The following is a 57,338-nucleotide window of genomic DNA, read 5'->3' as shown; positions in this document are numbered from 1 at the left end:
GAGGAGGCCGAGGATGTTCAGCAGCGTCGACTTGCCCGTGCCGGACCGGCCGACGACGGCGACGTGCTCGCCCGCGCCGACCGTGAGCGTCACGCCCTGGAGGATGTGCAGCATCCGGTCGTCGGGCAGCCGGACGGAACGGGTCACGTCGGTGAGCTCGAGCAGGCTCATCCGGCGCACGCCGCCGGGTCGAAGCTCTTGGGGTCGCTGCAGTCGTCGCCCGGGCCGGTCGCGTCCGGGACGGGGATGAACTCGAGGATCTCGTCGCCGGCCGCGAGCCCCTCGGTGATCTGCACGTTGTCGCCGTCGGTCAGCCCGAGGCCGACCTCGCGCTTCGCGTTCGTCCCGTCGGGCGAGACCACCCACACGTTGCCCTTCTGCGCGGTGCCCTGGACGGCCGTGACCGGCACGACGATCGCGTCCGCGGCCGTCCCGTTGGTGACCGCGAGCGTCGCGCCGAGCCCTGCGAAGGCCGTGACGCCTGCGGGCACGGCGCAGCTGACGGTCCCGGACGGCGGCGTCTGCGGGGCCGCGTCCGCGTTCTGGTCGGACTGCTGCGGAGGGCTGGCGGCGGCACCGATCCGGAGTCCGGTGCAGTCGAACGGCGCGGGCCCCCCGTTGAGGGTGACCGTGGCCTGCGACGGGGCGCCGATCAGCCGGTACTGCTGGTCCGCGGTGAGGGTGCCGCTGACGGACAGCGTCCCGGGGGAGATGGTGCCGACCTGGTCGCCGACCGACACGAGCTGGTCCTTGAGCGTGGGCATGGTCAGCGTTCCGGCGACGCGTGCCTTGACGGTCTGCACCACGACCTTGGGGGGCTGCTCCGTGGATCGCTGCTCGCCCGTCTCCGGGTCGGTGGTGATGACGGGGTCCTGCGGGGTCTCCTGCCTGATCTGGAGGATCGGGGCGCCGACCTCGAGGACGGCGCCGTCGGCGGCGAGCAGCTTGGAGACGCTGCCGGCCAGCGTGGCCCGCACCACGACCGCAGGGTCGGCGACCACGGCGGCCTGCACCGTCACCGCGTTGGTGACCGTGCCGGTGGCGACCGTCACGGTCGGCTCGACAAGCTGTCCCGAGGGCAGCAACGAGGTGTCCGACGTCTCGACCGAGGCGCCGTTGAAGGCGATCTTGACGAGCGTGAGGGCGATGACGGCCCACAGGAGGATGCGGACGGTCGGGAAGATGAACCTGCGGGTGACCCCCATGGGGTGGACTCCTCGCGTCGGTGCGGCGGGCGTGGACGGGTGCGAGCACGGTGCTCCTGCCGCACGGTAGCGGCGGCGTGGAAGCGGGTGGATCCACCCACGGGCGGACGTCGTGCGTTACCGCGCTGCAGACACTACTGCGTGATGCGCTGTAGATGCGAGTCTGCTCCACCTGGTGTGTCGCCTCCGACACCCTGCGTCGGCCGCGTCCTTCGTACGCGCCCCTGCCGGTGCCCCGGGTCAGGAGGCCGGGCCGCCCGCCGTCGCCACGAGGAAGCCCGGTGCGCGGAGCCCAGCCGCCCGGAACGACTCCGCCAAGGCGGCTGACACCCGGTCCACGTCGGCCCGCCCGACCAGGGCGATCGCCGACCCGCCGAAACCGCCACCGGTCATGCGCGCCCCGAGGGCGCCGGCCGCACGGGCGGCGGTGACGGTGAGGTCCAGCTCGCGGCAGGACACGGTGTAGTCGACGCGCAGCGACTCGTGCGACCCGTCGAGGAGCGGCCCTACGTCCCGCACCCGGCCCGCGTCCAGGAGGGCCACGAGCCGGCGGACGCGTCCGATCTCGGTCACGACGTGCCGCACCCGCGGCACCTCGTCACCCGCCCCCGGCTCCCCGGCGAGCGCGTCGAGCGCCCACTGCGCACCCCGGTCGTCGTCCGCGAGCGCGCGCAGCGACGGCAGCCCGAGCCGGGCCGCGGCCGCCTCGCACGAGGCTCGCCGTGCGGCGTACTGCCCGTCGACGAGGGCGTGCTGGGCTCGCGTGTCGACGACGAGCAGGGCGAGCCCCTCGGCGGCCAGGTCGAACGGCACGTGCCGGATCCCGCCGTCGAGGCAGTCGAGAAGGAGCGCGTGGCCGGCCCGGGACCGCAAGGACGCCGCCTGGTCCATGCCACCGGTCGGCGCGCCGGCGATGTCGTTCTCGGCGCGCACGCAGAGCGTCGTCAGCGCCGAGCGGCCGGCGTCGTCGGCGGCCAGGCCCAGGTCGTGCAACGCGTCCAGGGCGATCGCGACCGAGGACTCCAGGGCCGCCGACGACGACAGTCCCGCGCCGTAGGGCACGCAGGAGTCCACGGCGACGTCGAAGCCGCCGACCGCGTGGCCGGCCTCACGCAGCGCCCAGGCGACTCCCACCACGTACCCCGGCCAGCCGGCGACGGCGCCGGGCGCGACGTCCGCGAGCCCGACCTCACGGTGCCCGCCCGGCTCCTGCGCGGAGACGAGCCGGACCAGGTCGTCGTCCCGCAGCCGCACCGCCGCGTACGTGCGGTGCGGCAGGGCGATCGGCAGGCACAGGCCCTGGTTGTAGTCGGTGTGCTCGCCGATGAGGTTCACCCGTCCCGGAGCCGACCACACGCCGTCGGGGACCGTGCCGAACCGGTCCTCGAACAGTGCACGGGCGCGCGCGGCGCCCTCGTCGGGCGACCAGGGCTCGATCCGGCTCGCGGCCGTCACGCGAGCTCCCTGAGGCGCACCGACAGCGGGTCGCGCCGCCGCTCCGGCCCGGTCGCCGGCTGCGGGGCACCGTGCTCGTCGGGCACCGCCGCGATGCGTCGGGGGAGAGGGCGCAGAGCGACGTCGGCCGCGATCAGCTCGGCGAGCACGTCGGTGGGGTTCCGGCGGGGAGCGTCAGCGACCTGCGGGCGTGAGGCCCAGCGACCGCCCTGCCAGGCCTCGTCGGCGGGCGGTCAGCTGCGTCGCGACCGCCCGCAGCGACTGTGCCGCCGGGGACTCCGGCTCCGCGAGCACGACGGGCGTGCCGCCGTCGCCCGCCTCGCGCAGCCGGACGTCGAGGGGCACCTGACCCAGGAGCGGCACGTCCCCGCCGGTCAGCCGCGAGAGGTTCTCGGCCACCCGGCGACCCCCGCCGGACCCGAACAGCTCCAGCCGCGACCCGTCCGGCTGCGGGAGCCAGGACATGTTCTCCACGACCCCGACCACGTGCTGACGCGTCTGCACGGCCACCGACCCGGCCCGCTCGGCGACCTCCGCCGCGGCGACCTGCGGCGTCGTCACCACGACGATCTCGGACCCGGGCAGCAGCTGCGCCACCGAGATCGCGATGTCACCGGTGCCGGGCGGGAGGTCGAGCAGCAGCACGTCGAGGTCGCCCCAGAACACGTCCGCGAGGAACTGCTGCAGCGCCCGGTGCAGCATGGGGCCGCGCCACACCACCGGCTGCCCCGGCGGCACGAACATGCCGATCGAGACGACCTTCACGCCGTGGGCGAGCGGCGGGAGCAGCATGTCGTCGACGCGGGTCGGCTGCCGGGTGACCCCCAGCATCCGGGGGATCGAGAAGCCGTAGATGTCCGCGTCGACCACACCGACGCGCAGGCCGTCGGCCGCCATCGCGACGGCGAGGTTCGCGGTGACCGACGACTTGCCGACGCCGCCCTTGCCGGACGCGATCGCGAAGACCTTGGTCAGCGACGTGGGCTGGGCGAACGGGATCTCGGGCTCGGCGTCGGTCCCGCGGAGCAGGGTGCGCAGCGCGGCCCGCTGGTCGGCGCTCATCACCCCGAGCTCCACCGTCACGTCCGTGACACCGTCCACCGTCGCCGCCGCCGCCGTCACGTCGCGGGTGAGTGTCTCCTTGAGGGGACAGCCGGGCGTCGTCAGGTCGATGCCGACCCGCACCCGGCTACCGGTGACGTCCACCGACCGCACCATCCCGAGCTCGGAGATGGGGCGGTGGATCTCGGGGTCGAGGACGGTCGCGAGCGCGGCGTGGACCGCTGCCGTGATGCCGTCGGTCGCGTCGGCGCCGGAGGTCGGGCCGGTGGGCGGGGGAGCGGGCTGCGGCGACATGGTGCCCATCGTAGGTCGGCGTCCCGAGCCCTCCACCGACGAACGACCCAGAAGAACGACCCGGACGGACGACCCAGACGAGGGACGCGGGTCGGTCAGGGGCGGTCGGACGCCGCCTCGGGGTCGGACCGCGCGCCGGCCTCCCGCTCCTCCGCGAGGTCCTCGAGCAGGTTCCGCAGCTCCGACCGCACGAAGTCGCGCGTCGCGACCTCGGAGAGGGCGATCCGCAGGGCCGCCATCTCACGGGCGAGGAACTCGGTGTCGGCGAGGTTGCGCTCGGAGCGCTGCCGGTCCTGCTCCGCCTGCACGCGGTCCCGGTCGGTCTGCCGGTTCTGGGCGAGCAGGATGAGCGGCGCCGCGTACGACGCCTGCAAGGACAGCATCAGCGTGAGGACCGTGAACCCGTTCTTCGCCTCGTCGAACCGCGGCCGGTCGGGCCCCCAGTTCGCGTTCCACAGCAGCCACACCACGCAGAACACCGACAGCCAGATGATGAACAGGGGCGTGCCCAGGAAGCGCGCCACCCGCTCCGCGATCTTGCCCGACGTGTCCTCGTCGAACTGCGGTCGCGGCAGCAGCGTGCGCCGCGTCTCGCGCGGCTGGTCCAGCCGGTCAGCCACGGTGCCTCCCGGGGGCGGGCGCGGCGAGCGGGCCCGTGTCCGCGTCGTCGTCCGTCTCCCGCCAGTCCTCCGGCAGCAGGTGGTCGAGCACGTCGTCGACCGAGACCGCGCCGAGGAGGCGACGCTCGGCGTCGACCACGGGCATCGCCAGCAGGTTGTAGGTGGCCAGGGCCCGGGTCACCGACAGCAGCGGGGCCTGGGCCGTGGTGGCCTCGATGTCCGTGTCGACGATCGACCCGATCGCGTCGTGCGGGGGCTCGCGCAGCAGGCGCTGCAGGTGCACGACGCCGATGAACCGGCCGGTCGGGGTCTCCAGCGGGGGCCGGGCGACGAAGACCATCGACGCGAGAGCCGGCGTCAGGTCCTGCCGGCGGACGTGCGCGAGCGCCGACGCGATCGACGTCTCCGGGCCGAGGATCACGGGCTCGGTGGTCATCAGGCCGCCCGCGGTGTTGTCCTCGTAGGCCAGCAGCCGGCGGACGTCGTCCGCCTCGTCGGGCTCCATCAGCCCGAGCAGCTCGGCCTGCTGCGCGTCCGGGAGCTCGCCGAGCAGGTCCGCGGCGTCGTCGGGCTGCATCGCCTCCAGCACGTCGGCCGCACGCGTCAGTGCGAGTCCCTGCAGGATCGCGACCTGGTCGTCCTCGGGCAGCTCCTCCAGGACGTCGGCCAGGCGCTCGTTGTCCAGGGCCGTGGCGACCTGCAGCCTGCGCGCGCGGCCGAGGTCGTGCAGGACGTCGGCCAGGTCGGCGGCCTTGAGGTCCTCGTACTGGGCGAGCAGCAGCTCGGCCCCTTGCTCCGCGGAGCGACGGGCGAGCCCGCTCACGTCGTCGACCGCCACCAGCACCCGTCTCGCCGCGCCGGCGCAGCAGGCCCGACTTGCCCGGCCGGTGCCGCCGGACGAAGAGCTTCGTGACGACCCAGTCGCCGCTGCGCTGCAGCTCGATCGCCACGTCCTCGATCGTCGCGGTGCCCGACCCGTCGACGAAGTCCACGGTCCGGTCCAGCAGCTCGCCGACCACGAGAGTCTCGAACGCCCGCTGCTCGAACCGCCGCATGTTCACCAGGCCCGTCGAGATGACCTGCCCGGCGTCCACCGAGGTCACGCGGGTCAGCGGGAGGAACACCCGGCGCCGCCCTGCCACCTCGACCACCAGCCCGACGGCGCGAGGCGGGCCCTTCGGCCGGACCAGCACGACGACATCGCGCACCCGCCCGACCTGGTCACCGAGGGGGTCGAAGACGATGGTCCCGGCGAGGCGCGCGACGAACACCCTGGCCCCGACGTTGCTCACGCCGGTCAGCCTAGCCGCGCGTGCCGCGCAAGCCCCCGAGCAACGCGCGCAGCAGCGCTGACCTGCGCCATCACTCCACTGGTATGGCGGTCGAGGATTCTTCGCGGCAGGATCTCGGCATGTCGTTCAGCGGTCAGCAGCGGACCCCGCGGACCCCGACCCTGCCCCAGGGCGAGACGGTCGCGGCATACGGCACGTACCTCGAGGCCCAGCGCGCGGTCGACCACCTGGCCGACTCGGCGTTCCCGGTCCAGCTGGTGACCATCGTCGGGACCGACCTCAGGATGGTCGAGCGCGTCACCGGCAGGCTGTCCTACCCCCGCGTGGCGATGGGTGGGTTCGTGTCCGGCGCGTGGTTCGGCCTGTTCGTGGGGCTGCTGCTGAGCCTGTTCACGTCGCCCGGGTCCCGCAGCCCGTTCCTGCCCGCGATCCTCATCGGCGGCGCCTTCGGGCTGTTGTTCTCGGTCGTGCCGTACTCCTTCACGCGCGGCCGGAGGGACTTCACGTCGTCGAGCCAGATCGTGGCGTCGTCGTACGCGGTGCTGTGCCGCACCGAGCAGGCGCACAAGGCGCGCGAGCTCCTGCGGGAGATCGGTGGCGTGCGCTCCGGCGCGGTCCTCCCGCCCGGTCAGCCGCAGCCGGGGCCGCCGTCCGGAAGCGGCGAGCCGCGGACCTGACGACCACCCGCCCGGGACCGTCCAGCACGACGTGCCGGTGCGGATGCGACGTAGGCCCGGTCCCTCGCGGGATCCGGGCCTACGCCTGCTCGATGCGTCACAGCTGGTCACGACGTCAGCAGCGGTCCTGCCGCCGTCGTGGGGGCGACGCTACGCCGCGGTCAGTTGCAGAAGCCCCAGCCGTCGTCCTCGTTGCTCCAGAACCACATCTTGTTCCGGGTGTTGTTGCCGTAGACGCCGTCGGTGGCGAGGCCGAAGTCGGACTGGAAGCTCCAGACCGCGGCACGCGTCTTGGCCCCGAAGAGGCCGTCGATGCTGCCGAGGCTCTGGTAGTTGCAGTAGACGAGCGACCGCTGGAGCGCCTTGACGGCGCGCGGGTAGGGGTTGCCCTGCGCCAGGTAGCAGTCCGTGGAACCGGACGCCGCCGGGTAGACGGAGCGCCACTGCGTCCCGTCGTTGTAGATCTTGACGCTGGAGCACTTCACGTTGGCCGTGGCGGAGCTCGACGTGGCCCCCGCGACGAGCAGGCCGGTCGCGAGCATGAGCGCAGCAGCGGCGGACAGCAGCTTCTTGGACAAGATGGTTCCTCTCACATGATGACGGTCTTGTAGAACGGGGTGGGCGCGCGTGCGCGCATGGTGTGGTGCCAGCTGGACCTCTTCTGTGGGCGCGGCAGAGCGACCGGCCTCGGGTGCCGGTGGTCTGTCATGTCGACGGGACGCCCGTCAGCCGATGTCGAGCGCGGCGCCCATCTCGTCCAGCTCGCGCTGGTGCGCGGCGACGAACGCACCTTCGAGGTCCACGAGCACGCTCAGCAGCGACGACTGGTAGCTCGTGGCGGCCCTGCAGTCGAAGTCGGCGAGCGCGATCGCGCGCTCGGCGGGAGATCCGACCAGGTAACGCCGTTCGACGGGGATCTGACCCGCCTCGGCACCGTCAGCCGGGTACTCCGCGACGCCGTCCGGCGGTGTCCTGACGGCGAGGAAGTAGGCGCTGACCGGGTCCGGCGTCTGCTGGCGCACCCCCTCGGGCGGCGTCAGGTCGTACCCCGCGTCGAGCATGCACGCGTTCCACTGCTCGTTGAGATCGACGACGCGAGGGTCGCGAGCAAGGTCCCGGATCCGGATGTCGCCCATGGTCCGCACGAGCGGCATGTACTGCTCGGCGAGGTCGGCCTGCGGGCTGGTCGGCTCCGGGTACTTCGCCGAGGCGCGCCCGAAGCACCCGCCGGCCGGGTCGGGGTCGGGGTCGTCCTCGCCGCGCGTCCCGCTGAGCGCGTAGTCGTACTCGCTCTGCGCGGCCTCGCCGAGCGTGCCGTTGTAGACGCCGTTCTTGTCCGGCGTCTCGAGCTCGTGGCGGTCCGCCTCCTGGGCGTCGACGTCGTCGACCCCGTAGCCGACCCGCTCCACCTCGGCCCGGTCCGTCGCCAGGAGCGGCAGCTGCAGGACGTCCCGCGCCCAGGGCCACGCCAGCTGCTCGGACTTCTCGTACTCGGTGGGGAAGTAGTCGAAGCCTGCGTCCTTCATGCACGAGGCGATGTACGCCTCGACGTCGTCGTGCCGCTCCTTGGCCGTCGCGGACGTCTCCTCCGGCTGCGCGAGCAAGGCGTTCACCTGGGCGAAGTACGGGCTGAACGGCGTGCCCCCGGGGATCGGGACCGCCAGGCTCGGCTCCGGCGCGTCCGTCGGCCCGCTGTCGGCCTGCGGCCGGTCGCTCGAGGTCCCGGTGGGGGCGGGCGAGCCGGGCTCGTGGGCGCAGGCCGTCAGAGTGAACAGCAGGGCGCCGACGGCGAGGGCGCGCGTCCGGCGGCGCGGCGCGCTGAACAGCGAGAACGTGGCGGAAGGGGGAATCACGGGGGCAATTTGTACCAGATCGGAGACCTGTTGGACCTGTGTCCGTGTCACCCGAAAGTGGCTCGAAACGTGACCTGGGTCACACGAGGACAAAGCGGATCGCGCGCCGGATCGATGGCCTAGGGTGACCTGCTGTGATCGCACCCGACAGGCTCGTCCGATGGTGCCGTCGACGACTTCGAGCGTCGGGCGGAGCCGGACGAGGCGCCCGCACGATCGGCGTCCTGGCGGTGGTCGCGCTGGTCAGTCTCGGTGTCGGGATCTGGGTCAGCCACCTGGTCGTCTCGCCGGCGCAGGCGGCCGCGGACGCCGCTCCACCCGCGGCAGGGCCGGTCACGGTCCCCGTCGAGCGTCGGGTGATCACCAACCAGGTCGTGCTCCGCGGTGACGCGGTCTACGACGACCCGGTGGACGTCCGCGTCGAGACGGGAGAGGTCGACGGGCCCGCGGTGGTGACGGGGCGCGTCCCGGCCGTCGGGGACACGTTCGAGGCGGGCGGCGTCGCCCTCGAGGTGGTCGGCCGGCCGGTCCTCGTCCTGCCCGGCGCGCTCCCCACCTACCGCACGCTGCGCGCCGGCGTGAGCGGACCCGACGTCGCGCAGCTCAAGGCGGCGCTGGCCCAGCTCGGCATCAGCTCGGGACCGCCGAGCTCCACCACGTACGACGCGTCCACCGCCGCGGCCGTCGAGGAGCTGTACCGGCGGGTCGGGTACGAGCCTCCGCAGCCCTCCGACGAGGCGGACGACCAGCTCAAGGCCGCCACGGCGGCGGTGCGCGACACCACGGACGCCCTCGGCCAGGCCCAGCGCGCCCTCACGGCAGCGAGCGGCGGGCAGCGGGCCTCCGAGATCATCGAGCTCGACACCGCGGTCGCCGTCGCACGCCAGGAGCTCACCGACGCCACGCAGGCCTGCGCGTCGCCTGCACCGGCGCCCACGGACACCGGCGGACGGGGAACCGAGTGCAGCGCGAGCGCGCTCCTCAGCGCGCAAGGGGCGCTCGACGCCGCGGTCGCGCGGCGCACCGAGGCGGATGCCGGTCCGGACCTGTCCGACCAGAAGGCGGCCGTCACCTCGGCGGAACGCGCGCTGAGCGACGCCAAGGCGGACCTCGCTGACGCCCAGGCCGCGGTGCTCACGGCACTGCCGGCGAGCGAGATCGTGTTCCTGCCCTCGCTCCCGCGCCGGGTCGACACCGTCGACGTCAAGGTCGGCGGCATCCTCGACGGCAAGGCCCTGACCGTCTCGGGTGCGAGCCTCGCGGTCGTCGCGTCGGCCGATCCACGGGACGCGGACCTGCTCACCGTGGGTGGTCCGGCCGTGATCACGCTGGACGGCAGCGACATCGCCGCCACCGTGACGGACGTGGTGGCGAAGGTGGCCGTGCCGACCGCGACGAGCACCAAGGAGGCGACCGGCGACCAGCAGCCGACGACGGACCGCGAGGACCCCGGTGCGTCGACGGCCTCCTCGGGAGGTGGCCACGGCTACGTCGTGCGGCTGGCACCCGTGGCACCCACCGCCGACCAGCTCGCCGCGCTGCGCGGCGCGAACGTCCGGGTCACCGTCCCGGTGGGCTCGAGCGACGGCGAGGTGCTCGCCGTCCCGCTCAGCGCCCTCACCTCCGGGCCCGGCGGCGAGTCGCGCGTCGAGCTCATGCGGGCCGACGGGTCCACCCATCTCGTCACGGTGCAGCTGGGCCTCGCGGCGGACGGCTATGCCGAGATCACGAGGTCGCAGGAGGCGCTGGACGCAGGTGACCTCGTCGTGGTCGGGGAGGGCCCGGCAGGCGGCAGGTCGGGCTCGGCCAAGGAGCCGACGGGATGACGCTGCTCGACCCGGCGCTCGGCGGCCCGGTCGCCGAGCAGAGGTCCGCGGTGATCGAGCTGGTCGGCCTCACGCGGTCGTTTCCCGGGGTGCCTCCGGTCGTCGCGCTCCACGACGTGGACCTGACGGTCCTGGCGGGCGACTACCTCTCCATCGTGGGCGCCTCCGGGTCGGGCAAGTCGACGCTGCTGCACATCCTGGGCCTCCTCGACCGTCCGACGTCGGGCGAGTACCTGCTCGACGGGCTCCCTACCAGCGGCGTCGACGAGCGAGAGCGCTCGGCGCTGCGCGGTGGACGGATCGGCTTCGTGTTCCAGGCGTTCCACCTGCTGCCGCGACGGACGGTGCTCGACAACGTCCTCCTCGCCACCGTGTACAGCGGCGTCCCGCGGGCCGAGCGCCGTGCGCGTGCGCTCGAGGCGCTCGACCGGGTCCACCTGTCGCACCGCACCGACTTCCTGCCGACCGTCCTCTCGGGCGGTGAACGTCAACGGGTCGCGGTGGCCCGCGCCGTGGTCGCCTCCCCTGACGTCCTCCTGGCGGACGAGCCCACGGGCAACCTCGACACGACGAACACCGCGGACGTGCTCGACCTCTTCGACGAGCTCCACGCGGACGGCCTGACGCTCGTCGTCATCACGCACGACAGCGCGGTCTCGGCACGCGCCCACCGCCGGGTCCTGATCTCCGACGGCCGCCTCACGGCGCTCCCGTGACCGGCGTCCGGCGACGGGCTCGCGCGCGGGACCTCGTGCCGCCCGGCACCGGGAGGCGGCCGCGCCGGGAGGACCGGTTCACCGTCGGCGACCTGCTCGCCGAGGCGGCGCACGGCGTCGCCGCCAGGCCGGGGCGGCTCGCACTGACGATCCTCGGGACGGTCCTGGGCATCGCGTCCGTCGTGGTCACCGTGGGCCTGGCGCAGACGGCGGCAGGTCAGATCGACCGGCAGTTCGACGCGGTGGCCGCCACCCAGGTGGTCGTCGAGCCCGCTCGCTCCACCGACGCGTCGGGCCAGGAGCGCACGCTCGGGGTCCTGCCGTGGGACGGGGCGGACCGCGTCGAGCGGCTCGCCGGCGTCAAGGCTGCCGCCACGCTCGCCGAGGTCACCACGGGCGACGACCTCGTCACCGCCGTGCGGGTGTCCGACCCCTCGCAGCCCGAGCCGCCACCGATCCCCGTCTTCGCGACGTCTCCGGACCTGCTCGCGGCGCTGCACGGCTCGCTCGTCGCAGGACGTTACTTCGACCGGGGTCACGACGAGCGCGCGGACCGCGTGGTGGTGCTCGGAGCCCGTGCCGCCGAGCTGCTGCACGTGGTGCGGCTCGACAGCCAGCCCTCGGTGTTCATCGGGGACCGGTCGTACACGGTGATGGGCGTGGTGGACGGCCTGCAGCGCCGCGGCGAGCTCCGCGACGCGGTGCTGATGCCACAGGGGACCGCGCGCGCGGACTTCGGCCTGGCGGCTCCGGAGCAGCTGCAGGTGACCATCGCGGTGGGCGCCGGGGCAGTGGTCGGCCGCCAGGCACCTGTGGCGCTGGACCCCGGCGACCCGGGCGCCTTCGCGGTGCAGGTGCCGCCGTCCGCGTCCAAGGTCCGGGAGAACGTGCAGGCGGACGTCAGCGCGATCTTCCTCGCGCTCGGGGCGGTCGCGCTGCTGATCGGCGGCCTCGGTATCGCCAACGTGACGCTCCTGTCGGTGACCGAGCGGGTCGGGGAGATCGGGCTGCGACGTGCCCTGGGGGCGACCCGTCGCGACATCGGCACGCAGTTCGTCGTGGAGTCGTCCGTCATCGGGCTGCTCGGTGGGTTGATCGGCGTCGCGCTCGGCGTGGCCGTCGTCGTCGCGGTGTCCGTCGCGCGGTCGTGGACGCCGCTCCTGGACCTGCGGGTCGTCGCACTGGCCGCCGTCACCGGCGGCGTCGTCGGCCTGCTCGCCGGCATCTACCCCGCGCTGAAGGCCGCGTCGACGGAACCCATCACCGCGCTCCGGGGCGGGGTCTAGGAGATCGGCCCACCCTGGCCCCGGCGGTGCGCCCGGGCCAGGGGTGCCGCCGGTGTCAGGAGCGACGCGTCGGGCACACGACGCCCACGCACTGCGGGGAGCTGCCGTTGGCCCGGGCGGTGTTCCCGCCGAGGTCGACGACGCCGGGCGCGTAGATGCCCCAGCCCGTGTTGGAGATGGCCGTGTTGCCGCCCAGGCTCGTCTGGCCGTCACCCGTCTCGATGCGGATCCCGTCACCGTTGAGCCGGAACACGTTGTCCTGCAGGACGGCCGTCTGGTCCGAGGGCGGGGCCACCGAGAGGAACCCGACGCCGTTGGTGCGGAAGGTGTTGCCGGTGAGGGTGCCCGAGCTCTCGTCGAAGGACACGGCGGTGGTGTTGTCGGCGAACGTGTTGCCGGTGAGGGTGAAGGTGTTGACGTACCCGGCGCCCTGGACGGCGACGTCGCTCCCCTTGAACACGCTGTCGGCGACCGTCGCGCTGCTCATGAACCTGAGGGAGAGCGCCCGGTCGTTGTCGTAGAACTTCGTGCGCTGGACGTCGGCGTTCCCCTCGACGACCTTGATGCCGTCGCCGCTGCGCTCGACGACCGAGTCCGCGAGGGTGAGACCCGACGAGTCCACGACGACGGCCACGTCGTTGTCCGACAGGCGCGTGCGGCTGACGTCGACGTTCGTGAACCACTGCGCGGCCATGCCGTAGCCGTTGTGCGTGAACCGGGAACGCGTGACGACGTGGTGCTTGCCGTAGTGGCCCTGCCCGATGTCGCCCGACGCGTCGAGGCCCGTCCCGTTGCCGTCGAACGTGACGTTGTCGACGGACACGTCGCCCTCGGAACCGCGGTCGTCGCTCCCGACCGTCTGGACGCCCGCCCCCCACCCGGCGAGGGTGCCGTTGCGGATCGTCACCGTGCCGAAGACCGGGACGCCGATGCCGACGCCGCTGCCGGGGCCTCGCACGGTGTGACCGGCAAGGTTGAGGTCCACACCCGCCGTCAGCACGAGCGCGGGCCCGGGCGCAGGACACGTGAGGTCCTCCCGGAGCGAGGTGCTGACCGTGAGGGTCGACCCGCAGGTCAGCGGCGACCGTGCCTCGGCGGGGGATGCGACGAGCACCGCCACCGTCACGACGGCGAAGCAGGACAGGACGGCAGGCACGCGCATGAAGGACCCCCTGGTCGTCGGCCCGACACGACGGCGAGCCTGTGGGCAGGGTCCTGCACTCCGTGTCGGACAACAACCGTTTCGTCCCGTGATCGGGGGTGAACTTGTGGTGCGCGCCACCCGGTCGAAGGTCCGGGCGTTCAGCCGAGCAGGCCGCGCATCCACGCCTCGACGGCGTCCGGCTCGCGCGGGAGCGCCGCGGACAGGTTCTCGTTGCCGTCGGCCGTCACCAGCACGTCGTCCTCGATCCGCACGCCGATGCCCCGGTACTCCTCGGGGACGAGCAGGTCGTCCGACTTGAAGTACAGGCCCGGCTCGATGGTGAACACCATGCCCGGCTCGAGGATGCCGTCGAGGTAGAGCTCGGCCCGGGCCTGCGCGCAGTCGTGCACGTCCAGGCCGAGGTGGTGGCTCGTGCCGTGCACCATCCAGCGCCGGTGGTGCTGGTTCTCGGGCAGCAGCGACTGCGCCGCGGTGACCGGGAGCAGGCCCCACTCCTCGAGCCGTGCGGCGATGACCTCCATCGCGGCGGCGTGTACCTCGCGGAACCTCGTGCCCGGCTTCGCGACCTCGAACGCGGCGTCCGCCGCGTCGAGCACCGCCTGGTAGACGCGGCGCTGGACCTCCGTGAACGAGCCGTCCACGGGCAGCGTCCGTGTCAGGTCGGCGGTGTAGAGGCTGTCGACCTCGACGCCCGCGTCCACGAGGACGAGCTCGCCGGCCCGCACCGGGCCGTCGTTGTCGATCCAGTGCAGCGTCGTGGCGTGGTCGCCGGCGGCGGCGATCGTCTCGTAGCCGACCGCGTTGCCCTCCTGACGGGCGTGCCCGACGAACGCGCCCTCGATGACGCGCTCACCGCGTGCGTGCGCCTGCGCGGCGGGCAGCGCCCGCACGATCTTCTCGAAGCCCTCGATCGTGGTGTCGACGGCGAGCCGCAGCTGCTCGAGCTCGTGCGCGTCCTTGACGAGCCGCAGCTCGGACAGCGTCTCCGCCAGTGCAGCGTCGCGCTCGCCCGTCGCCTCGGCGGCGCGGATCTCCTCGATGACGGCCTCGACGGTCTCGTCCACGTCCGGGACGACGAGGATGTGGACACCGTCGACGCCGACGTCCTTGGCCAGGGCGTCCCGCAGGTCGTCGAGGTGCGCGGTCCGGATGCCGGTCGTGGCCTCGACGTCCTCCAGCGTGGGCCGCGCGCCCACCCAGAACTCCCCGTAGCGGGAGTCGGAGAAGAACTCCTCGGTGTCCCGGCCGGCCAGCGGACGCAGGTAGAGGACCGCGCGGTGGGCGCTGCCGTCGTCCCCGGTCCCGTCCTCGACGGGGTGCAGCACGAGCACGGCGTCCGGCTCCTGCTCCATGCCGAGGCCGGTCAGGTGCGCGAACGCCGAGTGGGGCCGGAACCGGTAGTCGGTGTCGTTGGACCGGACCTTGAACGTGCCCGCGGGCACGACGAGACGCTCGCCCGGGAACCTCGCCGACAGGGCCGAACGCCTGGCCGCCGTGTGGTCGGCAGCGGGGCTGCGGGTCGCCGTCGACGCAGGTCGTTCCGCCCACCCCGACGTGACGAAACGGAGGAACTCCGCCGACCCCGGTCGCTGGGACCGGTTGCTCCCGCGGTCCGCGAGCGGCTGCTCGGTCGTGGTCTGCGGGTCGGGCGTCGTGTCCGAGATCATCGGCCCAGTCTCGCACCGGGGCGCGCCGACGTCCGGCCGGCGACCGGCTGCCGCGACGGGCGGATACGTTGGCCGGATGCTGATCGACCTGCACACCCACTCGACGGCGTCCGACGGCACGCAGGCGCCCGCCGACGTCGTGCTGTCCGCCGGACGGGCCGGGCTCGACGTCGTCGCGCTCACCGACCACGACACGACGGCCGGCTGGGACGAGGCCACCGAGGCCGCCCTGCTCGCGGGCGTCGCGCTGGTCCGCGGCACCGAGGTGTCCGCCCGGTCGAGGGGCATCAGCGTGCACCTGCTGTCGTACCTGCAGGACCCCGAGCACCCGGCCCTGCTGACCGAGCTCGACAAGACCCGCGACGCCCGCCTGCACCGCGCCCGCGCGATCGTCGAGCTGATCGCCGTCGACTACCCGCTGACGTGGGACGACGTCCTCGCGCAGGCGAAGGACGCGGTCGTCGTCGGCCGGCCGCACATCGCCGACGCGCTCGTCGCCCGGGGGATCGTGCCCGACCGTGACGCCGCGTTCGCGCGACTGCTGCGGGCCGACGGGCCGTACCACGTGCCGCACTACGCGCCGGCGGCCCCCGACGCCGTGCGGGCGATCCGGGCCGCCGGGGGGGTGCCCGTGTTCGCGCACCCCGGCGCCGACGCACGGGGCCGGATCGTCCCCGACGCGGTGTTCGACGAGCTCGCTGCGGCGGGTCTCGGCGGCCTCGAGGTCCACCACCGCGACCACTCGCCGGAGCAACGGGCCCGGCTCACCGGGATCGCGGACCGGCTCGGGCTGCTCGTGACCGGCTCCAGCGACTACCACGGCGCCGGCAAGTCCAACCGGCTGGGAGAGAACCTCACGGAGCCCTCGGTGCTGGCAGCCATCGAGGAGCAAGGGGCAATGGACGTGATCAGGCCGTGAACGTCGTCCTGGACGTACAGCTGTTCATCTCGGTCTTCATCACCCTGTTCGTCATCATGGACCCGCCCGGCACCGTGCCCATCTTCCTCGGCCTGACCGGTGCGATGACCCGGGTGCAGCGCAACCACGCCGCCCGGCAGGCGATCCTCGTGGCGTTCGGCGTCATCGTGTCGTTCGCCGTGTTCGGGCAGCAGCTGCTCAGCTACATGCACATCTCGCTGGCCGCGCTGCAGGCGTCGGGCGGGCTGCTGCTCCTCGTCGTCGCGATGGAGCTGCTCACCGGCAAGATGGAGGAGCCTCAGCCGTCCGGCAACGCCAAGGTCAACGTGGCCCTGGTACCGCTCGGCACCCCGCTGCTCGCCGGACCCGGGGCGATCGTCGCGACCATGGTGTTCGTCAAGCAGGCCGACGGGTCCCGCGCCGACTGGGTGGCCATCGCCCTCGGCGTCGTCGCCGTGCACGTGTGCCTCTACGTCGTCATGCGGTTCGCGAACGTGGTGCACCGGGTGCTCAAGGACTCCGGCACCATCCTCGTCACCCGGATCGCCGGCCTGCTGCTCGCAGCGATCGCGGTGCAGCTGGTCGCGGACGCCGTCGAGGCCTTCATCGAGAGCGCCTGAGCCGGGCCCGAGCGGGCGCGCCGGAGCGGCTGCGCCGGAGCGGACGCCGACGGGGTGGGTGCGCCGGAGCGGACGCCGACGGGGTGGGCCGTGCAGAGGACCCACCCCGTCGTCGCCGCCGACACCCGGTCGGCGCGGTCGTCAGTCCTGGGCCGGAGCTGCGGGAGCGCCGTCGTCCCCCGCGGGACGGCCGCCGCGCGTGCGACGACGGCTGCGGCTGCGACGCGGGCCGGCGGAGTCCTGCCCGCCGTCGCCGGCCGGGGCGGCCGACGGACCGGTGGACGGGACCGTCGTCGCGCCGGCGCCGGGCGCCACCGCGCCCTGCTCCGTCGTGGTGGGCGCACCCTCGCCGTTGCCACCGCCGCGTCCGCCACGACGACGTCGCCCACCGTCACGGGGCGCGTCACCGGCAGCACCGTCACGGGCCCCGGTGCGGGGCGCGCCGCCCGGCGTGCGGCCGCCGCCCGAGGACGCGCGGTCGCCGCTGCCCCGGCCGCCTGCGCCGCCGCCGCGCTTGCCGGTCTCGCCCAGGTCCTCGAGCACCTCCGCGCCGAGCCCTGCGCGCGTCTGCTGCGCCTTGGGCAGGCGGCCCTTGATGCCCTCGGGGATGTCGAGCTCGGCATACACGTGCGGCGAGCTGGAGTAGGACTCGACGGGCTCGGGCTTGCCGAGCCCCAGGGCCTTGTCGATGAGGCCCCAGCGCGGCATGTCGTCCCAGTCGACGAACGTCACGGCCGTGCCCTTGTTCCCGGCGCGGCCCGTGCGGCCCGTGCGGTGCAAATACGTCTTCTCGTCCTCGGGGCACTGGTAGTTGATGACGTGGGTGACGTCCTCGACATCGATGCCTCGGGCCGCGACGTCCGTGGCCACCAGGACGTCGACCTTGCCGTGCCGGAAGGCGCGCAGCGCCTGCTCACGGGCGCCCTGGCCGAGGTCGCCGTGCAGCGCACCTGCCGCGAAGCCGCGCTCGACGAGGTCGTCGGCGACCTTCGCCGCCGTCCTCTTGGTCCGGGCGAACACGATGGTCAGGCCACGGCCGCGGGCCTGCAGGATGCGGGCGAGCAGCTCGACCTTGTCGAGCGCGTGGGCGCGGTAGACGACCTGGGTGATGTTCTTGACGGTCTGGCCGTCGTCGTCCGGGTCGGCCGCGCGGATGTGCGTCGGCTGCGTCATGTACCGACGGGCCATGGCGACGACCGCGCCCGGCATGGTCGCCGAGAACAGCATGGTGTGCCGGGACGCCGGGGTGGCCGCCAGCAGCGTCTCGACGTCCGGCAGGAAGCCGAGGTCCAGCATCTCGTCGGCCTCGTCGAGCACCACGGTGCGGACGCGCGACAGGTCCAGGTGACGCTGCTTGAGGAGGTCGATCATGCGCCCGGGGGTGCCGACGACGACCTCGACCCCCTTGTTCAGCGCATCGACCTGCGGCTCGTACGCCCGGCCGCCGTACACCTGCACGACGCGCACCGACCGGCGGGCCGACGCGGTCGCGAGGTCGCCGGCGACCTGGACCGCGAGCTCACGGGTCGGCACGACGACGAGCGCCTGCGGCTTGCCCGGCTGGGGGAGGGTGTCGTACCCGTCCTCACCGGGCGCCATGACCGCGTTGAGGAGCGGGACACCGAAGCCGAGGGTCTTGCCCGTACCGGTCTTCGCCTGGCCGATGATGTCGTGCCGCGACAGGGCCACGGGCAGCGTCATCGCCTGGATCGGGAACGGGTGGCTGATGCCGGCGTCGGCGAGCGCCTGGACGATCTCGGGCCGCACGTCGAAGTCGGCGAACGACGCGTCGACGGCCTGCACCGACGAGTACGTGTTCTTGAGCGGGCGGGTCATCGGCTCGGCGAGGGCCGACGCGGCGGACGACTCCTCGGGCACGGCAGTACTGGTGGTCTCTGTGGTCACGATCGACTCTTCACTGCGAGAGGTGGTGTGCCGCGCGCTGTCCGGGGCCGACGAAGGTCGGAGGCGTCCCGGGCGACAGCGGTCGTCACCACGTGAGTGGCCGGCAGCCGATCGTGAAAGTCCCCCCGCGAGCGACTCCGGACCCGTGTCCGGGGCTGCGCGGGATGGTCGTTGAACCGGGGACGACGTCCCCACCGTGACGACCGGGCAACCGATGTACCCGTACAGGGTATCCGACGGGCAGGTCGGACCGGTGGGAGGGTCGCGCGAGTCACACGGCGTCACCCCACCGGACCATCGGGCGGGCGCCCGCGGGACGGTGGCGGTCTACGATCTTCGGATGACGACGAACGCACGTCCCGGTGTCACCGGTGCCACCGACACCCCCGTCGCCACCACCTCCGAGCCGGACGCGATCGAGCTCCTGGGCCTCGTCGCGCAGCTCGAGGACGTCGCGTTCGCCCGCCTCGCGGCCGACGCGGCCGAGGCCCCCACCACGGAGCAGCGGCTGGAGCTCAGCCGGTTCGCCGCCGCTGCCGTGGCCCGGCGCGACCGGGTGCTCGGGCGGATCGCGGAGCTCGGTGCCGACCCCGTCGGCACCCTGCGGCAGTTCGACCACGTGCTCGACGACTTCGACGCCCGCACCCAGCCGAGCACCTGGTGGGAACGGCTGCTCAAGGCGTACGTCGGCTACGGCGTGGCCGACGACTTCTGCCGGCTCGCCGCCGAAGGCCTCGATCCCGAGTCCCGCCAGGTCGTGCTCGAGGTGCTCGACGACGCCTCGCACGCGGAGCTCGCGGTCGCCGAGCTCGACGCCGCCGGCGCCGACGACGGTGTCCTGTCCGCCCGCCTCGCGCTGTGGGGCCGTCGGCTCGTGGGGGAGGCGCTCGGTGTCGTGCAGCGGCTGCTCGTGCAGCGCCCCGCGCTCGTCCGGCTCGTCAGCGAGGGCTCGGCCGCCGAGCCGGCGGCCTCGCCCGCGGTGAATGCGGGCACGGACGCGGTGCCGGTCCCGGCGAACGCGCCGACCAAGCTGTTCGGCGAGCTGACCGCGCAGCACACCCGTCGGATGTCCCGGCTCGGCCTGACCGCCTGAGGCGCCTCGACCCCCTGCGGCCCCTGGCCGCCCTGGCTGCCTGACAGCCGGAGTCGACGGGCAGCGCCGGCAGGCGACGGGCGACGGAACACCGACGCCGTCGGGCGCCGACAGCGGACGAGCCCGCGCCGACCGGACGGTCGACGCGGGCTCGTGGTCCGGTCTGATGACCGGGGAGGCTCAGATGGACCCGAAGCCGACGCGCCCCTTGGCCTCCGAGCCGATCTCCACGTAGCCGATCGTGGCGGTCGGCACGATGATCCTGCGGCCGCGCGAGTCCTCGAGCTCGAGCGCGGGCCGGCCGCTGAGCGCAGCGGCGACGGCTGCGGCGACCTCGTCGCCGGTCTGCTCGACCTCCAGGACGATCTCCCGCGTCAGGTTCTGCACGCCGATCGTGATCTCCAACGTCATTCTTCCTCGTCCCCTTCGCGGTCGTCGGGCGCCGGTCCATCGACCAGGGACGCCTCCAGGTGATCCTAGGCGTCCTCGTAGACGAAGTCCGGCCGGACCAGACCGGCGACACCACCCCACGCCAGCTCCGCCACGAGGTCGGCGGTGCCTTCGGCGTCGACACCGGACGCGCTGCGGAAGCGGTGCGTGGCTGCGCCCTGCGCCATCGCGATGAGGGAGACGGAGAGAGTGGCCGACGCCTCGGGAGCCAGGCCGGTGACCTGGCCGAGGACCCCGGCGATGCGCCGCGAGGCCTCGAACGACGCGTGCTCGACCCGGGCGCGCACGTCCGCGTCGTGGGTCACGTCGGACTCGAACAGCAGCGCGGACGACTCGCCGGCCACCTCGACGAACATGATGTAGGCGCGGACGACGGCCGACACGACGGCGCGGCCGTCACCGCGACGGACCGGCCCGTGCTCGATGGGCTCGACGGCGCTCTCCACCGCGGCCAGCAGGTCCGCGCCGCACTGGTCGACGACCGCGAGGTACAGGTCGAGCTTGGAGGGGAAGTGCCGGTACAGCACCGGCTTGCTGACCTGGGCCTGGTCGGCGATGTCGTCCATCGACACGTGGTGGAAGCCCTCGGTGGCGAACAGGTCCTGGGCGATCCGCAGCACCTGGGCGCGACGCTCGTCCCGGCCCATGCGCGGGTTGCGTGCCCGTGGGGGTGACTCGTCCGTCCCGGTCATCCCGGCATGGTAGCCACGCCGTGTGTCATCGATGGCACCATGTCCGGGTGACACCCCCCCACGTCCCCCGGATGCACGAGCCGAAGCCGGTCCACGGACGCCGCCGCGCGTCCCGACCGGTCCGCGCGGCACGGCGACGCCCCGCTGCGGGGACGGCGCGACGCCTCGTCGGTGCGCTGACGGTCGGCGTGGTCGGTCTGGTCGCCGGCTCCGTGACCGCCCTCAGCGCGTCGACCGGGTCCCCGGTGGCCGCCCTCGACGCGGTCGTGGGCCGCGTCTCCGGCCTCAGGGCGCTGCCCGCCGCCCAGGCGCCGGCGCCGTCAGCCGCGCTGGTGGAGCGGGCCGAGGCGGCGAGCCGGTCGGATGCTCGTCGGCTGCCGGTCGAGAGCGACAGCTTCGTGCTCGACGGCCCCACCCCGCCTGCGCTCGCTCCCGGACCAACGGTCGCCGCGGATCCGGTGGTCGTCGCGCTGCCCCCCGGCCTCACGGAGGCGGACGTCGCCTCGGGGCTCCTCGCCGCGGACGTGCCGGAGTCGGCCACCGGCACCTTCACCGTGGTGCCGGGCTCGGACCCCGGTCCCGGCGCGGGGCAGGTCCGCACGGTCCGGGTGGAGGTGGAGGACGGGCTCGCCGTCGACGGCGAGGCGTTCGCCGCGACCGTCATGGCCACGCTCAACGATCCTCGCGGCTGGGGCCACGACGGCTCCCTGTCGTTCGCCCGCACGGACGGCGACGCCGAGCTCCGTGTCATGCTCGCGTCACCGACCAGCGTGGACGCGCTGTGCGCACCCCTGCAGACCGAGGGGGAGGTGTCGTGCGGGAGGGCCGGGCACGCGGTGCTCAACCTCCGTCGATGGGTCCTGGCGACGGACGAGTACGCGCAGGACAAGACCGCTTACCGGAGCTACCTGGTGAACCACGAGGTCGGGCACCTGCTAGGCCACGGGCACGAGAAGTGCCCGGCGGACGGGGTCGTCGCCTCCGTGATGCAGCAGCAGTCCTACAAGGTGGCGCCGTGCCTGCCGAACCCGTGGCCGTTCCCCTGAGCCCGAGGATCGACCCGACCTGACGTCGCACCGACGTGGGGCTCGCCGGAGCGCGAGGTCCCACGGTCGTGTGGGTGGTCCGTGATGGGATCTTCTCGTGACGTCCTCGCCTGCGCTGCGCCTCGTGCGCCCACCGCTCGCGGACAGCCCTCTCACGGGCCCGGGGTCGCCGGTCGAGCTGGACGAGCAGCAGCGCGCTGCCGTGTCGCGAGCCGTGCACGGCGACGACAGGGCACTCCTGGTGATCGGCGCCCCAGGGACGGGAAAGACGACGGTCGCGCTCGAGTCGGTGGTCGCCGCCGTGGGCGAGGGGCTGCGCCCGGAGGACGTGCTGCTGCTCGCACCGGGGCGGCGGTCGGCTGCGGACCTGCGGGACCGGCTCGGGGCCCGGCTGCGCACCACGTCGGGCCGTCCGATGGTCCAGACCGCGGCGGCCACGGCGTTCGCGGTCCTGCGGGCCCGTGCCTCGCTTCTCGGCGAGCCTGCGCCGGCGCTCGTCTCCGGTGCGGAGCAGGACCTGCTCCTGGGGGAGCTCCTCGCGGGCCACGTCGCCGGCGAGGGCGTGCCGATCGCGTGGCCTCCGCACGTCCGGGACGACGTGCTCGCCCTGCGTGCCTTCCGGGACGAGCTACGGGACCTGCTCATGCGTGCCGCCGAGCGGGGGCTCGGGCCGGTCGAGCTCGCCGGCCTCGGGCACGCGCACGGTCGGCCGGAGTGGATCGCCGCCGCGAGGGTGTACGAGGAGTACCTCGACGTGCTCCAGCTGCGGTCCGGTACACCCGACCTCGGCCAGCGTCTCGACCCCGCCGTCGTGGTCGAGGAGGCGGCGCAGGCGCTGCTGGCGTGGGACGACGAGGTGCCCAGGGCGCCTCGGCCGCGCTGGCGGCTGGTGCTCGTCGACGACCACCAGGAGAGCACGTCGGCGACGGCGCGGCTGCTGCGCGTCCTGGCCGACGACGGCGCGCGCGTGGTGCTGCTGGCCGACCCCGACACCGCCGTGCAGACCTTCCGGGGTGCCGCGCCGACGCTCGTCGGCCGGGCGGCCGTCCGCGGGGACGGGCCGGGTGAGCTCGGTGCGGAGACGCTGGTGCTGGGTACGGTCTGGCGGCACGGACCTGCGGTCCGTGACGTGGTCGCACGGGTGACGACCCGGATCGGGTCGGTCGGCGCCGTCCAGCATCGACGCGCGGCGGCCCCGAGGTCGCCCCACCACGGCGGGTCGGCGCCCGACCTCCTGCCCGGGCGCCCCGGCGAGGTGCGCGCGGCCGTGCTGCCCAGCGGCGCGCAGGAGTCCGCGTTCGTCGCCCGGGTCCTGCGCACGGCGCATGTCGAGCAGGGGATCCCGTGGTCGCAGATGGCCGTCGTCGCCCGGTCCGGTGCTCAGGTCACCGCGCTGCGCCGAGCTCTGGCGGGGGCCGCGGTGCCCGTGAGCGTCCTCAACAGTGACGTACCGCTGGGCGAGGAGCCGGCCGTGCGGCCGCTGCTCGACGCGATGCGCGTCGCCGTGGGCGCCGCGGAGCTGGATGCCCCGACGGCCACCCGGCTGGCCTGCTCGCCTCTCGGTGGGCTGGACGCCGTGGCGCTTCGGCGTGTCCGGCGGGCGCTCCGCGCCGAGGAGCTCGCCGGCGGCGGCGGTCGCACGAGCGACGCGCTGCTCGTCGAGGTGCTCGGCGGACGCGGCCGGGCGGCGACCCTGCCGTCGTCGGTGGCCCGGCCGGTCGCGCACCTCGCCGACGTGCTCGCGAGCGGCCGGGATGCCGCAGCGCTTCCGGGGGCGGACGCGCAGACGGTCCTGTGGGCCTTGTGGCACACCGCAGGGACGGCCGAGGCGTGGCGCCGGTCCGCCCTGGCCGGCGGGGTCGCGGGCGAGCGGGCCGACCGCGACCTCGACGCGGTGCTCGCCCTGTTCCGTGCGGCCGAGACGTTCGTCGACCGGATGCCGCAGGCAGCGCCCGCCGCGTTCGTCGAGTGGCTGCAGGCGCAGGACCTGCCGTCCGACTCGTTGGCCGCCCGCGCCCGCCGGCAGGCCGTGCCCGTGCTGACGCCCGCCGGCGCGGCCGGTCAGGAGTGGCAGCTCGTGGTCGTCGCCGGGGTCCAGGAGAGCGTCTGGCCGGACCTGCGGCTGCGGGACTCCCTGCTCGGCGCGCAGACGCTCGTGGAGGTGGTCGAAGGCCGTGCCGTGGACGGTGGTGACGTCGGCGCCCGCGCCGCTGCCGCGCGCGCGTCGGTCCTGGCGGACGAGCTGCGGTCCTTCGCCGTGGCCTGCTCGCGTGCGCGGGCCACCCTCGTGGTGACGGCGGTCGCGGACGCGGACCAGCAGCCCTCGCCGTTCCTCGACCTGGTGAAGCCGTCCGACGGGGACGTCGACCCCCGCCGGACGTCGGTGGCCGCGCCGCTCGACCTCCGCGGCCTCGTCGCCGAGCTCCGCGCGCGTCTCGAGCAGGCCGAGCACGACGGGACGACCCCGGACCCGGCGTGGGCTCGCACGCTCGCCCGGCTGGCAGCGGCGCGCGTCCCGGGCGCCGACCCGTCGGCGTGGCACGGGCTCGCCGACCCGTCCAGCGACGCCCCCTTGTGGGGGCCGGAGGACCTGGTGCCCGTCTCGCCGTCCAAGCTCGAGACCGCGCAGCGCTGCGCCCTGCGGTGGGCTCTGGAGGCCGCGGGAGGGACGGCAGCGGACTCCGGTGGTCAGACGCTCGGCACGCTGGTGCACGCGATCGCGCAGGCGCACCCGCGAGGGACGCGTGCGGAGCTCGTCGCGGAGCTCGACAGGCGGTGGGGCGAGCTCGGCCTCGGCGACGGCTGGCCTGCCCGGGCCACGCGACGCAAGGCGGACGCGATGGTGGACCGGCTCGCGACCTACCTCCGTTCCGCCGGCGAGCCGCTGCTCGTCGAGGGCCCGTTCGCGATGACCACCGGCAGGGCCACGCTGCGCGGCACCGCCGACCGGGTGGAGCTCGACGGCGACGTCGACGGTTCCCCCACCGTCCGTGTCGTCGACCTGAAGACCGGAGCGTCGCCTCCGACCGCCGCGAAGGCCGCGGAGAACCCCCAGCTCGGGGCGTACCAGCTCGCGGTCGACGCGGGCGCCTTCGACGGTCTGGCCCCGGGCGCGACGAGCGCAGGTGCCCAGCTCGTCTACCTGGGCACGGGTGCGACGGCCGCGGTGCGCCGCCAGGAGCCGCTCGGACCGGAGACGGGAGGCCCCAGCTGGGCTCGCGAGCTCGTCGACGAGGTCGCGGAGCGCATGGCGGCCTCCACCTTTCTGGCGACCGCGAACGACCTGTGCGACCGGTGCCCCGTGCGGCGGGCGTGCCCCGTGCGGAGCGAGGGCGAGCAGGTGGTCGCGTGAGCGGTCCCGGTGCTCTCCTGGGTGCGGAGCAGATCGCCGTCCTGGTGGGCCAGCACCCGCCGACGCCCGAGCAGCGCCGCATCATCGAGGCCCCGCTCACGCCGTCGCTCGTGGTGGCCGGCGCGGGGTCCGGCAAGACGGAGACCATGGCGGCGCGGGTCGTGTGGCTGCTCGCGAACGGGCTCGTCGCTCCCGAGCAGGTGCTCGGCCTGACGTTCACGCGGAAAGCAGCGGCGGAGCTCGGCGACCGGGTGCGCCGCCGCCTGCGCCGCCTGGGGAGGTCCGCGGCCGACGCAGGGGTGGCACTGCCCGGCTCGCTCACCGGTACGGGTCCGTCCACCCTCGACGAGGTCATGGGAGGCCTCGCCCGGCCGACGATCGCGACCTACAACTCGTACGCGGCGTCGCTCGTCTCGGACCACGCGCTCCGGCTCGGCCTGGACCCGTCGGCCCGGCTGCTCGGTGAGGCGGCCCAGTGGCAGCTCGCGAGCGACGTCGTGGAGGCCTGGCGCGGTGACCTCGACACCGATGCGGCGACGTCGACGGTCGTCGACGCGGTGCTGTCGCTGTCCGGTGCGCTGGACGAGCACCTCCTGACTGCCGCCGAGGCGCGGCGGCAGGTGGAGTCGATCATCGACGCGATCGCGTCGACACCCGCCGGCGAGCCGCCACGGGCACCGTACGCGGAGGTCAAGCGGCTGCTGCGCTCGCTGGGCGAGCGGGCACGGGTGCTCGACATGGTCGAGGAGTACCGGGTCCGCAAGCGCGCGGCCGACGCCATCGACTTCGGCGACCAGGTCGCGCTTGCGGCCAGGCTGGCCCGGGACGTGCCGGAGGTCCGGGCAGCAGAGCGGACCCGGTACCGCGTGGTGCTGCTCGACGAGTACCAGGACACCTCCTACGCCCAGCTGACCCTGCTCGGCGCCCTGTTCGGCGGCGGCCATCCCGTGACAGCCGTGGGGGACCCGCACCAGTCGATCTACGGCTGGCGCGGTGCGAGCGCAGGCGGGCTCGAGGGCTTCCCCACGTCCTTCCCCGCGGTGGACCCCGACGGCGCCCGGCGGCCCGCTGACGTGCACGCCCTGTCGACGTCGTGGCGCAACGACCAGCGGATCCTCGACGCGGCGAACCACGTGGCGGCACCGCTGCGCGTCGCGGCCGGCCGGGTCCCCGTCCCCGTGCTGGCCGCGCGCCCCGGGGCCGGTGCCGGACACGTGCACGCGCACGTCGCCGAGACGCTCGAGACGGAGGCGGAGGCCGTGGCCCAGTTCGTCGCCGCCCGGTGGCGGGCCGGCGACGGCGCCGGGCACGGGCGGGTCACCGCCGCCGTGCTGTGCCGCAAGCGTTCGCAGTTCGGGCCGTTGCGCTCCGCCCTGCGGGCCGCCGGGCTCCCGGTCGAGGTGGTCGGGCTCGGCGGCCTGCTCTCCACACCCGAGGTCGTCGATCTCGTCGCGGCACTCCAGACGGCGCACGACCCGTCGCGCGGCGACGCCCTGATGCGGCTGCTCACCGGTGCGCGGACCCGCCTCGGTGCCGCGGACCTCCACGCGCTGGGGGCGTGGGCGGGCGAGCTCGCCGCCCGGCACCCGGGCGGCGGTCGGCCCGTCGACGGGGTCGAGGCCGACGTCGTCGACCAGCGCAGCATCGTGGACGCCCTCGACGAGCTGCCCCGGCCGGGCTGGCGCAGCGCGACGGGTCGCTCGTTGACGGACCAGGGCCGGCGGCGGCTGGTCGAGCTCGCAGGCCTGCTGAGCGCGCTGCGCGCCCACACGTACCTCTCGGTCCCCGAGCTCGTCGCCGAGGCCGAACGCCTGCTCGGGCTGGACATCGAGGTTGCCGCGCGGGCCGGCGTGTCGCCCGGGCGTGCCCGCGCCCATCTCGACGCGTTCCGCGACGTGGCGGTCGAGTTCGCGCGGTCCGCCGACCACCCGACGCTCGGCGGGTTCCTGGCGTGGCTCGACGCGGCGGACCTCCGCGAGAGCGGGCTCGACATGCCCGTGGCGGAACCGGACCCCGACGCGGTGCAGATCATCACCGTGCACGCGGCGAAGGGCCTGGAGTGGGATGTCGTCGCGGTCGCGGGCCTCGTGGACGGCGGGCTGCCCGCGACCCCGACCCGCGGCAAGGACGGACCGAAGGACTCGGCCTGGCTGACCGGGCTCGGGAGGCTGCCGTACCCGCTGCGCGGGGACCGGCACGACCTGCCGGTGTTCGCGTACGCCGGCGCGGCAGACCCCAAGGACCTCGAGGAGCGCCGCAAGCGGTTCGTGCACGACGCAGGCGACCACGAGGTCGCCGAGGAACGACGGCTCGCCTACGTCGCGATCACCCGCGCCCGCACGGACCTGCTCCTCACCGCGGCGTGGTGGGGCGACGGCTCCCGGGTCCGTGGGTTGTCCACGTTCCTCGAGGAGCTCGCCGAGGCCGGCCTCGTGGAGAGCGACGACTGGTCCGCGACGCCGGAGGACGGTGCGGCGAACCCACGTGCGTCGCTCATGGTCTCCGCGACGTGGCCGTCGGACCCGTTCACCGTCGAGGGCGGGGAAGGGCGGCGGACCGCGGTCGAGGCCGCCGCCGGCCGGGTTCGCGACGCGATGGCGGCTGCCGCTTCGACGGCCGGCTCCGGGGCGGCGCCGGACGGAGGGCAGGACGGGCGGCACCATCCGGCAGACGGACGGTCGGACGGAGGGCAGGACGGGCGGCACCATCCGGCAGACGGACGGTCGGACGGAGGGCAGGACGGGTGGCACCACCCGGCAGACGCAGGGCCGCACGCGGGGCCGGACCCGGGCTCGGCCGCCCGATCACGATGGGACGAGCTGGCCGACCGACTGCTCGCCGAGCACGACCGGGCCCGGACCCCCGACCGTGAGGTCGAGCTGCCCGCGCACCTGTCGGCGTCCGCGCTCGTGCGGCTCGACTCCGATCCCGGCGAGTTCGCCCGGTTCCTGCGTCGTCCGGTGCCGGCCGAGCCCTCGGCGCAGGCCAGGCGCGGCACACGGTTCCACGCCTGGGTCGAGGGCTGGTTCGGAGCTGCGTCGCTCGTGGACGTCGACGCCCTGCCCGGTGCTGACGACGACTCGCTCGCGGTCGACCTCGACGAGCAGGCGTTGCGCGACTCGTTCCTCGCGACTCCGTGGGCTCACCGCACACCGCTGGCCGTGGAGGTCGACATCGAGACCTCGGTCGACGGCTATGTGCTCCGGTCCCGGATCGACGCGGTGTTCCCGGACCCGGACGTGCTGCGGCAGGTCGGCCCGGACCATGGTGCCGGTGCCGGTGCCGGTGCCGACGCCGGTGCCGCCGCCGGTGCCCGTGCCGATGCCCGTGCCGGTGCCCGTGCCGACGCGGGTCCGGACGCGAGCCCGCGCGCCGTCCAGCACTCGGGTGCGCCCACCGACAGTGTGATCGTCGTCGACTGGAAGACCGGCGCACCGCCGACTGATGCCACGGCCCGTGCGTCCCGCGAGATCCAGCTCGCGGTGTACCGGCTGGCGTGGTCGCGCTGGACGGGCACCCCGCTCGGCCGCGTGCGGGCCGCGTTCTGCTACGTGGGCACCGGCGAGACCGTCTACCCGGAGCGACTGCTCGACGAGGCCCAGATCACGGCGCTGCTGCGGGCCGCGACGGCGGACGAGGAGGCGGACACGGGTCGCGCGGTCGTGCCGAACGTCCGTCGCGACGTCGGGAACGTGTGGCTCCCGGGCGCGGCGGGTGGACACCGCACGCGAGGGAGCCGGACGGCGGTCGCGCCTGCTGACCTGTCGGATCCGGGCGTCAGGCGTAGGTGACGCTGTCGGCGTCGTCCAGCTCGCGGGTGTGCGCATCGAGGTCCTCGAGCATGCCGACCGCGTCGTCGACGACGTCGACGCTCCCGGAACGGACGCCGTACATGAGCCACCGGGCCAGGGCCAGCTCGCCGGCCAGCATCGCCCGCCGGCCGAGGTGCGGGTCGGTGAGCTCGGTCCGCCGGAGCTGGTAGGCCTCCATGACCGAGTCGGCTGCGTCAGGTGCCGCGCCGACGAGCAACCACGACAGGTCGTCCGCCGGGTCGGCCACGATCGTGTCGCCCCACCCGAGGATGCCCGACACCGCGCGTCCGCGGACGAGCACCCGGTCACCGGACAGGTCGCCGTGGACGACGGTCGGCTTGAAGCGCCACAGGGCGACGTCCTCGAGCTGGGCCTCCCAGCGGCGCAGCAACGCGGGCGGCACCTTGCCGGTGCGCGCGGCCTCGTCGACCTCCGCCTGGCGTCGCTGCCGGTACGCCGCCGCGTCGTAGACGGGGGAGCCCGGCGTCCTCGACCAGCGACGTGGGCAGCTCGTGCAGTGCGGCGATCGCCCGGCCGACGGAGGCGGCGAGCCCCGGACCGGGTTCGAGCGTCTCCACCCGCAGCGGCTCACCAGGGATCTCGGCGTGCACCGCCGCCCGCCCTCCCTCGGGCAGGTGCGCGAATCCGACGGGCTCCGGCACCGCGAAGGGCAGCCTTCCCGCCGCCGCCTCGGCGCCGAGCGAGCCGATCAGCGCGACCTCCGCCTCGAGTGCCGCCCCGGCTGCCGCGTGCTGCGGCGCGCGGACCACCCAACGGCGGCGGGCCGAGTCGATGACGACGGCGACGTCGTAGTCGGTCCCGGGCTGCGCAGGCCGTCGAACGTCGAAGGCGTCCAGCCCCGGGACGGCCACCGTCGCGAGCGCGGCGAGAGCGAGGGGTGAGCGAGGCACTGGCCCAGAGTAGGCGTGGCCCCGCTGAGGGTCGGCCTCTGCGTGCGGCGTGTCGGTCCGGTTCGTCCGTCCACCGCACGGATGTCGGGTCGCGGACCACCGCGTACGGTGGCGCGGTGATCGCCGACGCCCTGCCTCTGTCCCGCGCCATGGTGGACCGGGCGGCGGTGCTGCGTGCCGACGAGCGCGTGCTCGAGGCGGCGCTGAACGACGCGCGGACCCGGGTGCTGCTCGTCGACGACGGCGCGGTGGCGACGGACGGTGACGGCCGGGTCGCACTGCTCGCGCCGGACGGCCTGCCCGAACATTCGGGTGTCGCGGCCGGTGACGGTGACGGCGACGCGAGGCTCCTCCTGCTGGGTCGCGGCGACGACGGCGTCATGTACCTCGCTCTGCGGGTGGCCGGTCCGCGGCCGGCTCCCCGTGCGGGGACGGCGTCGGACGTCCTGGTGCACGGCCGCAGCTCGACGACGGACCGCCCGGAGCTCCCGGTGGGACTCGCCTGGTCGGCGCTGCGGGTCGTCGGTGTCGACCTGTCGGCGCTCGAGGCCGGCCTGGTGACGACCGCGGTCGCGCTGGACGCGTGGCACGCCCGGCACCCACGCTGCCCTCGCTGCGGTGCGGTGACCCGAGTCACCCAGGCCGGCTGGGTCCGCGCCTGCACGGTGGACGGGTCCGAGCACTACCCGCGCACCGACCCCGCGGTGATCATGTCGGTGGTGGACGACGCGGACCGGCTGCTCCTCGGGCAGGCGACCGCCTGGGCGGAGAACCGCTGGTCCACCCTGGCGGGATTCGTCGAGCCGGGAGAGTCGCTCGAGCACGCGGTGCGCCGCGAGGTGCTCGAGGAGACCGGGGTGGTGGTCGGCGAGGTGGAGTATCGGGGGAGCCAGCCGTGGCCGTTCCCGGCGTCGTTGATGCTGGGCTTCCACGCCCGTGCCACGACCACCGACGTCGTGGTGGACGGCGTCGAGCTGGCCCGCGCCCGGTGGTTCACGCGCGACGAGCTCCGGGACTCGGTGGAGGGGGGCGACGTGGTGCCGCCGGGACCGTCGTCGATCGCACGGGCCCTCGTGGAGGACTGGTTCGGCGGCCCGCTCGGCCGCTGACGCTCCGGGTCTCTCGACGTGCGCGGCTCAGCTGGTGAGGCGCTCGCGGACCTGCACGAGCGACGGGTTGGTGAGCGCGGAGCCGTCCGGGAACACGACGGTCGGCACCGTCTGGTTGCCACCGTTGAGGGACTCCACCAGTCCGGCGGCGTCGGGGTGGTCCTCGATGTCGATCACGGTGTAGCCGATGCCGGCGGAGTCGAGCTGGGTCCTGAGCCGGTGGCAGTACCCGCACCACGTCGTGGAGTACATGGTCACGGTGCCCGCCTGGGGCAGGGTCTGCGTCGTCATCGTTCCTCGTCGTCCGGTGTGGCGACCGGGGCGTCCGGCCGCGCTCGTACGGCCGGGGCGCTCGCACGCCCCGGCCGTCTGCTCCAACAGGGTCGCACCCGCGCGTGTTCCCGACGACGGGCGCCGGCCGTCGCAACAGGTCGCACGGAGGGCATGGGCTGCAGGGGAGTCATGGGGGCATGGGGGCACGGCGGGCACGGCCGGCGCGGTGGGGACGGCTCGCACCGGCTGTGGGCACGGGCTGCGAGACTGTGCGCGATGTCCGCCGACGCCCTCCTCGACGCGCTCGACCCCGAGCAGCGCGCTGTCGCCACCGCCCTGCGCGGTCCGGTGTGCGTGCTCGCGGGTGCGGGCACGGGCAAGACGAGGGCGATCACCCACCGCATCGCGTACGGCATCCGCACGGGCGTGTACCGGCCGGGCAGCGTCCTCGCGGTGACGTTCACGGCGCGGGCCGCCGGCGAGATGCGGACCCGGCTCCGTGCCCTCGGCGCCACGGGGGTGCAGGCCCGCACGTTCCATGCCGCCGCCCTGCGCCAGCTGGGCTTCTTCTGGCCGAAGGTCGTGGGCGGCGCGGCCCCGCGCATCGTCGAGCAGAAGGCGCAGGTGGTCGCGGAGGCCGCGCGACGTGTGGGGTTGTCGGTGGACCGGGTGAGCGTGCGCGACCTGGCGTCCGAGATCGAGTGGGCCAAGGTCTCGCTCGTCACGCCGGACGACTACGCCCGCGCGATCACGGCGGTCGAGCGTTCCGTCCCCAGCGGCGACGACCCGCAGGCCGTCGCGCGCCTCATGACGGCGTACGAGCAGGTCAAGCTCGAACGCGGGGTGATCGACTTCGAGGACGTCCTCCTGCTGCTCGCGGCGATGCTGGTGGAGCGCCGCGACATCGCGGACGAGGTGCGCGACCAGTACAGGTACTTCGTGGTCGACGAGTACCAGGACGTCAGCCCGCTGCAGCAGTACCTGCTCGACCAGTGGCTCGGCGGCCGGCACGAGCTGTGCGTGGTCGGCGACCCGTCGCAGACGATCTACTCGTTCGCGGGCGCGACCCCGTACCACCTGACGACCTTTCCGCAGACGCATCCGGGCACCACGCTGGTCCGCCTCGTCCGGGACTACCGGTCGACCCCGCAGGTGGTGGGCCTGGCGAACCACGTCATCGACGCGAGCCGTCGCCTCGGCGGCCCCGCGCCGCTCGAGCTGCGAGCGCAGCGCCCGGACGGACCCGAGGTCCGCTACGCGGTGTTCGACGACGACGACGCGGAGGCGACCGGCATCGCACAGGCCGTCGCGCGCCTGGTCCGCTCGGGCGTCCGCGCGAGCGAGGTGGCGATCCTCTACCGGACGAACGCGCAGTCCGAGGCGTTCGAGGAGGCTCTCGCGAGCGCCGGCGTGGCCTACCAGGTCCGTGGCGGCGAGCGGTTCTTCGCGCGGCGTGACGTCCGCGACGCCCTGGTCCTGCTGCGGGGCGGGGCTCGCGCCGCCGACCCGCAGGTGCCGATGCCGGAGTCGGTGCGCGACGTCCTGCGCAACGTCGGCTGGGCCGAGCAGCCACCCGCCGCCCGGGGGGCGGCACGTGAGCGCTGGGACGCGATGCAGGCCCTCGTGTCGCTCGCTGACGAGCTGGCGTCGGCGCTCTCCGACGACGGCAGGTCCGCGACCGTCGCGGACCTCGTGGCGGAGCTCGACGAACGTGCGGCGGCCCAGCACGCGCCGACGGTCGAGGGAGTGACGCTGGCATCGCTGCACGCCGCCAAGGGCCTCGAGTGGGACGCCGTGTTCCTGGCCGGTCTCAGCGACGGGCTGCTGCCGACCGCACTTGCGGACACCGACGCGATGGTCGGCGAGGAGCGCCGCCTGCTCTATGTCGGCATCACCCGCGCACGCGAGCACCTGCAGCTGTCCTACGCCCGCGCCAGGCTGCCCGGGAGCCGCCCGACACGGTCGATGTCACGGTTCCTCGTCGACCTCTGGCCGGACGCCCGCGGCCGCACGAGCCGGGACCGTGCGCGACGTGCCGGGTCGGAGAGCGTCGACGACGACCCGGTCACGCGGGAGACGGCCGCGCGGCTGACGCGGTGGCGGGACGACCACGCCCAGGCCACGGGTGTCGCAGCCGTGCGCGTGCTCACCGCGGCGACCATCGCCGAGGTGGCGCGCAGGCGCCCCGCGACCCGCGAAGAGCTCGGTCGGGTGCGGGGGATCGGTGCCGTCACGCTGGCGACGGTGGGGGACGAGATCGTCGAGGTCGTGGCCCGCGCGTCCGCCCGGGCCTGACGGTCGCCTGGCCGACGCTGCCCCCTCCGGCGCGCCCGGCGGGGCAGCGCCCAGGCCCGCCCGGATCCCGGTAGGGGGCGATCTCCTGCGGATCTGACCGTGGCAGGAACTCGTCAGAAGTTCCTCCGCTAATTCGGTTGTCCGCACTTCTGACCGCCCCCTAGGGTGAGTCACGTCCTTGAAACATGGGCCGCGCCGTCACGGCGAGGGCCGGACCGGAGGGAGGTGGCGAAGCTGATGGACACCAACACGACGTATATGTCGATGGTCGAGCGCGCCGTACTCTCCCGCAGCCTCGCGCCCACGCCCGTGCCCCAGGGGCGAGCCCTGCCCATCTCGCGGTCGTGCGCCTCACATGGCGCGGACTCCGCGATGACGCCGATCTCGGTGAAGCAGCCGGCCTTTGCCCTCGGGAACACGACGCTCGGCGGAGCTGTCGCATGGCGCAAGCGTGGCGCCGATCTGCGACTCCGCCCCCGGACTCCTATGGTCTGACCGCACAACGGTCACAGGCCGCGGAGTCCGTCACTCGGATCCGCGGCCTTTCTCTTTCCTCCCGATGCCGGGCGGAGCGAGTCGGTCCCGATCCGGACCTCATCGCTCACAGTCAGGACATCAGGAGGACATCGTGCGGCTCACGACGCTGCTCGACACCGTGAACCAGGGCGGATCCGGCCCGTGGCCCCTCACGGGCAGCACCGCGACCACCGACGACCGTCAGCAGTTCGAGCTGCTGCTCGCCGACCTCATCCCGTGCCGTTCGAACGACCCCGAGCTCTGGTTCGCCGAGCAGACCGCCCAGGTCGAGGCAGCCAAGGCCCTGTGCCGCGAGTGCCCGCTCATCGACGGCTGCCTCGCCGGCGCCGTCGAGCGTGCCGAACCGTGGGGCGTCTGGGGTGGCGAGGTGTTCATCGGTGGTGTGGTCGTCCCGACCAAGCGCGGTCGGGGGCGGCCGCGCAAGAACCCGGGCGTCGCGGCCTGACCGTCGCGGCACCAGGATCCGCCGGTGGCCTCCGGCGGGTCCGCCGGTCGACGATCAGGTGGACACACCCGCGGGGACGACGGGCAGGGCGGTGCACCCGCAGTCGGGGTGCACCGCCCACATCCGTCTGCGAGGCACGACGTCCGGCAGGCCGATCTCGTACGTGACTCCCCGCAGGTGGGCGGACGTGCCGTCGAGATGCGCGACGACGGCCGCGGCGGCGAGCGCGGCGCACACGCCGGCCACCGGGCCGACCTCGCCCGCGGTTCGCGCTGAGGCTGCGGCGCCGGGGTTGTCGACGAGCTGGGCGACGAGGAGCGGCCACGCCGGGTCCACGTCGGTGCGGTGCAGGTCGAGGCACCGAAGGCACGGTCCGTCACCCGGGACGACGAGCGGCCCGACGACGGCGTCGGCCTCGCGCACGACGACCGAGAGGTGCGCGGTGCCCGTCGAGAGCAGGACCGGTGCACGTGCCGGGTCCGCGGCGGCGTGCTCGACGACGACCAGCACGTCGGGCTCGCGCCGGCCGTCGAGACCGATCTGGGGCGCGACGTCGCGCAGCACCCGGGTGGCGACATGCTCGCGCGCCGACCCGACGTCACTCCATCGGTAGCCGCCGAGCCCGACGTCGTCCGACCGGACGGCGCGCGGGTCGTCGACCAGCAGCGTCCCGACTCCCGCCGCGGCGAGGGCGACCGCGACGCCAAGACCCGTGGGGCCGAGGCCGATCACGCCGACGGTCCGCCGCGCGCGCTCCGCCACGAGGGGTGTGCCGTCGGCCTGCGGACGCAGCAGCGACCACAGCGCGGCCTCGGGAGACGCTGGTCCGGGTGCGACGCGGCCGGAACCGCCGGCCACCGTGAGGTGCGCCTCGTGGAGCAGGGCGACGAGCGTCGAGACACGCGCAGGATCCAGCCCGAGCCTTCCGGCGATCGCGGGCAGCGCCGCGAGGTCCGTGCGGTCGTCGACCGACATCAGGAGCCGGCACTCGGCCGTGCTCAGGTCCGTCAGGCGGACCGCCCAGCGCGGGTCCGTGCCCACCTGGACCTCGGTGTCCCCGCGGCGCAGGAGCCGCAGACCAGGACGCAGTCGCATGCACCCTCCTCGTGTCCGCGTCACTGTGTCAGCGGTGCTCGGATCGCGAGTCCGGTTGTCCACAGGCCGAGGAACGCCGCAGGGGGCACCGTCGTCGACGACGGTGCCCCCTGCGACAGGTGCTCAGGTGGTGCTCAGGCCTTGCCGAGGATCCGGTTGAGCTTGGTGCCGCAGACCGGACAGGTGGCCTTCGCCATGCGCCGTCCGGACTCGGACACGACGACGTCGCCCTCCGCCTCGCGCTTCTCCTTGCACTTCACGCAGTAGAACTCACCCGCATACGTCTCGGCCATGGTGCCCTCCCTCGGTGTGGTGCACCGGTCCGGGACTTCCGCCGGCCGGCGGCCGGGCAGGGTCGTGACCGACGCGCCCGCGCGTCGTCCACAGTAGTGGCGATGGGTGCTGCGGACGCGGGATCACGCCGTGGCGCGCCGCGCGTCCGACCGGTGAACGGGCTGGACGTGGGTGCCGGGCGCTAGCGTGCACGTGTGCAGCCGCCCACGCACGACCTGTCCCAGGTCGAGGTCCGCCGATCACGCAAGCGCGTGCGGACGGTCACGGCCTGGCGCGAGGGCGACCAGACGATCGTCGCGATCCCGGCCCGGTTCACGCACGCACAAGAGCGTGAGTGGGTCCGCCGGATGCTCGGGCGGCTCGCAGCCCAGGAGCGCCGGCGTCGCCCCTCGGACACCGAGCTCGCGGCCCGCGCCACCGAGCTGTCGGCGCGCTACCTCGGCGGGCGGGCGGTCCCGACGAGTGTCACGTGGTCCACGAACCAGGGCCGGCGCTGGGGGTCGTGCACGCCGACGGACGGCACGATCCGTATCTCCGACCGGGTGCGCGGCATGCCGAGGTGGGTCCTGGACTACGTCCTGCTGCACGAGCTCAACCACCTGCTGCACGCCGGTCACGGCCCCGAGTTCTGGGCCGAGCTGGAGGGCTACCCCCGGACGCAGCGCGCCCGGGGGTTCCTCGAGGGGTACGCCTTCGCCGGTGAGCCGGTCGCCGGCCGGGGTGGCGGCGGCCCCTCGGACGGACCGGCTCACGGGACGGCCGACGGGGAGCTCGTCGACGCCTTCGAGGACGACGTGGCCGGCGACGTCGAGGACGTGGCGGACGAGGTCCCGGACGTCGACCTCGTGGAGCAGGCTGACTCGGAACGAGCCGACGCGGACCAGGTGGCCCTGGAGCAGGTAGCCGCGGAGCAGGCGCGGAGCCGATAGCCGCGGAGCAGGTGGCCACCGAGCAGGTGGCCGCGGAGCAGGTGGACCCCGGCCCCTGAGCGCGGCCCTCAGTCGTCCGTGCCCGTGACCCTCCCCTCGTCGCCGTCTGCCGGTGGCTCACCGAAGATCTCCGCGAGCGCACGGTCGACGTCGGCCGTCTCGTCGACGGCGGCATCGCGGCGCGCCGTGTAGCCCGTCGGGTCGTCGAGGTCCTCCGTGCCGGGCAGCAGGTCGGGGTGTGCCCAGACGGCGTCACGGGCCTCCGGCCCGGCGTCGCGGGTGATCTGCGCCCACAGCGCCGCCGCTTCGCGGAGCCGTCGGGGTCGCAGCTCCAGGCCGACGAGGCTGGCGAACGTCTGCTCGGCGGGCCCACCCGCTGCGCGCCGCCGTCGGACCATCTCGCGCAGCGCGACGGCGTGCGGCAGGTGCGGCAGTGCTGCGGTGGCGGTGACCTCGTCCACCCAGCCCTCGACCAGCGCCAGAGCCGTCTCGAGGCGTTCGAGGGCCGCCTGCTGCGCGGGCGTGGTGTGTGGGGCGAACACGCCGCTCGACAGGGCGGCCTGCAGGGCGGCGGCGTCCGTCGGGTCGACGGAACGGACCGCCTCCTCGAGCTGGTCGGCGTCGATGGAGATGCCCCTCGCGTACGTCTCGACGGTGCCGAACAGGTGGGCGCGCAACCACGGGACGTGCGTGAACAGCCGCGTCGCCGCGGACTCGCGCAGGGCGAGGAAGAGCCGCACCTCGTCGGCCGGGGCGTCGAGCCCTTCCGCGAACGCGTCGACGTTGGCTGGGACGAGTGCCGGGGCGGGGGTCGCGACGAGCGGCAGCCCCACGTCCGTCGTGCCGAACACCTCGCGGGCGAGGGTCCCGGCTCCCTGACCGACCTGCATGCCGAACACGGCCGACCCGAGGCGGCGCAGCAGCTGCGTGGCGTCGATGCCGCCGGGCAGCGCGGCGTCGTCGGAGGGCAGGCTCGAGCCGAGCGCGCCGACGAGAGCGGCCGACAGCGACGTCGCGATGGGCTCGGTGAGCGTGCGCCACGTGGGCAGGGTCGCCTCGACCCACTCCGCGCGGCTCCAGGCACCGGGGGGACCGGCTGCCGGCGGGAGGTCGGTGACGGCGTCGAGCCACAGCTCGGCGACCTGGAACGCGTCGCGGACCTGCCGGACCTGCTCGGCGGACAGGGACGGGTCGCCACCGGTCGCGGCCTGCTGCCGGGCCAGATCGTGCGCCATCTGCCAGTTCACCGGCTGGTCCCCGGACATGGCGAGCATCCGCTGGACCTGCGAGAACACCTGCTCGAGCGCGGCCGGGTCGGAGGGGAGGCCGGACGCCTCGGCCATGGCCGCGGGGTCGATGCCGCGGGCCTGGAGCTCGCGGATGGCGTCCTGCGCGCCGTCTCCGAGCACCGCCCGCAGCATCTGCTCCCAGGCGGGGACGTCCGACCCGCCGGGGTCAGGGGTGGCGGGATGGTCGGAGCTCACGGAAACCTCCTGCGACGATGGGGTCCGGCTGCGACCACGGTAACCGCGCAGCCCAGGAACGGAGCATGGTGGTCGGACAGGTTCGCTCAGGGCGCACGGAGGCCGTCGCCGACCGGGACACCGTGCTCGTCGTCGGCCGGGGTCCGATCGCCGCTGCCGTGGCCGCGGCGTGGTCGGGCGACGTCCGGACGGTCGACGAGGTGCCCGCCGTGGAGCCGCAGGCGGCGCTGGCCGGTGTCGACGTGGTGGTGCTCGTCGCGCACCCCGGCGACCTGACCGCGACCGCCGGGCGGTCGGTCCGCGAGCGGCAGGCGGAGCTCGTCGCGCACACGCAGCGCACGCTCTCCGCGGCCCGCGCGGCCAAGGTCAGGCACGTGGTGGTCGTGACGTCGGCGGTCGTGTACGGCGCCTGGCCCGACCGGCCGGTGGTGCACGACGGTGACCCGCTGCACCGCGGTGGGGACGACGAGCAGACCGGGCTCGTCGGCGACCTGCACGCGGTCGAGGCGGTGGTGGCCCGGTCGGGTCGGCGGCGGACCCCGCTGCTCACCGTGCTGCGCCCGTCGCCCGTGGTGGGCGCCGGGGTGGACACCTTCGTCACGCGCCACTTCGAGGCGCCGCGGTTGCTCACGGTCCGCGGCGCGACGCGCCAGTGGCAGTTCGTGCACGTCGACGACCTGGCATCGGCCGCGCGCTTCGCCGTCGACCACGGTCTGCTCGGGGCGCTGACCGTCGGTGCGGTCGACGAGCTCAGCCCGACCCAGGTGGAGTCCGCGGCCGGCATGCGCCGGGTGGAGCTCGCCGCGACGACGGCCTTCGGGACGGCCGAACGGCTGCACCGGGTCGGGGTGCTGCCGGCGCCGGCGGCAGAGCTGGCGTTCGTCGTCTACCCGTGGACCGTGGCCGCGGACCGGCTCCGGGCGGCCGGCTGGGAGGCCCGGTGGTCGAGTGCCGCATGCCTGGACGTGCTGCTCGAGGGAGTCCAGGGGAGGGTCGCGGTCGCCGGGCGACGGCTCGGGTCCCGTGACGCGGCGGCGTTGGGCGCTGCCGGGGCCGCGGTCGCGGTGATCGGCACGGCGGCGGTGTGGAGACAGGCGCGCGCGCGACGGCGTCGCTGACCGCCGTCCTGGCGGTCGGCACCGGCGTCGCACCGGCGTCGACGTCGTAGGGGATGATCGGGGGGTGCTCGAGGAACCCTCTGACCCGTTCGACGTCCCGCCGTACGAGCCCGAGCGGGTCAGCCCGCGCTCGCTGATGCTCTCCGTCGGCATGCTCGGTACGGCCGTGCTCCTGGCGCTGCTCGTCGTCATGCCCACCCCGTACGCGGTGAACAGCCCGGGCCCGACGCGGGACGTGCTGGGCGAGCACGAGGGCACGCCGCTCATCCAGGTCACCGGGGCCGAGACGTTCGACTCGACCGGCGAGCTGCGCCTGACGACGGTGTCGGGCACGGGCGGCCCGGGTTTCCCCTCGACCCTGGTCGGGGCCCTGCAGGGATGGCTGGACCCCTCGTCCGTGGTGCGACCGGTCGAAGAGCTGTACCCGCCCGACGTCTCGCAGGAGCAGATCGACGACTCCAACCAGGCGGAGATGGTGTCCTCCCAGGAGAACGCCAGCGTCGCGGCCCTCACCGAGCTCGGGTACGAGGTCCCGGCCACGCTCGTCGTCGCGGACACCGTGGAGGGGACGGACGCCGCCGGCAAGGTCGAGGAGGGCGACGTCATCGTGGCGCTCGACGGCGCGCCCGTGGCGGACTACCAGACCCTCATCGACGACCTGGACGACGTGGTGCCGGGTGACACCGTGACGCTGACGGTGAAGCGGCACGGCCAGTCGGTGGACCTGCCGATCGTCACCGGCACCAAGGAGGACGGCGGTGCGCAGATCGGCGTCTACATCGACCCGACGTTCGACATGCCGGTCGACGTGGAGATCAGCATCGACGACATCGGCGGCCCCAGCGCCGGGACCATGTTCGCGCTCGGGATCATCGACAAGATGACCCCCGAGGACGAGGCGAACGGCGTCGACATCGCGGGCACGGGCACGATCGACGTGACGGGCGACGTCGGACCTATCGGCGGCATCCGGCAGAAGCTCGCAGGCGCGCGCCGGGACGGGGCGACGTGGTTCCTCGCGCCCGCCTCGAACTGCGACGAGGTCGTCGGGCACGTGCCGGACGGGCTGGACGTCGTGAGGATCTCGACGCTGCACGAGGCGCGCGAGGCGATGACCGCGATCGGCGCGGGGACCGGGGACTCGTTGCCCACGTGCACCACCGCGGCCGGCTGACCCGTCTACTCCGGGCCGCTCGGCCGGCCCTCAGTCGAACGTCGAGCGGACCGCCGCCACGAGGCCGGGCACGAGGTCGGCACCCTGGCCCACCTCGTCGTCCGAGTCGTGGGCCCGGGCGCGCACGGCGCACCAGGACGGGCCGTCGCGCAGGGCCCCGACCGCGAGCCGGACGTCCTCCCGGTCCGGGTGCGCCAGGAGGTAGGCCAGGGCCGCCTCGGGGTCGCCGGGCATGTCCGCCTCGGCCGCCGGCGGCAGCACCACCCGCTCCACCGTCACGGCCATCCCCTCGACCGCGTCCGGCCACGACAGCCCCGCGAGCAAGGACTCGAGGTCGGGCGCGGCGGGCAGGTCCTCCTGCTCGACGGAGGTCAGGTGCCACGTGTCTCCCGTCGCGGCGGCCAGCACCTCGGGCGTGAGCTGGTCGGCCAGGCCCGGCTCGGCCTGCAGGGCGTGCTGCGTGCGGACCAGCGCGAACACCCGGACCGGACCGTCCCACCCGGCCGACGCCACGTGGTGCTCGATCTCCTTGACCGCGTCGGCGAGCGCGCTCCGCGCGGCTTCCTCGTCTCTCACGCGCTCATCGTCGCACCCGTGTGGGAACCTGGGTCCCGCCCGGCTCGTTCACGCTGCGAGCACTCCGCATCCCGCGGCGGCCGCTCCACGCGACCGGTCGTGCCGGTCGCTCCCCATCACCGTCGACGACGAGGACCGCAGCACCGTGACCTTCGCCAGCCCGCCCCGTCCGCGACCGACCCGTCGGCGGCGCGGGGCGCTCGTGCCCACCCTCGTCGTGCTCGGCCTCGTCGTCGTCACCGTGCTCGTGCTCGCGCAGGTCTGGACCGAGGTGCTCTGGTACGACCAGCTCGGCTTCCTGCAGGTGCTGCGGACGGAGTGGGGTACCCGGACGGTGCTGTTCCTGCTCGGATTCCTCCTGATGGCGGGAGGGGTGGCCGCCAGCCTGAGCTACGGGTACCGGTCACGACCGGTCTACGCCCCGTCCACGCAGGAGCAGCAGAACCTCGACCAGTACCGCGAGGCGATCGAGCCGCTGCGCCGGCTCGTCATGATCGTCGGCCCGGCCGTGCTCGGCCTGTTCGCCGGCGCGGCCGCGTCCCAGCAGTGGCAGACCGTCCAGCTGTGGATGCACGGCGGAAGCGTCGGTGAGACCGACCCCCAGTACGGCATCGACCTGGGGTTCTACCTGTTCACGCTGCCGGGGCTCCGGTTCGTCGTGTCGTTCCTCATGGCCGTGACCGTGCTGGCCGGTATCGCGGGTCTGGCGACCCAGTACCTGTACGGCGGCCTGCGGGTCGGCGGTCAGCGCGGCACCGCGCCGCGGACCACCAAGGCGGCGCGCGTGCACCTCGCGGTCGTCGGTGCCGTGCTGATGGTGCTCATCGCCGGGAACTACTGGCTCGACCGGTACTCGATCCTCACGAAGGCCGGCGCCAAGTTCGAGGGGGCGTCGTTCACCGACGTGCACGCCGTCATCCCGTCGAAGGCCATCCTCGCCGGCATCGCGGTGTTCGTCGCCGTGACGTTCATCCTCACTGCCGTCCGCGGCAACTGGCGCCTGCCCGCCATCGGCGTCGGCCTCATGGTGGTCGCCGCGATCGCCGTCGGCGGGATCTACCCGGCCGTCGTGCAGCGGTTCCAGGTGCAGCCGAACCAGCAGGACCGCGAGGCGGACTACATCAAGCGCAACATCGACGCCACGCGCGCCGCGTACGGACTGCAGGACGTCGCCACGAGCGAGTACGACGCGGACGTCGTCGCCGAGGCGGGTGCCCTGCGGCAGGACGCCGACACCACCGCGTCGATCCGGCTGCTCGACCCGCAGATCGTGAGCCCGTCGTTCAAGCAGCTGGAGCAGATCAAGGGCTTCTACCACTTCCCCGAGACGCTCTCCGTGGACCGCTACGAGGTGAACGGCGAGAGTCGGGACACCGTCATCGCGGTCCGCGAGCTCGACCTGTCCGGTCTGGACGCACAGCAGCGGAACTGGACCAACGACAGCACCGTGTACACGCACGGGTTCGGTGTGGTCGCGGCGTTCGGCAACACCACCGAAGGGCGGGGGGCGCCGGCGTTCTGGGAGCAGGGCATCCCGTCGACCGGCGAGATGGGCCCCTACGAGCCGCGGATCTACTTCAGCCCGCGGGCGCCGCAGTACTCGATCGTCGGCGCGCCGGAGGGGACCAAGAGCTGGGAGCTCGACTACCCGGACGACGCGGCGGGCGGCTCGGTGAACACGACGTTCCCGACGCGGGACGTGTCTGCCGGGCCGAGCATCGGCAACCCGTGGAACCAGCTGCTGTACGGCCTGAAGTTCGGGTCCGAGCAGATCCTGTTCTCCAACCGCGTCAACGAGGACTCGCAGATCCTCTACGACCGTGACCCTCGGGACCGCGTCCAGAAGGTCGCGCCGTACCTCACGCTCGACGGTCGGGTGTACCCGGCGGTCGTCGAGGGCCGGGTCAAGTGGATCATCGACGGCTACACCACGAGCGACGAGTACCCGTACTCGGCGCTGCGCTCGCTCGAGGAGGCCACCACCGACTCGATCACCGAGACGTCCACCACGATCCAGGCGCTCCAGCCGAAGAACGTGAACTACATCCGCAACTCGGTGAAGGCCACGGTCGACGCGTACGACGGCTCCGTCGACCTGTACGCGTGGGACACGCAGGACCCGGTGCTCAAGGCCTGGTCCAAGGTGTTCCCGACGTCGCTGCAGCCGCTGTCCGCGATCGACGGTGCACTGATGAGCCACATCCGCTACCCCGAGGACCTGTTCAAGGTGCAGCGGAACCTGCTCAGCCAGTACCACGTGACCGACCCGGGCCAGTTCTTCACCGGGAACGACTTCTGGGCCAACCCGGCCGACCCCACCAAGTCCAACGTCAACGTCCCGCAGCCGCCGTACTACCTGACGCTGCAGATGCCCGACCAGGACAGCGCCCGGTTCTCGCTCATGTCGTCGTTCATCCCGAGCGGGTCCGGGGCGCGCAACGTGCTGACCGGGTACCTCTCGGTCGATGCCGAGGCGGGCAACGAGTCCGGCAAGCCGTCGGCCGACTACGGCAAGCTGCGGCTGCTCGAGCTGCCACGAGACTCGACCGTGCCCGGTCCCGGCCAGGTCAACAACAACTTCACGTCCGACCCCGTGGTGTCGAACGAGCTCAACATCCTCGGGCGCGGCGACTCCAAGGTGGTCCGTGGCAACCTCCTGACGCTGCCGGTCGGCGGGGGCCTGCTCTACGTGCAGCCGGTCTACGTCCAGGCGGCCTCCGGAACCACGTTCCCGCTCCTGCAGCGTGTCCTGGTGGCCTTCGGCGAGAACATCGGGTTCGCCGACACGCTCGACGGGGCGCTCGACCAGGTGTTCGGAGGGGACTCCGGGGCCGATGCCGGCGACGCGGGAACCGACCCGGGCACGGGCACGACCGCGACGCCGCCGCCCACCGGTGGCGGGACCGACGCAGGGGGAGGCACGAACGCCTCGGCACGGGCCGACCTGGAAGCCGCCCTGCAGGCCGCGAACAAGGCGATCCAGGACGGGCAGGCCGCCCTGGCGACGGGCGACTTCACCGCCTACGGCCAGGCCCAGAAGAGCCTCGACGCGGCCATCGACGCGGCGATCGCCGCCGAGTCGCGTCTCAACCCGGAGCCCTGACGAGACGGGGGGTGACGTACGCCACCCCCGGTCAGGGCCATCGGATTTGGGCCGCCCCCGCAGGTGAGGTAGGTTGTACTCACCGACGCGGGGTGGAGCAGCTCGGTAGCTCGCTGGGCTCATAACCCAGAGGTCGCAGGTTCAAATCCTGCCCCCGCTACACAGTGACGAAGGCCCGGACCTGATGGTCCGGGCCTTTGTCGTTCGCGCAACCATGCCGACCTGGCCGTGTGTGCCCGAGAGGCCGGCGTCCCCGGAGCGCTGGCGGCCGCGGGGCGTCAGGGGAGCCCGGCACGGTCGAACTCCTGCAGCAGGCGCGAACGTCGGCGGTGGACGTCACGGAGCGCGGCGATGAGGTCGTCGATCTGGGCCGATGCGTCGGTTCCGCCGGCGAGCCTGCGCATCCTGGCCAACGGCAGTACGGCGCGCCGGTAGTGCTGTGCATCGGCGTCGACGAGCTCGTGCTCGACGAGGCGCCAGCGAGCTCACGTGCTACTCGTGCGGGGGTCCCACTGCAACCTTGGTTGCAGCGACGTCGCATCTGCAACTAAGGTTGCATTCGTGAGGATCACGGCGAGCGCCAGGAAGCATGGCGTCACCGATGCCGACATCCTCCACGCGATAGACCACTTTGTCCGCACGTTCGACGCAGGCGAGGTGCTCATGGTCATCGGTCCGGCACGCAACGGGGCGATGCTCGAAGTCGGTGTCGTACATGACGATGCCGATGCCCGCGCGTCGGAAGTTCTGGCCGTAGCGAGAGGAAGGGCGCCGACATGAAGAACACGAAGTCCAGCATCAAGAAGGCCCCCCGGGCGGTGGGCAAGAACTCCATCGCGAGGTCGGCCGACAGGGGTCGTCTTGTACGGCAGCGCACGGTCGCAAACACCGGGTCACGCCACGCCGGAGCGGACGACGACGCGGAGCTGCTCGCCCGGCTCGAAGGGTTCGAACCGGCGACAGCGATCATGCGCGACCGGTCGGCCGTCGCTCACATCGAGTCGGCTGTGCATGCCAAGCGCGTCGCCGAGCAGGACGTCGAGGACGCCGTGTTCGCCGCCCGTGCGGCCGGTGTGACATGGACTGAGATCGGCGCTGCACTCGGCATCACCCATCAGGGTGCGATCAAGCGATACGGGGGCCGATGAGTCGTCGAGCTCGATCCGCACGGCTCGCCTCCGGCGACCGATCGCTGTCCGAGCAGCGTGGTTCGATCCTTGTATGACTGCCCCGCTGCGCCCGCACGTGCCCTGGCATGGCCTTGTGACCTGCGGAGACGTGTCACCGCCGACCGAGAGATCCCAGCCTCGCGAGGTTCCCCGCTACAAGAAGTCGAAGGCCCGGACCTGATGGTCCGGGCCTTCGACGTTGGCTGGTTGGCCGGGGACGCGTCGCGTCCGATCACGCGTTCCCCGGTCGGATCACACGTCGCCGTCCGGGGGCGCCGCGGCGCCGTCGCGTTCGTCGCGCTCAGCCCAGCGAAGCAGCGGCGCCAGGTCGAAGACCGCGTCATCGATGCCGGCATGGAGATCGCCGAGCTCGGCAAAGCGTGCGGGCACCGTGCGCAGCGTGCAGTCCCGGAGATCGACGTCGTCGATCTCGTCCCAGCGCAGAGGCGTCGACACGGTGGCCCCTGGGGTTCCCCGCACCGAGTAGGCCGAGGCGATCGTGTGGTCGCGGGCGTTCTGGTTGTAGTCCACGAACACGAGCGAGGGGTCCCTGTCCCGCCGCCACCACGTGGTGGTGACGTCTCCCCGTGCACGGTGCTCCACCTCCCGCGCGAAGGCGAGGGCTGCTCGTCTCACGTCCGCGAAGTCGTGCTCGGGCACGATCCGGACATAGACATGGAGGCCTGCACCGCCGGAGGTCTTCGGCCAGCCGACCGCCCCCAGCTCGTCCAGGACCTCCCGCGCCACGTGCGCGACGCGCCGGACCCGGTCGAAGGGGCAGTCCGGCATGGGGTCCAGGTCGATGCGCCACTCGTCAGGGCGCTCGGTGTCGGCCCGGCGACTGTTCCACGGGTGGAACTCGACGGTCGACATCTGCACCGCCCAGATCACGTGGGCCAGCTCGGTCACGCACAGCTCGTCGGCGGTACGGCCGAAGCGCGGGAAGTAGACCTCCACGGTCTCCATCCACGGCGGGGCGCCCCGTGGCAGCCGCTTCTGGTGAACCTTCTCCCCGGCGACGCCCGTCGGGTAGCGGTGCAGCATGCACGGGCGCTCCCGCAGCGCACGCACGATCCCGTCGCCCACGGCGAGGTAGTAGCTCGCGAGGTCGAGCTTGGTCGCCCCGCTGGCGGGGAAGTAGACGCGGTCGGGGTTGGAGATCCGCACGGTGCGGGACCCGACCTCGAGCTCGACGGCAGGCGAGTGTCCCGGGGCCATGCCTCATTCAAGCGCGCGGACCCCGTGGCGGACGCGCGCTCTCAACGCTCGAAGGACGCGACCGCGACCCGGTCGAGCTCCGCGACGTGTGACCGGTCGGTCTGTCTCACCCCTGTGACGCGATCGGGTTGCGTGCTACATCTCCTCGGCGGTCCCGGTGACCCGCACCCGGCCTTCGCGCGGGACCTCGACGACGATCAGCGACGGCCGCCCTGCCTCTGCCCCCTGGTCGACCGTGAGCACCGCGGGCACCTCGACGTGCCCTTTCGCCCGCAGGTACGCCCCGAGCCCCGCCGCCGCGGATCCGGTCGCCGGGTCCTCTCTGATCCCGCCCCGCGGGAACGGGTTGCGCGAGGCGAACCGTGTCGCCGAGAGCCGCTGGACGACCGGCACCGTGCCGTCCCACCCGTGCGCGTCCTGCAGGGTCAGCACCGCGTCGCCGTCGTGGTCGAGGCGGTCGAGGACGCCGTCCCGCACGGGACGAGCGGGTGCAGGTTGCCGCCGTGCACCAGCGCGGGACGCATCACGGCGTCAAGGTCGCCTCGGTCGAGCCGCAGCGCCTTCAGCAGCTCGTCGAGGAGGCCGTCGTCGAGGTCCTCGACCTCGGTGTCGACCGCCACGAGGGTCGCCCGCTCCGCGGTCACCTCCACGGGCACGAGCCCGGCGTTCGTCGTCAGCCGCACCACGGATGCGACGTTCCGCCGCCGCGCCAGCGCCACGCCCGACGCGATCGTGGCATGCCCGCAGAACGCGATCTCCGCGCGCGGGGTGAAGTACCGCACCCTTGCCGCGTCGGGCTCGATGGCGGTGAGGAACGCCGTCTCACTGAACCCGAGCTCGGCCGCCGTCCGAAGCATGTCCGCGTCGCCGAGTCCCTCTGCGTCCAGCACGACGCCGGCCGGATTCCCCGACCGCCCGTTCGGCTCGACGGTCGTGAACGCCCGGTACCTGAGAATATCCACGCGCTGATCGTCCCGGCGGACCACCGGGACGGCGATAGCCAATCGGACGCCGATGGCCTTGCAGGACGACCGTCCCATCGATGGCCCGGCCCGGCATCGGGGCGCCCAGGGCGCGAAGGGCCCGGACCGAGCGGTCCGGGCCCCTCGTCCTCGGCGCGGCCGGTGGGGGCTCCTACCGGCAGGTGCAGATCACGCGGAGAGCTCGTCGACCAGGCTCCGCCGGCGCGGGACCCATCCCCACGAGGACGCCGTCCGGTCGACGTCCGCGGCCTGGTCGAGCAGCAGGGCGTCCGCGAACGCAGCGCCGAGCCGGGCACGGGTCTGGTCGACGTCTTCCGGAAGCACTCGTCCGCCAGGCCCCGCGACGGCCTGGGCGATCTCCCGCACCGTCGGGTTCTCGCCGGAGGCGGCCAGCACGCGCCGGCCACGGGGACCGCCGACCAGCGCTGCCACGTAGGCGTCGGCCAGGTCCTCGACGTGCACCACCGTCCACCGCTGCGCGCCCGACCCCACGAGCCGGAGGGTGCCGTCCGCGGTCCGGGAGCCCGCACCGAACACCGCCGGGACGACGCCGCCGCCCTGCCCGTAGACCACGGCGGGCGCCACGATGGTGGCCCGGACGTCCGCCTCGAGAAGTCGCTGCTCGCGCTGGAGCCGCCAGGCCACGAGGGACGGCGGGCGGAGCGGTCCGTCCGCGTGCACGGTGCCCTCGCCCCAGATCCAGACGCCGCTGGTGTGGAGGTACGGATTGTCCGTGCCGCCGAACGCCGCGATCACGGCGTCGATCACGGCGTCGTCGAAGGAGGGGTTGTCCGCATCGCCGGTGGCGGCGGTGTGGATCGCGGCGTCGACCGCGCGGAGCTGCTCGACGAGCCACGGGGTGTCGGTCAGGTCACCGACGACCGCGACCGCACCCGCCGCGCGGGCCCGGTCGGCGGAGCGCTCGCTGCGCGTGACGGCGAGCACCTGGTGGCCGGCGGCGAGCAGTGCCGCCAGGACGTTGGATCCGACGTAGCCGGTGGCTCCGGTGAGGAGGACGTGCATGAGGACTCCCGAATCGTGGTCTGAACTGGGACGTCGCCGATAGTATGGATTCGATACCAGTCTCTTCAACGGAAGTTGGTCACCCGGTGGATACCGTTCCCTGTGACGTGCTGGACGTGGCATGCCCCAGCCGGATGGTGCTGGCCCGTGTCGGCGAGAAGTGGACGGTGCGCATCCTGCTGTCGCTCGACCGCTCCGTCCTCCGGTTCACGGAGCTCCGCGGGATCCTGACCGACATCACCCCGAAGGTGCTCACGGAGGCGCTGCGCGCCCTCGAGCGGGACGGCCTGGTCGCCCGGCAGGTCTTCGCCCAGGTTCCCCCACGGGTCGAGTACCGGCTGACGCCCCTCGGCACGTCGTTGCTCGACGCGGTCCAGACCCTGCGCACCTGGTCGGAGGCCAACGCCCCGGCGATCCTGGAGTCCCGGGCGCGCACGGACGCCCAGGCACTCGCCTGACCCGAGTCGCGGTCCGGGTACGCCGATCCCTTGCACGGAGACCGGGCGCGGAGACCGGGCGGCGGGGGTGGTGCGCCACCTCGGTCCACCCGTGTGACCGATGACGTACCCGGTGGAGCGCGGAGCGGTCATTGCCCTTTCGGGCAGCCCGGTTGCTCGGTGGGCTGGCCGACAGGCCCGGCACCCGGTTGCTCGGGCGCTACCGTGAGAAGACTGGCCGACGTCGAGCTTGCTCCACGCGAGCTGCCGCCGTCCCGGCCACGAGGAGCGCCGCCATGACCAGCCAGTTCGCGTCCGAGCGTGACACCCCTTGCCGGCGAGCAGGGGGCACGGCCGCCTCGCGCGCGGCCGCCTCGCCGCGCGCGCTGCGGCTGCTGTCCCTGCAGAGGCGGGCGGGCAACCACGCGGTGGCCGCGCTGGTGGACACGCGCCGGACACCGGGCGCGGGTACGGAGCAGTCGCACGAGCGAGAGGCCGACAGTGCGGCGGAGGCCGCCGTCGCCCGCCCGTCCACGACGCCCGCCGGCCCTCCCGCGGAACGGGCCGCCGCCGACGGGTTGCCGCCGCGGCTGCGCTCGGAGATGGAGGCGTCGTTCGGCTGGGACCTGAGAGGTGTCCGCGTGCACGCCGACGCCACGGCTGCGTCGTCCGCAGCCCGGCTCGGGGCGGCGGCGTACACGGTCGGTCGGGACGTCCACCTCGGGGAGGAGGCGCGCGATCTCGACAGCTCGCGCGGCAGGAGGACGCTGGCCCACGAGCTGGCCCACGTCGTCCAGCAGGACCTGGCATCGGGAACGCGCCGGGACGGGCGGCGCGGTCCGGGCCTCGCGCAGACGCTGTCGCCCGCGGCACGAGGGCCGATGGCGGCCCCGACCGTGACTGCCGTCAACCTGCCCGCCACCGCGGAGGTGGGCGCCGGCGGCCGTGGCCTCGACGTGACCGCGGTCGCAGCGGGCGCCGGCGCGCTCACCTGGACCCTGGTGGGAGGACCCGCGGGCGTGACGATCACCCCGCGCGGCCGCAGGGGTGCGCGGATCAGCGCGACGGCCGCCGCAGCCGCGGGGGCAGGGGGGACGTTCCAGGTCCGGGCGGCGCTCACGTCGACGCCGGCGGACGACGCGACCTCCGGCAACGTGCTCCTCGTCGGCATCACGGGCGTCACGGTCACCCCCGCGCCGGCGTTCTCGGCCGGGATCGCCACCGCGGTGGGCGCTGCGGTCCCGCCGGTCAACAGCATCGACCCCAACCGCGACGGCGTCACGGGCAACACCGGCGTCGTCGCGCCCGCCATCGCCCCGCTGGGCCGTCCGGTCACGGTCACGCTGCGGCCCGCGCACGGCGCCACGGTCGCAGGGACCACGATCACGGCGGGCGCCGACACCGGTGCGACCGTCGTCCGAGCCGAGGACGACGGGACGGGGGCACGCTTCGACTCGCCGCTCGCGATCAACCCGGTACCGACGCGGGTGAGCGGGTTCACGAACGGGGGACTGCCGGGTGCAGGGCAGTACGGGCAGATCAACAACATCGGCTTCGCCCCGACCAACGGCGTCTCCGGTGCGCTGAGCCGGGTGATCGGCGAGACGATCGGAGCTGCGGGGCGCGATGACTTCAACCTCGTGCCGAGCCTGAACGGGACCGGGCCCAACCCCGTGCCCAACCTCGGCCAGTCCGCGCCGGGCAACAACTGGCCCGACAACGTCGTCACGGGGACCGGGAGCATCGACGTCAACCAGTTCGTGGGTCCCGGTGCGCCAGGACTGCCCGCGGTGAGCGACAACCGGCAGGGGATGCACTGGCTCGGCTGGTCCGGGAACCCGCCGTGGAGCAGCGAGTTCGCCCACGGCATCCAGCGCGTCAGCCTGCTCCGCGGGGGCGCCGGCTTCATCGTGAGGACCGAGCAGATCTTCGGTGGTGCGCACGCGCCCGTCCGGAACGACCCCTACGCGGCGGCACCCCACCCGCTCATCACGTACACGGGCATCGTCGTGACGCCCAACGCCCCGGCGGCGCGCGGCCTGGCCGCCGACGGCGTGGCCCAGGCCGGCATCGCATTCGTGTCGTCGACGCCCGCCCGGACGGTCGACCTCTCGCTCGTCTCAGGGTCGATGATGTTCACGACGCCGCTCACGGGCGCGCCGGTGGCCGGCCCGCACACGGTGCAGTCAGGCCTGGTGGGCATGACGGCGCGGATCAGGATCCAGGACTCGACGTTCGCGAACCGCCGCGCGGAGGCACCCGTGCCGATCGTCCCGGTCCGGTTGTCCCGGCCGCGCGAGCCGGCGCCCGTGCCGGCAGCGACGGCGTCGGTGGTCATACCGATCAGCGCCGCCCCAGGAGGGCGCACGCTCGTCCCGACCGTCGACACCCCCGGCTTCGTCGCCGTGCAGGTGGCGCCGGCCGTGGCAGCCGACGCCGCGCGGCAGATCCAGGTCACGCGGCCCGGACCCGGTGCAGCGACGGTCCGGGTGACGATCGCGGACTCGGTGCTGGCCGCGCAGGCGGTGACGGTGCGGGTGCGGTTCCGGTGAGCCCGCACGGTGCCACGACCGTCGACCTCGGCGGCGTGCCTGTCCGGGTGGAGCTCCGGGTCCTCGACGACGTCGTCCTGGTCGGTGGGCCGCTCGAGGTCGAGGTCGCGGTCCACAACGACGGCGACCGGGCGGTCGACGTCCCGGTCGGTGCCGACCGCGGGCGCGGCCGACCGGGGCACGTGTCGTTCTCGGCGCAGGCGGGCGGCGCCGTTCTCACGGACCCGCGGGCCGGTCTGCCCTATCGCGGTGGCCTGAGCGGCAAGGTGACGCTCGCGCCCGGCGACCGGCTCGCACAAAGGGTGCTCGTGAACGACTTCCTCGGGCTCGACGTCCTGCGCACGGTGGTCGCGCCGGCGGCACGACTGTCGTTGGCGCTGCGCTGCCTGCGGAACCTGGCCACCGGTGCCCAGCCGGACCCGGTGACGCTCGCCGGCGGTCAGGACGTGGCGGTCGTCGAGCTCGACGTCGCGGTGCTGCGGGACGACGACGCCCTCGCCGCGCTCGCCTCCGCGCTCGGGGACGAGCTGGGCGCGGGGGGACCCGCGTCAGTCGAGGACCGCGAACGGCAGGTCGGCCGGCTGGCGGCGATCGGTCTGCCGGACGCGGCAGCGGCGCTGGAGGCTCTCGCCGGCGGGCGGGACGAGCACCTCGCCGGGCTCGCCGCGCAGGCGCGGCACCGGCTCGGTCCGCCCTGAGAGCGCCGGCAGACAGTCGAACCACCGCAGGGAGCTGCCGTGCCCGAGCACGACCCGTCGAAACACGTCGACGCGCCCGCTGACGACGGCACCACCGACCAGGACGGGCCGGAGCCCGAACCGACGGGCGTGGGCCGCGAGCCGCCGCAGTGGGGGCACCCGCTGCTGCGCCCCGCGGGGCGTGCCCTGGGCGGGTGGTTCGACGACGACTACCCGGGCGGTTCCCGGCTGGAGTTCTCCAACCCGACGAGCCTCGCCTGGAAGCGGGAACCCGCGCTGATCGTGCTGCACACCACGGAGGGCGCCGGTTACCCGTCCGCGGCGACGTACCACGACGGACGGTCGGCTCCCCACGCGACGGTCGACCCGTGGGGCCGGACCTTCCGGCAGCACTACTCGCTCGACGAGGCTGCGTGGTCGCTCAAGGCTCCGCCGGGGATCTCGACGAACACCATGGGCGCTGTGCAGCTGGAGATCATCGGGACGTCGGACCCCCGCGACGGGCTCCTCGCGTCGGTGTTCGTGCCGACGATGCCCGACGAGCCGATGGGCTACGTCGCGGGGCTGGTGCGGCTGGTCGCCGACCGTCTCGGCCTGCCGATGAGCGCGTCGGTGGCGTGGCTCCCGTACCCGGCGTCGTACGGCAGCAGCGGCGGCCAGCGCCTGTCGACCCCGGCGTGGTACGCGTACCGAGGCGTCCTGGGGCACCAGCACGTGCCCGGCAACGACCACGGCGACCCGGGCGCGCTCGACGTCGACCGGCTGTTCGCGCTCGCGGCCGGCGCCACCCCGGGCGGCGGCACGGCACCGATGCCGGGCGGACCGGCCGGCGGGATCGTCGAGGACGGCGTCTGGGGGTCGGCCACGACGACGCTGGCTCAACGGGTGCTCGGCATGCAGTTCGTCGACGGCGAGGTCTGGCACCAGTACAGGCCCAACGCGCAGCCGGGACTCACCACGGGCTGGCGGTACGACTGGGCGCCCGGGACGGCGGGCTCGCCGCTCCTCGTCGAGATGATGCGCCGGACGGCGCAGGCCGGTCAGTACCAGGGCAGGGTGGACGGTGTCGCGGGCCGGGAGCTCTACTGCGGCCTGCAGCGCCGGTACGGCACGGTCGTCGACGGTGAGATCTGGAAGCCGTCGCCGGCGGTGCGGGCCATGCAGAGCACTCTCAACCGGGGTGCCTTCTGACGTCGTCCGGTGTGTTCTGCCTGATAGGGCACGGTTTTTCGCGTTCGTCCGGGGATGTCAGACCCCGTTGCTAGCGTCGCGATCAGCGAGGGGGATTGGCCGGACTCGCGGTCGAGATGGGGGCAAGATCATGGCTGGGTTCTACGCAAATGTCTCAGGAAACATGTTCATCGAACCGACGTCGTCGGTGCCGCCGGACGTGCCGGATCTCCCCCCGTGGGAGCACCCCGTGTTCGAGCTCGGTGAGACGGAGCCGACAACGCTCTACGCGCACACGCCGTTCGCTCAGACCGGGCCCCGGGTCCCCGAGACCCGGCTCGAGAACTACTCGGGGACGTTCGACAACCTCGAGGAGGGTCAGGTCGTCGAGCGGCTGGCGATCTCCGGACGGTTCCGTCCGCACGTCAAGAACTTCACGCTCCGCGACTCGCTCGTGCTCGGGGGTGAGCCGTCCGGCGAGAACCACGACCCGGCGACGCGCAACGCGTACTTCTGGTTGCTGGACTGCACGGACGACGTCATCGACGACGGCCTGATCGAGTTCGTCGAGGTCCGGCCCTCCTACCGGTCGCACGAGATCGGCGGGTTCAAGGGCGGGAACGTCAAGCTGTCGAGGACGCTGATCCAGGGGGTCGTCGACGGCGGGCAGCCGCACGGCTCCAAGGAGCGGCGCAAGTCGTTCGAGATGCACGGCTGTCGTCTGGACATGCTGATGTCGTACCCCGACCCGACGCAGTCCGACGAGTGGACGCACACCGACGGCAACCAGGCCTCGGGGGAGCTGGACCTGTACGACGTGTGGGGCTGCTCCATCCACGGTGGTCGCACCGCGGCGCTGCTGGTCATGCAGAACGTCGGCACTTACAACGTCGTGACGCTCCGCGAGAACTGGCTGTACGGGGACACCGAGGAGGGCTCCACGCTGAACACGTCCGAGGGTGGCCTCGGGCCGATCGGCTCGGAGAAGTTCGAGATCATCGGCAACCGGTTCATGCGGACGGCCCGGACGCCGGCGTGGATCAAGTCGGCCACGCTGAACAGTAAAACGTTCTCGTGGACCAACAACGTGTTCATGGACGACGGGTCGCCGGTCAACCCCAAGGAGGGCTGACGCCCCACGACGGCGGCCCGGACCGACGGCGGTCCGGGCCGCCGTCTCGCGGGTCAGACGACGAGCCCCAGCAGCAGGACGAGGATCAGCGCGGTCACCGACAGCACGGTCTCCATCACGGACCACGTGCGGAACGTCTGGCCGACCGTCATGCCGAAGTACTCCTTGACCAGCCAGAACCCGGCGTCGTTCACGTGGCTGAAGAACACGGACCCGGCCCCGATCGCGAGCACGAGCAGCGCGACGTGCGACGTGGACAGGTCGGCGGCGAGCGGGGCGACCAGGCCGGCCGCCGTGATGGTCGCGACGGTGGCGGAGCCGGTGGCGAGGCGGATCAGGACCGCGACGAGCCACCCCGCCAGCAGCGGGGAGATGGGGGCGTCGGCCAGGTTCTGCCCGATGACGTCGCCGATGCCGGAGTCGACGAGCGTCTGCTTGAACCCGCCGCCCGCGCCGACGATGAGCAGGATGCCCGCGATGGGGGCGAACGAGGAGCCGACCAGCGCGCTGACCTCGTCACGGGTGCGCCCGAGGGAGGTCCCGAACGCGACGAGTGCGACGAGCGACGTGATGAGCAGCGCGACGAGCGGGGTGCCGAGGAACACGAACACCTTCCCGGTGCCGCTGTCGTCCGCCCCGAGGCTCTCCGCGACGGTCCGGGCGAGCATGAGCACCACGGGCAGGAGGACGACGGTGAGCGCCGTCGCGAACGCCGGACGCTTCGCGTCCTCGTCCTGCCGGGCCTCCCCGAGGATCGACTCGGGCGGCGGGAGCGGCACCCACCTGTTCATGGGCTTCGCGAGGAGGGGACCGCTGATCGCGACCGTGGGGATCGCGACGAGCAGGCCCAGGCCGAGCGTCAGGCCCAGGTTCGCGTCCAGGGCGTCGATCGCGATGAGGGGGCCGGGGTGCGGCGGCACGAGGCCGTGCAGCGCGGACAGCCCGGCGAGCGCCGGGATTCCCACCAGGATCAGCGACACCCTGGACCGCCGGGCGACGAGCATCACCACAGGGATGAGGAGCACCACGCCGACCTCGAAGAACAGCGGGATGCCGATGATGAACGCGATGAGCGCCATCGCCCACGGCAGCCGCTGCGCGGGTGTGCGGCCGAGGATCGTGTCGACGATCTCGTCGGCGCCACCGCTGTCGATGAGCAGCTTGCCGATGATCGCCCCGAGGGCGATGAGCACACCGACGCCGGCGACGGTGGTGCCGAGCCCCGCACTGAAGCTGGTGAAGGCGTCCGGGTAGGGGATGCCCGCGGCGACGGCCAGGACGCCGGACCCGATGGTGAGCGCGAGGAACGGGTGCAGCTTGAGGCCGACGATGAGCAGCACGATCGTCGCGATGCCGATGATCGCGGCGACGACGAGCCGGGTCTCGCTGACGTCCGGCGGGTCGGCGGCGAGGACTGCGGACGCGGCCCCGATCATGGCCGCACTGCCCGGTCGTCCGCCAGCGCGTCGAGGACGCGCTGGGCGACGGCGTCGGGCGGCACGTCGACGGGGACCACGAACCCGTCCTCCGCATCGGTGAGCGGCTCGAGCGTGCGGTACTGCGACGGCAGCAGCTCGGGCGGCATGAAGTGGCCGGTGCGCGCCTCCATCCGGTCCTCGATGAGTGCCTCGGGCGCTGCCAGGTGCACGAACCGCACCCGTCCCTCGGCCTCGCGCAGCACGTCGCGGTACGTGACCCTCAGCGCCGAGCAGGTCACGACCGTGCTGCGCCCGTCACGGGCGTGCGCGGTGAGCCAGTCACGGATGGCGCGGAGCCACGGCCAGCGGTCCTCGTCCACGAGCGGCGTCCCGGCGGCCATCTTGGCCACGTTCTCGGGCGGGTGGAACTCGTCGGCCTCGCCCAGCGGCCGGTCCAGGCGTGCCGCGAGGATGCGGGCGACGGTCGTCTTTCCCGATCCGGCGACACCCATGACCACCACGTGCTCGACCTCGGCCACGCGACCGCCCCCTTGCCCGTCGGGCGCCCAGGCCGCAGCGGCGACGGTCGTCCGCGGTGCGAGCCCTCGTCCTGAGCCTGGCGCGGTCAACTCGAGCGTGGCACCGTGACGGGTCCGACGCACCCCGGCGGTCAGGACGCCTGGGGTGTCAGCTCGATGACGGGAAGCTCGCGGTCGGTCTTCTTCTGGTACGCGGCGAACCGGGCCGCTTCCGTCGTGACCGCGGCCCAGGCCTCGTCGCGCGCCGGCCCGTGCAGCTGCCGGGCGGTCACGGGCATGGTCCTGCCGGCTGCCTCGATGCGAACCCGGTCGGGGTGGGCGGCCAGGTTGTAGTACCAGGCGGGGTTGTGCGCGCCGCCCGAGGCCGACGCGACCACGACCCAGGTGCCGTCCGGGCGTGCGAACCCGCGGACCGGCGTGCTGCGCTCGGCTCCGCTGCGCGCACCGATGGTGGTGAGGACCAGGACGTCGCCGCCCATCAGCCTGCCGCCCGTGCGTCGGGTCCGGTTCACCATGAGGCGCGTGATCCAGCGGCCGACGGGACCGCCGGCCGACGGTGGGTGGGCGCCGCGCGTGCCGTTGCGGGTGTCGAAGCTCATCGGTCCTCCTGGGGTCGTCGTCGTGCCGATCAGACACCCGGCGACCCGCG

The 57,338-nt window shown here is 73.7% G+C and carries 51 protein-coding genes, 1 tRNA gene and 1 pseudogene (1 of these 53 running past the window's edge); 25 read left to right on the top strand and 28 right to left on the bottom strand.

The features are described 5' to 3' along the window. From ACVW07_RS05610 to ACVW07_RS05580, 7 genes and pseudogenes are all read right to left on the bottom strand, one after another. On the bottom strand, positions 1-171 hold the 5' portion of the coding sequence (locus ACVW07_RS05610; RefSeq protein ID WP_456818285.1) for an ABC transporter ATP-binding protein. It extends 633 nt beyond the left edge of the window; 171 of the gene's 804 nt are visible here — the first part of the coding sequence; it begins with the start codon at positions 169-171; the stop codon falls past the left edge of the window. Then, a complete protein-coding gene (locus tag ACVW07_RS05605) occupies positions 168-1,205 on the bottom strand; it encodes a secretion protein HlyD (protein WP_456818284.1) in 1,038 nt (345 codons plus the stop codon). Before ACVW07_RS05605 ends, ACVW07_RS05610 begins: the two co-directional genes overlap by 4 nt. Before the next feature lie 240 nt (positions 1,206-1,445). Next, the gene (gene galK / locus ACVW07_RS05600) at positions 1,446-2,660 is read right to left on the bottom strand and encodes a galactokinase (RefSeq protein WP_456818283.1); all 1,215 of its coding nucleotides are present in this window, start codon (positions 2,658-2,660) and stop codon (positions 1,446-1,448) included. After that, complete coding sequence (locus ACVW07_RS05595) at positions 2,657-2,809, bottom strand: hypothetical protein (RefSeq protein WP_456818282.1); 153 nt, start codon at positions 2,807-2,809, stop codon at positions 2,657-2,659. The genes galK and ACVW07_RS05595 overlap by 4 nt, the downstream gene beginning before the upstream one ends. A 25-nt stretch (positions 2,810-2,834) precedes the next feature. Continuing rightward, positions 2,835-4,025: an Mrp/NBP35 family ATP-binding protein gene (locus ACVW07_RS05590; protein WP_456818281.1), complete on the bottom strand. Its 1,191-nt coding sequence runs from the start codon at positions 4,023-4,025 to the stop codon at positions 2,835-2,837. 86 nt (positions 4,026-4,111) lie between these two features. Then, the gene (locus tag ACVW07_RS05585) at positions 4,112-4,636 is read right to left on the bottom strand and encodes a DUF1003 domain-containing protein (protein WP_456818280.1); all 525 of its coding nucleotides are present in this window, start codon (positions 4,634-4,636) and stop codon (positions 4,112-4,114) included. After that, a pseudogene (locus tag ACVW07_RS05580) lies at positions 4,629-5,928 on the bottom strand (magnesium transporter MgtE N-terminal domain-containing protein). The gene ACVW07_RS05585 and the pseudogene ACVW07_RS05580 overlap by 8 nt, the downstream one beginning before the upstream one ends. Positions 5,929-6,047: 119 nt before the next feature. Between ACVW07_RS05580 and ACVW07_RS05575 the strand changes: the two are divergent. Continuing rightward, the gene (locus ACVW07_RS05575) at positions 6,048-6,605 is read left to right on the top strand and encodes a general stress protein (RefSeq protein ID WP_456818279.1); all 558 of its coding nucleotides are present in this window, start codon (positions 6,048-6,050) and stop codon (positions 6,603-6,605) included. 161 nt (positions 6,606-6,766) lie between these two features. Here the strand turns inward: ACVW07_RS05575 and ACVW07_RS05570 are convergent, their stop codons facing one another. Further along, positions 6,767-7,198: a peptidoglycan-binding domain-containing protein gene (locus tag ACVW07_RS05570; protein ID WP_456818278.1), complete on the bottom strand. Its 432-nt coding sequence runs from the start codon at positions 7,196-7,198 to the stop codon at positions 6,767-6,769. Between the two features lie 132 nt (positions 7,199-7,330). Next, complete coding sequence (locus ACVW07_RS05565) at positions 7,331-8,458, bottom strand: hypothetical protein (RefSeq protein WP_456818277.1); 1,128 nt, start codon at positions 8,456-8,458, stop codon at positions 7,331-7,333. 134 nt (positions 8,459-8,592) lie between these two features. On the opposite strand from ACVW07_RS05565, the gene ACVW07_RS05560 reads away from it, so the two are divergent. From ACVW07_RS05560 to ACVW07_RS05550, 3 genes are read left to right on the top strand one after another with little or no spacing between them, the layout of a single operon-like run. Further along, complete coding sequence (locus ACVW07_RS05560; protein ID WP_456818276.1) at positions 8,593-10,284, top strand: hypothetical protein; 1,692 nt, start codon at positions 8,593-8,595, stop codon at positions 10,282-10,284. Next, complete coding sequence (locus ACVW07_RS05555) at positions 10,281-11,000, top strand: ABC transporter ATP-binding protein (RefSeq protein ID WP_456818275.1); 720 nt, start codon at positions 10,281-10,283, stop codon at positions 10,998-11,000. Before ACVW07_RS05560 ends, ACVW07_RS05555 begins: the two co-directional genes overlap by 4 nt. After that, entirely contained in the window at positions 10,997-12,286 is a 1,290-nt protein-coding gene (locus ACVW07_RS05550; RefSeq protein WP_456818274.1) for an ABC transporter permease, read from the top strand. Before ACVW07_RS05555 ends, ACVW07_RS05550 begins: the two co-directional genes overlap by 4 nt. Before the next feature lie 55 nt (positions 12,287-12,341). On the opposite strand, the gene ACVW07_RS05545 is transcribed toward ACVW07_RS05550, so the two are convergent. Beyond that, on the bottom strand, positions 12,342-13,448 hold the full coding sequence (locus ACVW07_RS05545) for a right-handed parallel beta-helix repeat-containing protein (protein ID WP_456818273.1): 1,107 nt from the start codon (positions 13,446-13,448) through the stop codon (positions 12,342-12,344). Between the two features lie 140 nt (positions 13,449-13,588). Next, positions 13,589-15,118: an aminopeptidase P family protein gene (locus ACVW07_RS05540; RefSeq protein ID WP_456818272.1), complete on the bottom strand. Its 1,530-nt coding sequence runs from the start codon at positions 15,116-15,118 to the stop codon at positions 13,589-13,591. 76 nt (positions 15,119-15,194) lie between these two features. Here ACVW07_RS05540 and ACVW07_RS05535 point away from each other — a divergent pair, with 76 nt between their 5' ends. Continuing rightward, complete coding sequence (locus ACVW07_RS05535) at positions 15,195-16,037, top strand: PHP domain-containing protein (protein ID WP_456818271.1); 843 nt, start codon at positions 15,195-15,197, stop codon at positions 16,035-16,037. Next, the gene (locus ACVW07_RS05530; RefSeq protein WP_456818270.1) at positions 16,034-16,657 is read left to right on the top strand and encodes a MarC family protein; all 624 of its coding nucleotides are present in this window, start codon (positions 16,034-16,036) and stop codon (positions 16,655-16,657) included. Before ACVW07_RS05535 ends, ACVW07_RS05530 begins: the two co-directional genes overlap by 4 nt. Before the next feature lie 141 nt (positions 16,658-16,798). Here ACVW07_RS05530 and ACVW07_RS05525 read toward each other — a convergent pair whose 3' ends face one another. Beyond that, positions 16,799-18,493, bottom strand: a complete 1,695-nt coding sequence (locus tag ACVW07_RS05525; protein ID WP_456821033.1) for a DEAD/DEAH box helicase — start codon at positions 18,491-18,493, stop codon at positions 16,799-16,801. Between the two features lie 409 nt (positions 18,494-18,902). Between ACVW07_RS05525 and ACVW07_RS05520 the strand changes: the two genes are divergently transcribed. Then, positions 18,903-19,655 carry a ferritin-like fold-containing protein gene (locus ACVW07_RS05520; RefSeq protein ID WP_456818269.1) on the top strand — a complete coding sequence of 251 codons (753 nt, stop codon included), beginning with the start codon at positions 18,903-18,905 and terminating at the stop codon, positions 19,653-19,655. Positions 19,656-19,835: 180 nt separating this feature from the next. On the opposite strand, the gene ACVW07_RS05515 is transcribed toward ACVW07_RS05520, so the two are convergent. After that, the gene (locus ACVW07_RS05515; protein ID WP_456821032.1) at positions 19,836-20,060 is read right to left on the bottom strand and encodes a DUF3107 domain-containing protein; all 225 of its coding nucleotides are present in this window, start codon (positions 20,058-20,060) and stop codon (positions 19,836-19,838) included. 71 nt (positions 20,061-20,131) lie between these two features. Continuing rightward, positions 20,132-20,797, bottom strand: coding sequence for a TetR/AcrR family transcriptional regulator (locus ACVW07_RS05510; protein WP_456818268.1), 666 nt, complete (start codon positions 20,795-20,797; stop codon positions 20,132-20,134). A 47-nt stretch (positions 20,798-20,844) separates the two neighbouring features. Here ACVW07_RS05510 and ACVW07_RS05505 point away from each other — a divergent pair, with 47 nt between their 5' ends. The 3 genes from ACVW07_RS05505 (at position 20,845) to ACVW07_RS05495 (ending at position 28,986) form a co-directional block, all read left to right on the top strand. Further along, positions 20,845-21,843 carry a DUF3152 domain-containing protein gene (locus ACVW07_RS05505; RefSeq protein ID WP_456818267.1) on the top strand — a complete coding sequence of 333 codons (999 nt, stop codon included), beginning with the start codon at positions 20,845-20,847 and terminating at the stop codon, positions 21,841-21,843. 97 nt (positions 21,844-21,940) lie between these two features. Then, entirely contained in the window at positions 21,941-25,195 is a 3,255-nt protein-coding gene (locus ACVW07_RS05500; RefSeq protein WP_456818266.1) for an ATP-dependent helicase, read from the top strand. Then, the gene (locus ACVW07_RS05495; protein WP_456818265.1) at positions 25,192-28,986 is read left to right on the top strand and encodes a UvrD-helicase domain-containing protein; all 3,795 of its coding nucleotides are present in this window, start codon (positions 25,192-25,194) and stop codon (positions 28,984-28,986) included. The genes ACVW07_RS05500 and ACVW07_RS05495 overlap by 4 nt, the downstream gene beginning before the upstream one ends. Here the strand turns inward: ACVW07_RS05495 and ACVW07_RS05490 are convergent. Continuing rightward, positions 28,973-29,410, bottom strand: a complete 438-nt coding sequence (locus ACVW07_RS05490; protein ID WP_456821031.1) for a phosphotransferase — start codon at positions 29,408-29,410, stop codon at positions 28,973-28,975. The two genes, ACVW07_RS05495 and ACVW07_RS05490, sit on opposite strands and share 14 nt — an antisense overlap. A 624-nt stretch (positions 29,411-30,034) precedes the next feature. Here ACVW07_RS05490 and nudC point away from each other — a divergent pair. Further along, positions 30,035-31,027: an NAD(+) diphosphatase gene (nudC, locus tag ACVW07_RS05485; protein ID WP_456818264.1), complete on the top strand. Its 993-nt coding sequence runs from the start codon at positions 30,035-30,037 to the stop codon at positions 31,025-31,027. 27 nt (positions 31,028-31,054) lie between these two features. Here nudC and ACVW07_RS05480 read toward each other — a convergent pair whose 3' ends face one another. Beyond that, on the bottom strand, positions 31,055-31,318 hold the full coding sequence (locus ACVW07_RS05480; protein ID WP_456818263.1) for a mycoredoxin: 264 nt from the start codon (positions 31,316-31,318) through the stop codon (positions 31,055-31,057). Positions 31,319-31,576: 258 nt separating this feature from the next. Between ACVW07_RS05480 and ACVW07_RS05475 the strand changes: the two genes are divergently transcribed. Continuing rightward, the gene (locus ACVW07_RS05475) at positions 31,577-33,595 is read left to right on the top strand and encodes an ATP-dependent helicase (RefSeq protein ID WP_456818262.1); all 2,019 of its coding nucleotides are present in this window, start codon (positions 31,577-31,579) and stop codon (positions 33,593-33,595) included. Positions 33,596-34,223: 628 nt separating this feature from the next. Next, positions 34,224-34,577, top strand: coding sequence for a WhiB family transcriptional regulator (locus tag ACVW07_RS05470; protein ID WP_456818261.1), 354 nt, complete (start codon positions 34,224-34,226; stop codon positions 34,575-34,577). Positions 34,578-34,631: 54 nt separating this feature from the next. Here ACVW07_RS05470 and ACVW07_RS05465 read toward each other — a convergent pair whose 3' ends face one another. Next, positions 34,632-35,672 (bottom strand): thiamine biosynthesis protein ThiF, encoded by a 1,041-nt coding sequence (locus ACVW07_RS05465; protein WP_456818260.1) that lies wholly within the window; start codon positions 35,670-35,672, stop codon positions 34,632-34,634. A gap of 134 nt (positions 35,673-35,806) precedes the next feature. After that, entirely contained in the window at positions 35,807-35,965 is a 159-nt protein-coding gene (locus tag ACVW07_RS05460) for a DUF5679 domain-containing protein (RefSeq protein WP_191788260.1), read from the bottom strand. 195 nt (positions 35,966-36,160) lie between these two features. Between ACVW07_RS05460 and ACVW07_RS05455 the strand changes: the two genes are divergently transcribed. After that, on the top strand, positions 36,161-36,895 hold the full coding sequence (locus ACVW07_RS05455; protein WP_456818259.1) for a M48 metallopeptidase family protein: 735 nt from the start codon (positions 36,161-36,163) through the stop codon (positions 36,893-36,895). A gap of 68 nt (positions 36,896-36,963) precedes the next feature. Here the strand turns inward: ACVW07_RS05455 and ACVW07_RS05450 are convergent, their stop codons facing one another. Further along, positions 36,964-38,379: a zinc-dependent metalloprotease gene (locus tag ACVW07_RS05450; protein ID WP_456818258.1), complete on the bottom strand. Its 1,416-nt coding sequence runs from the start codon at positions 38,377-38,379 to the stop codon at positions 36,964-36,966. 65 nt (positions 38,380-38,444) lie between these two features. On the opposite strand from ACVW07_RS05450, the gene ACVW07_RS05445 reads away from it, so the two are divergent. Next, positions 38,445-39,497 (top strand): NAD-dependent epimerase/dehydratase family protein, encoded by a 1,053-nt coding sequence (locus ACVW07_RS05445; RefSeq protein ID WP_456818257.1) that lies wholly within the window; start codon positions 38,445-38,447, stop codon positions 39,495-39,497. Positions 39,498-39,561: 64 nt separating this feature from the next. Then, positions 39,562-40,671: a YlbL family protein gene (locus ACVW07_RS05440; protein WP_456818256.1), complete on the top strand. Its 1,110-nt coding sequence runs from the start codon at positions 39,562-39,564 to the stop codon at positions 40,669-40,671. Between the two features lie 30 nt (positions 40,672-40,701). Here ACVW07_RS05440 and ACVW07_RS05435 read toward each other — a convergent pair whose 3' ends face one another. Beyond that, the gene (locus ACVW07_RS05435; RefSeq protein WP_456818255.1) at positions 40,702-41,247 is read right to left on the bottom strand and encodes a PPA1309 family protein; all 546 of its coding nucleotides are present in this window, start codon (positions 41,245-41,247) and stop codon (positions 40,702-40,704) included. A 145-nt stretch (positions 41,248-41,392) separates the two neighbouring features. Here ACVW07_RS05435 and ACVW07_RS05430 point away from each other — a divergent pair, with 145 nt between their 5' ends. Then, positions 41,393-44,350, top strand: a complete 2,958-nt coding sequence (locus ACVW07_RS05430) for a UPF0182 family membrane protein (RefSeq protein ID WP_456818254.1) — start codon at positions 41,393-41,395, stop codon at positions 44,348-44,350. An 86-nt stretch (positions 44,351-44,436) separates the two neighbouring features. Next, positions 44,437-44,510: transfer RNA gene (locus ACVW07_RS05425), tRNA-Met, on the top strand. A gap of 118 nt (positions 44,511-44,628) precedes the next feature. On the opposite strand, the gene ACVW07_RS05420 is transcribed toward ACVW07_RS05425, so the two are convergent. Further along, positions 44,629-44,754: a hypothetical protein gene (locus tag ACVW07_RS05420; protein WP_456818253.1), complete on the bottom strand. Its 126-nt coding sequence runs from the start codon at positions 44,752-44,754 to the stop codon at positions 44,629-44,631. 157 nt (positions 44,755-44,911) lie between these two features. Here ACVW07_RS05420 and ACVW07_RS05415 point away from each other — a divergent pair, with 157 nt between their 5' ends. Together ACVW07_RS05415 and ACVW07_RS05410 are read left to right on the top strand one after the other, a co-directional pair. Then, on the top strand, positions 44,912-45,130 hold the full coding sequence (locus tag ACVW07_RS05415) for a hypothetical protein (RefSeq protein WP_456818252.1): 219 nt from the start codon (positions 44,912-44,914) through the stop codon (positions 45,128-45,130). Next, entirely contained in the window at positions 45,127-45,498 is a 372-nt protein-coding gene (locus tag ACVW07_RS05410) for a hypothetical protein (RefSeq protein WP_456818251.1), read from the top strand. The genes ACVW07_RS05415 and ACVW07_RS05410 overlap by 4 nt, the downstream gene beginning before the upstream one ends. Before the next feature lie 273 nt (positions 45,499-45,771). Here ACVW07_RS05410 and ligD read toward each other — a convergent pair whose 3' ends face one another. From ligD to ACVW07_RS05390, 4 genes are all read right to left on the bottom strand, one after another. Further along, complete coding sequence (gene ligD, locus ACVW07_RS05405) at positions 45,772-46,737, bottom strand: non-homologous end-joining DNA ligase (RefSeq protein WP_456818250.1); 966 nt, start codon at positions 46,735-46,737, stop codon at positions 45,772-45,774. Between the two features lie 135 nt (positions 46,738-46,872). Then, positions 46,873-47,169 (bottom strand): PhzF family phenazine biosynthesis protein, encoded by a 297-nt coding sequence (locus ACVW07_RS05400; RefSeq protein WP_456818249.1) that lies wholly within the window; start codon positions 47,167-47,169, stop codon positions 46,873-46,875. Further along, positions 47,163-47,699 carry a PhzF family phenazine biosynthesis protein gene (locus ACVW07_RS05395; RefSeq protein WP_456818248.1) on the bottom strand — a complete coding sequence of 179 codons (537 nt, stop codon included), beginning with the start codon at positions 47,697-47,699 and terminating at the stop codon, positions 47,163-47,165. The genes ACVW07_RS05400 and ACVW07_RS05395 overlap by 7 nt, the downstream gene beginning before the upstream one ends. Before the next feature lie 189 nt (positions 47,700-47,888). After that, a complete protein-coding gene (locus ACVW07_RS05390; protein ID WP_456818247.1) occupies positions 47,889-48,743 on the bottom strand; it encodes an NAD-dependent epimerase/dehydratase family protein in 855 nt (284 codons plus the stop codon). Between the two features lie 116 nt (positions 48,744-48,859). On the opposite strand from ACVW07_RS05390, the gene ACVW07_RS05385 reads away from it, so the two are divergent. The 5 genes from ACVW07_RS05385 (at position 48,860) to ACVW07_RS05365 (ending at position 54,732) form a co-directional block, all read left to right on the top strand. After that, a complete protein-coding gene (locus tag ACVW07_RS05385) occupies positions 48,860-49,201 on the top strand; it encodes a winged helix-turn-helix transcriptional regulator (RefSeq protein WP_456818246.1) in 342 nt (113 codons plus the stop codon). Positions 49,202-49,476: 275 nt separating this feature from the next. After that, positions 49,477-51,732 (top strand): eCIS core domain-containing protein, encoded by a 2,256-nt coding sequence (locus tag ACVW07_RS05380; RefSeq protein ID WP_456818245.1) that lies wholly within the window; start codon positions 49,477-49,479, stop codon positions 51,730-51,732. Next, a complete protein-coding gene (locus ACVW07_RS05375; RefSeq protein WP_456818244.1) occupies positions 51,729-52,430 on the top strand; it encodes a hypothetical protein in 702 nt (233 codons plus the stop codon). The genes ACVW07_RS05380 and ACVW07_RS05375 overlap by 4 nt, the downstream gene beginning before the upstream one ends. Before the next feature lie 39 nt (positions 52,431-52,469). Continuing rightward, complete coding sequence (locus ACVW07_RS05370; RefSeq protein WP_456818243.1) at positions 52,470-53,621, top strand: hypothetical protein; 1,152 nt, start codon at positions 52,470-52,472, stop codon at positions 53,619-53,621. Positions 53,622-53,784: 163 nt separating this feature from the next. Next, the gene (locus ACVW07_RS05365) at positions 53,785-54,732 is read left to right on the top strand and encodes a hypothetical protein (RefSeq protein ID WP_456818242.1); all 948 of its coding nucleotides are present in this window, start codon (positions 53,785-53,787) and stop codon (positions 54,730-54,732) included. Positions 54,733-54,785: 53 nt separating this feature from the next. Here ACVW07_RS05365 and ACVW07_RS05360 read toward each other — a convergent pair whose 3' ends face one another. The 3 genes from ACVW07_RS05360 to ACVW07_RS05350 form a co-directional block, all read right to left on the bottom strand. Continuing rightward, positions 54,786-56,168, bottom strand: a complete 1,383-nt coding sequence (locus ACVW07_RS05360; protein WP_456818241.1) for a GntT/GntP/DsdX family permease — start codon at positions 56,166-56,168, stop codon at positions 54,786-54,788. Next, complete coding sequence (locus tag ACVW07_RS05355) at positions 56,165-56,662, bottom strand: gluconokinase (protein WP_456821030.1); 498 nt, start codon at positions 56,660-56,662, stop codon at positions 56,165-56,167. Before ACVW07_RS05355 ends, ACVW07_RS05360 begins: the two co-directional genes overlap by 4 nt. 158 nt (positions 56,663-56,820) lie before the next feature. Further along, the gene (locus ACVW07_RS05350; protein WP_456818240.1) at positions 56,821-57,288 is read right to left on the bottom strand and encodes a nitroreductase/quinone reductase family protein; all 468 of its coding nucleotides are present in this window, start codon (positions 57,286-57,288) and stop codon (positions 56,821-56,823) included. Positions 57,289-57,338 lie beyond the last annotated feature (50 nt).

Source organism: Cellulomonas sp. URHB0016, from assembly GCF_054057935.1.
The sequence above is the reverse complement of the archived record's forward strand: the minus strand, read 5'-3'. Positions and strand labels throughout refer to the sequence as shown.

What these genes read in the sequence shown, in the direction of transcription:
- ACVW07_RS05465 (WP_456818260.1), bottom strand. Translation starts at nt 35,672, where the DNA reads ATGCGACTGCGTCCTGGTCTGCGGCTCCTGCGCCGCGGGGACACCGAG.
- ACVW07_RS05360 (WP_456818241.1), bottom strand. Translation starts at nt 56,168, where the DNA reads ATGATCGGGGCCGCGTCCGCAGTCCTCGCCGCCGACCCGCCGGACGTC.
- ACVW07_RS05480 (WP_456818263.1), bottom strand. Translation starts at nt 31,318, where the DNA reads ATGACGACGCAGACCCTGCCCCAGGCGGGCACCGTGACCATGTACTCC.
- ACVW07_RS05605 (WP_456818284.1), bottom strand. Translation starts at nt 1,205, where the DNA reads ATGGGGGTCACCCGCAGGTTCATCTTCCCGACCGTCCGCATCCTCCTG.
- ACVW07_RS05445 (WP_456818257.1), top strand. Translation starts at nt 38,445, where the DNA reads ATGGTGGTCGGACAGGTTCGCTCAGGGCGCACGGAGGCCGTCGCCGAC.
- ACVW07_RS05535 (WP_456818271.1), top strand. Translation starts at nt 15,195, where the DNA reads ATGCTGATCGACCTGCACACCCACTCGACGGCGTCCGACGGCACGCAG.
- ACVW07_RS05590 (WP_456818281.1), bottom strand. Translation starts at nt 4,025, where the DNA reads ATGGGCACCATGTCGCCGCAGCCCGCTCCCCCGCCCACCGGCCCGACC.
- ACVW07_RS05475 (WP_456818262.1), top strand. Translation starts at nt 31,577, where the DNA reads ATGTCCGCCGACGCCCTCCTCGACGCGCTCGACCCCGAGCAGCGCGCT.
- ACVW07_RS05410 (WP_456818251.1), top strand. Translation starts at nt 45,127, where the DNA reads ATGAAGAACACGAAGTCCAGCATCAAGAAGGCCCCCCGGGCGGTGGGC.
- ACVW07_RS05420 (WP_456818253.1), bottom strand. Translation starts at nt 44,754, where the DNA reads ATGCGCAGGCTCGCCGGCGGAACCGACGCATCGGCCCAGATCGACGAC.
- ACVW07_RS05390 (WP_456818247.1), bottom strand. Translation starts at nt 48,743, where the DNA reads ATGCACGTCCTCCTCACCGGAGCCACCGGCTACGTCGGATCCAACGTC.
- ACVW07_RS05575 (WP_456818279.1), top strand. Translation starts at nt 6,048, where the DNA reads ATGTCGTTCAGCGGTCAGCAGCGGACCCCGCGGACCCCGACCCTGCCC.
- ACVW07_RS05555 (WP_456818275.1), top strand. Translation starts at nt 10,281, where the DNA reads ATGACGCTGCTCGACCCGGCGCTCGGCGGCCCGGTCGCCGAGCAGAGG.
- ligD (WP_456818250.1), bottom strand. Translation starts at nt 46,737, where the DNA reads ATGGCCCCGGGACACTCGCCTGCCGTCGAGCTCGAGGTCGGGTCCCGC.
- ACVW07_RS05540 (WP_456818272.1), bottom strand. Translation starts at nt 15,118, where the DNA reads ATGATCTCGGACACGACGCCCGACCCGCAGACCACGACCGAGCAGCCG.
- ACVW07_RS05380 (WP_456818245.1), top strand. Translation starts at nt 49,477, where the DNA reads ATGACCAGCCAGTTCGCGTCCGAGCGTGACACCCCTTGCCGGCGAGCA.
- ACVW07_RS05355 (WP_456821030.1), bottom strand. Translation starts at nt 56,662, where the DNA reads ATGGGTGTCGCCGGATCGGGAAAGACGACCGTCGCCCGCATCCTCGCG.
- ACVW07_RS05365 (WP_456818242.1), top strand. Translation starts at nt 53,785, where the DNA reads ATGTTCATCGAACCGACGTCGTCGGTGCCGCCGGACGTGCCGGATCTC.
- ACVW07_RS05545 (WP_456818273.1), bottom strand. Translation starts at nt 13,448, where the DNA reads ATGCGCGTGCCTGCCGTCCTGTCCTGCTTCGCCGTCGTGACGGTGGCG.
- ACVW07_RS05350 (WP_456818240.1), bottom strand. Translation starts at nt 57,288, where the DNA reads ATGAGCTTCGACACCCGCAACGGCACGCGCGGCGCCCACCCACCGTCG.
- ACVW07_RS05525 (WP_456821033.1), bottom strand. Translation starts at nt 18,493, where the DNA reads ATGACCCGCCCGCTCAAGAACACGTACTCGTCGGTGCAGGCCGTCGAC.
- ACVW07_RS05520 (WP_456818269.1), top strand. Translation starts at nt 18,903, where the DNA reads ATGACGACGAACGCACGTCCCGGTGTCACCGGTGCCACCGACACCCCC.
- ACVW07_RS05510 (WP_456818268.1), bottom strand. Translation starts at nt 20,797, where the DNA reads ATGACCGGGACGGACGAGTCACCCCCACGGGCACGCAACCCGCGCATG.
- ACVW07_RS05460 (WP_191788260.1), bottom strand. Translation starts at nt 35,965, where the DNA reads ATGGCCGAGACGTATGCGGGTGAGTTCTACTGCGTGAAGTGCAAGGAG.